General features: G+C 66.9%; 52 protein-coding genes and 2 tRNA genes. 26 read left to right on the forward strand and 28 right to left on the reverse strand.

Features of this window, described 5'->3' with window-relative positions:
• Window positions 1-718 (reverse strand): methylmalonyl-CoA mutase family protein (locus ACFE87_RS18005; protein WP_375461034.1); only part of this gene is annotated, 718 nt, incomplete at its 3' end.
• Between the two features lie 184 nt (window positions 719-902).
• Here ACFE87_RS18005 and ACFE87_RS18010 point away from each other — a divergent pair.
• Window positions 903-1,349 (forward strand): hypothetical protein, encoded by a 447-nt coding sequence (locus ACFE87_RS18010; protein WP_375461035.1) that lies wholly within the window; start codon window positions 903-905, stop codon window positions 1,347-1,349.
• A gap of 57 nt (window positions 1,350-1,406) precedes the next feature.
• Here ACFE87_RS18010 and ACFE87_RS18015 read toward each other — a convergent pair whose 3' ends face one another.
• Window positions 1,407-3,269: a methylmalonyl-CoA mutase family protein gene (locus ACFE87_RS18015; protein WP_375461081.1), complete on the reverse strand. Its 1,863-nt coding sequence runs from the start codon at window positions 3,267-3,269 to the stop codon at window positions 1,407-1,409.
• A gap of 151 nt (window positions 3,270-3,420) precedes the next feature.
• On the opposite strand from ACFE87_RS18015, the gene ACFE87_RS18020 reads away from it, so the two are divergent.
• The 7 genes from ACFE87_RS18020 to ACFE87_RS18050 all read left to right on the forward strand — a co-directional run bounded on the left by ACFE87_RS18020 (window position 3,421) and on the right by ACFE87_RS18050 (window position 11,042).
• A complete protein-coding gene (locus tag ACFE87_RS18020; protein ID WP_375461036.1) occupies window positions 3,421-5,604 on the forward strand; it encodes a protein-disulfide reductase DsbD family protein in 2,184 nt (727 codons plus the stop codon).
• 76 nt (window positions 5,605-5,680) lie between these two features.
• The gene (locus tag ACFE87_RS18025; RefSeq protein WP_375461037.1) at window positions 5,681-6,250 is read left to right on the forward strand and encodes a redoxin domain-containing protein; all 570 of its coding nucleotides are present in this window, start codon (window positions 5,681-5,683) and stop codon (window positions 6,248-6,250) included.
• A 91-nt stretch (window positions 6,251-6,341) separates the two neighbouring features.
• Complete coding sequence (trpD, locus tag ACFE87_RS18030) at window positions 6,342-7,364, forward strand: anthranilate phosphoribosyltransferase (protein ID WP_375461038.1); 1,023 nt, start codon at window positions 6,342-6,344, stop codon at window positions 7,362-7,364.
• On the forward strand, window positions 7,361-8,173 hold the full coding sequence (gene trpC / locus ACFE87_RS18035) for an indole-3-glycerol phosphate synthase TrpC (RefSeq protein WP_375461039.1): 813 nt from the start codon (window positions 7,361-7,363) through the stop codon (window positions 8,171-8,173). The genes trpD and trpC overlap by 4 nt, the downstream gene beginning before the upstream one ends.
• The gene (moaC, locus tag ACFE87_RS18040) at window positions 8,170-8,646 is read left to right on the forward strand and encodes a cyclic pyranopterin monophosphate synthase MoaC (protein ID WP_375461040.1); all 477 of its coding nucleotides are present in this window, start codon (window positions 8,170-8,172) and stop codon (window positions 8,644-8,646) included. Before trpC ends, moaC begins: the two co-directional genes overlap by 4 nt.
• A 117-nt stretch (window positions 8,647-8,763) precedes the next feature.
• Entirely contained in the window at window positions 8,764-9,990 is a 1,227-nt protein-coding gene (gene glp, locus ACFE87_RS18045) for a gephyrin-like molybdotransferase Glp (protein ID WP_375461041.1), read from the forward strand.
• A 32-nt stretch (window positions 9,991-10,022) separates the two neighbouring features.
• The gene (locus ACFE87_RS18050; RefSeq protein WP_375461042.1) at window positions 10,023-11,042 is read left to right on the forward strand and encodes a methionine synthase; all 1,020 of its coding nucleotides are present in this window, start codon (window positions 10,023-10,025) and stop codon (window positions 11,040-11,042) included.
• A 342-nt stretch (window positions 11,043-11,384) separates the two neighbouring features.
• On the opposite strand, the gene ACFE87_RS18055 is transcribed toward ACFE87_RS18050, so the two are convergent.
• The 4 genes from ACFE87_RS18055 to ACFE87_RS18070 all read right to left on the reverse strand — a co-directional run bounded on the left by ACFE87_RS18055 (window position 11,385) and on the right by ACFE87_RS18070 (window position 14,338).
• Window positions 11,385-11,816 carry an HIT family protein gene (locus ACFE87_RS18055; RefSeq protein ID WP_375461043.1) on the reverse strand — a complete coding sequence of 144 codons (432 nt, stop codon included), beginning with the start codon at window positions 11,814-11,816 and terminating at the stop codon, window positions 11,385-11,387.
• A gap of 88 nt (window positions 11,817-11,904) precedes the next feature.
• The gene (locus ACFE87_RS18060) at window positions 11,905-13,122 is read right to left on the reverse strand and encodes a GNAT family N-acetyltransferase (protein ID WP_375461044.1); all 1,218 of its coding nucleotides are present in this window, start codon (window positions 13,120-13,122) and stop codon (window positions 11,905-11,907) included.
• Window positions 13,119-13,871 (reverse strand): glycerophosphodiester phosphodiesterase family protein, encoded by a 753-nt coding sequence (locus tag ACFE87_RS18065; RefSeq protein ID WP_375461045.1) that lies wholly within the window; start codon window positions 13,869-13,871, stop codon window positions 13,119-13,121. The genes ACFE87_RS18060 and ACFE87_RS18065 overlap by 4 nt, the downstream gene beginning before the upstream one ends.
• Window positions 13,868-14,338: a RidA family protein gene (locus ACFE87_RS18070; protein WP_375461046.1), complete on the reverse strand. Its 471-nt coding sequence runs from the start codon at window positions 14,336-14,338 to the stop codon at window positions 13,868-13,870. Before ACFE87_RS18070 ends, ACFE87_RS18065 begins: the two co-directional genes overlap by 4 nt.
• 115 nt (window positions 14,339-14,453) lie before the next feature.
• Here ACFE87_RS18070 and ACFE87_RS18075 point away from each other — a divergent pair, with 115 nt between their 5' ends.
• Window positions 14,454-15,299 (forward strand): cell envelope integrity EipB family protein, encoded by an 846-nt coding sequence (locus ACFE87_RS18075; RefSeq protein WP_375461047.1) that lies wholly within the window; start codon window positions 14,454-14,456, stop codon window positions 15,297-15,299.
• Between the two features lie 46 nt (window positions 15,300-15,345).
• Here ACFE87_RS18075 and ACFE87_RS18080 read toward each other — a convergent pair whose 3' ends face one another.
• Window positions 15,346-15,621, reverse strand: coding sequence for a DUF3572 domain-containing protein (locus ACFE87_RS18080; protein ID WP_375461048.1), 276 nt, complete (start codon window positions 15,619-15,621; stop codon window positions 15,346-15,348).
• Window positions 15,622-15,745: 124 nt separating this feature from the next.
• On the opposite strand from ACFE87_RS18080, the gene ACFE87_RS18085 reads away from it, so the two are divergent.
• A complete protein-coding gene (locus ACFE87_RS18085) occupies window positions 15,746-16,111 on the forward strand; it encodes a response regulator (RefSeq protein ID WP_375461082.1) in 366 nt (121 codons plus the stop codon).
• A gap of 22 nt (window positions 16,112-16,133) precedes the next feature.
• A complete protein-coding gene (locus ACFE87_RS18090) occupies window positions 16,134-17,507 on the forward strand; it encodes a PleD family two-component system response regulator (protein ID WP_375461083.1) in 1,374 nt (457 codons plus the stop codon).
• 282 nt (window positions 17,508-17,789) lie between these two features.
• Here ACFE87_RS18090 and ACFE87_RS18095 read toward each other — a convergent pair whose 3' ends face one another.
• The 7 genes from ACFE87_RS18095 to ACFE87_RS18125 form a co-directional block, all read right to left on the reverse strand.
• Complete coding sequence (locus ACFE87_RS18095) at window positions 17,790-18,047, reverse strand: hypothetical protein (RefSeq protein WP_375461049.1); 258 nt, start codon at window positions 18,045-18,047, stop codon at window positions 17,790-17,792.
• Between the two features lie 31 nt (window positions 18,048-18,078).
• Entirely contained in the window at window positions 18,079-18,336 is a 258-nt protein-coding gene (locus ACFE87_RS18100) for a hypothetical protein (RefSeq protein ID WP_375461050.1), read from the reverse strand.
• Between the two features lie 80 nt (window positions 18,337-18,416).
• Window positions 18,417-18,584: a 50S ribosomal protein L33 gene (gene rpmG / locus ACFE87_RS18105; RefSeq protein ID WP_375461051.1), complete on the reverse strand. Its 168-nt coding sequence runs from the start codon at window positions 18,582-18,584 to the stop codon at window positions 18,417-18,419.
• 136 nt (window positions 18,585-18,720) lie between these two features.
• Entirely contained in the window at window positions 18,721-19,440 is a 720-nt protein-coding gene (locus tag ACFE87_RS18110) for an NUDIX hydrolase (RefSeq protein WP_375461052.1), read from the reverse strand.
• Complete coding sequence (locus tag ACFE87_RS18115) at window positions 19,355-19,912, reverse strand: DUF983 domain-containing protein (RefSeq protein ID WP_375461053.1); 558 nt, start codon at window positions 19,910-19,912, stop codon at window positions 19,355-19,357. The genes ACFE87_RS18110 and ACFE87_RS18115 overlap by 86 nt, the downstream gene beginning before the upstream one ends.
• The gene (gene rnr, locus ACFE87_RS18120; RefSeq protein ID WP_375461054.1) at window positions 19,909-22,212 is read right to left on the reverse strand and encodes a ribonuclease R; all 2,304 of its coding nucleotides are present in this window, start codon (window positions 22,210-22,212) and stop codon (window positions 19,909-19,911) included. The genes ACFE87_RS18115 and rnr overlap by 4 nt, the downstream gene beginning before the upstream one ends.
• Before the next feature lie 151 nt (window positions 22,213-22,363).
• Entirely contained in the window at window positions 22,364-22,651 is a 288-nt protein-coding gene (locus ACFE87_RS18125; RefSeq protein ID WP_375461055.1) for an HdeA/HdeB family chaperone, read from the reverse strand.
• 185 nt (window positions 22,652-22,836) lie between these two features.
• On the opposite strand from ACFE87_RS18125, the gene ACFE87_RS18130 reads away from it, so the two are divergent.
• From ACFE87_RS18130 to ACFE87_RS18145, 4 genes are all read left to right on the forward strand, one after another.
• On the forward strand, window positions 22,837-24,117 hold the full coding sequence (locus ACFE87_RS18130; protein WP_375461056.1) for a glycosyltransferase: 1,281 nt from the start codon (window positions 22,837-22,839) through the stop codon (window positions 24,115-24,117).
• 93 nt (window positions 24,118-24,210) lie between these two features.
• Window positions 24,211-24,624, forward strand: a complete 414-nt coding sequence (locus ACFE87_RS18135) for a DUF3597 domain-containing protein (protein WP_375461057.1) — start codon at window positions 24,211-24,213, stop codon at window positions 24,622-24,624.
• 124 nt (window positions 24,625-24,748) lie between these two features.
• Window positions 24,749-24,823: transfer RNA gene (locus tag ACFE87_RS18140), tRNA-Glu, on the forward strand.
• Between the two features lie 106 nt (window positions 24,824-24,929).
• Window positions 24,930-25,100, forward strand: coding sequence for a hypothetical protein (locus tag ACFE87_RS18145; RefSeq protein WP_375461058.1), 171 nt, complete (start codon window positions 24,930-24,932; stop codon window positions 25,098-25,100).
• On the opposite strand, the gene ACFE87_RS18150 is transcribed toward ACFE87_RS18145, so the two are convergent.
• Window positions 25,101-25,700 carry a formyltransferase family protein gene (locus ACFE87_RS18150; RefSeq protein ID WP_375461059.1) on the reverse strand — a complete coding sequence of 200 codons (600 nt, stop codon included), beginning with the start codon at window positions 25,698-25,700 and terminating at the stop codon, window positions 25,101-25,103. It abuts the gene before it with no gap.
• 145 nt (window positions 25,701-25,845) lie between these two features.
• Complete coding sequence (locus tag ACFE87_RS18155) at window positions 25,846-26,256, reverse strand: response regulator (RefSeq protein ID WP_375461060.1); 411 nt, start codon at window positions 26,254-26,256, stop codon at window positions 25,846-25,848.
• A 222-nt stretch (window positions 26,257-26,478) separates the two neighbouring features.
• Between ACFE87_RS18155 and ACFE87_RS18160 the strand changes: the two genes are divergently transcribed.
• The 5 genes from ACFE87_RS18160 to ACFE87_RS18180 all read left to right on the forward strand — a co-directional run bounded on the left by ACFE87_RS18160 (window position 26,479) and on the right by ACFE87_RS18180 (window position 30,847).
• Window positions 26,479-27,225 carry a glucose 1-dehydrogenase gene (locus tag ACFE87_RS18160; RefSeq protein ID WP_375461061.1) on the forward strand — a complete coding sequence of 249 codons (747 nt, stop codon included), beginning with the start codon at window positions 26,479-26,481 and terminating at the stop codon, window positions 27,223-27,225.
• Between the two features lie 13 nt (window positions 27,226-27,238).
• Window positions 27,239-28,369, forward strand: coding sequence for an NADH:flavin oxidoreductase/NADH oxidase (locus ACFE87_RS18165; RefSeq protein ID WP_375461062.1), 1,131 nt, complete (start codon window positions 27,239-27,241; stop codon window positions 28,367-28,369).
• Window positions 28,370-28,383: 14 nt separating this feature from the next.
• Window positions 28,384-29,586 carry a 3-oxoadipyl-CoA thiolase gene (gene pcaF / locus ACFE87_RS18170; protein ID WP_375461063.1) on the forward strand — a complete coding sequence of 401 codons (1,203 nt, stop codon included), beginning with the start codon at window positions 28,384-28,386 and terminating at the stop codon, window positions 29,584-29,586.
• An 88-nt stretch (window positions 29,587-29,674) separates the two neighbouring features.
• A tRNA-Val gene (locus tag ACFE87_RS18175) sits at window positions 29,675-29,749 on the forward strand.
• Window positions 29,750-30,043: 294 nt separating this feature from the next.
• Window positions 30,044-30,847, forward strand: a complete 804-nt coding sequence (locus tag ACFE87_RS18180) for an outer membrane protein (RefSeq protein WP_375461064.1) — start codon at window positions 30,044-30,046, stop codon at window positions 30,845-30,847.
• 124 nt (window positions 30,848-30,971) lie between these two features.
• On the opposite strand, the gene ACFE87_RS18185 is transcribed toward ACFE87_RS18180, so the two are convergent.
• Both ACFE87_RS18185 and ACFE87_RS18190 read right to left on the reverse strand, forming a co-directional pair.
• Entirely contained in the window at window positions 30,972-31,355 is a 384-nt protein-coding gene (locus ACFE87_RS18185) for a CsbD family protein (protein ID WP_375461065.1), read from the reverse strand.
• Window positions 31,356-31,419: 64 nt separating this feature from the next.
• The gene (locus ACFE87_RS18190; RefSeq protein ID WP_375461084.1) at window positions 31,420-32,397 is read right to left on the reverse strand and encodes a S1C family serine protease; all 978 of its coding nucleotides are present in this window, start codon (window positions 32,395-32,397) and stop codon (window positions 31,420-31,422) included.
• A gap of 212 nt (window positions 32,398-32,609) precedes the next feature.
• Between ACFE87_RS18190 and glgX the strand changes: the two genes are divergently transcribed.
• The gene (gene glgX, locus ACFE87_RS18195; RefSeq protein ID WP_375461066.1) at window positions 32,610-34,874 is read left to right on the forward strand and encodes a glycogen debranching protein GlgX; all 2,265 of its coding nucleotides are present in this window, start codon (window positions 32,610-32,612) and stop codon (window positions 34,872-34,874) included.
• 41 nt (window positions 34,875-34,915) lie between these two features.
• Here glgX and ACFE87_RS18200 read toward each other — a convergent pair whose 3' ends face one another.
• From ACFE87_RS18200 to ACFE87_RS18235, 8 genes are all read right to left on the reverse strand, one after another.
• Window positions 34,916-35,305, reverse strand: coding sequence for a type II toxin-antitoxin system VapC family toxin (locus ACFE87_RS18200; RefSeq protein WP_375461067.1), 390 nt, complete (start codon window positions 35,303-35,305; stop codon window positions 34,916-34,918).
• Window positions 35,298-35,825, reverse strand: coding sequence for a hypothetical protein (locus tag ACFE87_RS18205; protein WP_375461068.1), 528 nt, complete (start codon window positions 35,823-35,825; stop codon window positions 35,298-35,300). Before ACFE87_RS18205 ends, ACFE87_RS18200 begins: the two co-directional genes overlap by 8 nt.
• Window positions 35,826-35,874: 49 nt before the next feature.
• The gene (locus ACFE87_RS18210) at window positions 35,875-37,047 is read right to left on the reverse strand and encodes an isovaleryl-CoA dehydrogenase (RefSeq protein WP_375461069.1); all 1,173 of its coding nucleotides are present in this window, start codon (window positions 37,045-37,047) and stop codon (window positions 35,875-35,877) included.
• 68 nt (window positions 37,048-37,115) lie between these two features.
• Window positions 37,116-37,922, reverse strand: coding sequence for a GH25 family lysozyme (locus tag ACFE87_RS18215; RefSeq protein ID WP_375461070.1), 807 nt, complete (start codon window positions 37,920-37,922; stop codon window positions 37,116-37,118).
• A 194-nt stretch (window positions 37,923-38,116) separates the two neighbouring features.
• On the reverse strand, window positions 38,117-38,617 hold the full coding sequence (locus ACFE87_RS18220) for a hypothetical protein (protein ID WP_375461071.1): 501 nt from the start codon (window positions 38,615-38,617) through the stop codon (window positions 38,117-38,119).
• A gap of 222 nt (window positions 38,618-38,839) precedes the next feature.
• Complete coding sequence (locus ACFE87_RS18225; protein ID WP_375461072.1) at window positions 38,840-38,986, reverse strand: hypothetical protein; 147 nt, start codon at window positions 38,984-38,986, stop codon at window positions 38,840-38,842.
• A gap of 285 nt (window positions 38,987-39,271) precedes the next feature.
• On the reverse strand, window positions 39,272-39,613 hold the full coding sequence (locus tag ACFE87_RS18230; protein WP_375461073.1) for an MmcQ/YjbR family DNA-binding protein: 342 nt from the start codon (window positions 39,611-39,613) through the stop codon (window positions 39,272-39,274).
• A gap of 35 nt (window positions 39,614-39,648) precedes the next feature.
• Complete coding sequence (locus ACFE87_RS18235) at window positions 39,649-39,900, reverse strand: hypothetical protein (protein WP_375461074.1); 252 nt, start codon at window positions 39,898-39,900, stop codon at window positions 39,649-39,651.
• Between the two features lie 408 nt (window positions 39,901-40,308).
• Between ACFE87_RS18235 and ACFE87_RS18240 the strand changes: the two genes are divergently transcribed.
• The 4 genes from ACFE87_RS18240 to ACFE87_RS18255 all read left to right on the forward strand — a co-directional run bounded on the left by ACFE87_RS18240 (window position 40,309) and on the right by ACFE87_RS18255 (window position 43,745).
• Window positions 40,309-40,590, forward strand: coding sequence for an acyl carrier protein (locus ACFE87_RS18240; protein WP_375461075.1), 282 nt, complete (start codon window positions 40,309-40,311; stop codon window positions 40,588-40,590).
• Window positions 40,587-41,462 (forward strand): WcbI family polysaccharide biosynthesis putative acetyltransferase, encoded by an 876-nt coding sequence (locus tag ACFE87_RS18245; RefSeq protein WP_375461076.1) that lies wholly within the window; start codon window positions 40,587-40,589, stop codon window positions 41,460-41,462. The genes ACFE87_RS18240 and ACFE87_RS18245 overlap by 4 nt, the downstream gene beginning before the upstream one ends.
• Window positions 41,357-43,081, forward strand: a complete 1,725-nt coding sequence (locus ACFE87_RS18250) for an AMP-binding protein (RefSeq protein ID WP_375461077.1) — start codon at window positions 41,357-41,359, stop codon at window positions 43,079-43,081. The genes ACFE87_RS18245 and ACFE87_RS18250 overlap by 106 nt, the downstream gene beginning before the upstream one ends.
• 136 nt (window positions 43,082-43,217) lie before the next feature.
• Complete coding sequence (locus tag ACFE87_RS18255; RefSeq protein WP_375461078.1) at window positions 43,218-43,745, forward strand: hypothetical protein; 528 nt, start codon at window positions 43,218-43,220, stop codon at window positions 43,743-43,745.
• A 43-nt stretch (window positions 43,746-43,788) separates the two neighbouring features.
• Here ACFE87_RS18255 and ACFE87_RS18260 read toward each other — a convergent pair whose 3' ends face one another.
• Window positions 43,789-44,583, reverse strand: a complete 795-nt coding sequence (locus ACFE87_RS18260; protein ID WP_375461079.1) for an ABC transporter permease — start codon at window positions 44,581-44,583, stop codon at window positions 43,789-43,791.
• A 552-nt stretch (window positions 44,584-45,135) separates the two neighbouring features.
• Between ACFE87_RS18260 and ACFE87_RS18265 the strand changes: the two genes are divergently transcribed.
• Window positions 45,136-45,558 (forward strand): integrase arm-type DNA-binding domain-containing protein, encoded by a 423-nt coding sequence (locus ACFE87_RS18265; RefSeq protein WP_375461085.1) that lies wholly within the window; start codon window positions 45,136-45,138, stop codon window positions 45,556-45,558.
• On the opposite strand, the gene ACFE87_RS18270 is transcribed toward ACFE87_RS18265, so the two are convergent.
• Window positions 45,456-46,457 (reverse strand): IS481 family transposase, encoded by a 1,002-nt coding sequence (locus tag ACFE87_RS18270; protein ID WP_375461080.1) that lies wholly within the window; start codon window positions 46,455-46,457, stop codon window positions 45,456-45,458. The genes ACFE87_RS18265 and ACFE87_RS18270 overlap by 103 nt on opposite strands.
• Between the last annotated feature and the right edge of the window lie 117 nt (window positions 46,458-46,574).

Consider the following 46,574-nt stretch of genomic DNA (forward strand, 5'->3'; position numbering starts at 1 on the left):
CCCCGGCCTCCTGCATGTGGTAGCCGGAGATCGAGATGGAGTTGAACTTCGGCATGTTCGCCGCCGTATAGGCGAAGATGTCGCCGATGATCCGCATCGAGCCCGCGGGCGGGTAGATGTAGGTGTTGCGGACCATGAACTCCTTGAGGATGTCGTTCTGGATCGTGCCGGCGAGCTTGTCCGGCGCGACGCCCTGCTCCTCGGCCGCGACGACATAGAGCGCGAGCACCGGCAGGACGGCGCCGTTCATCGTCATCGACACGGACATCTGGTCGAGCGGGATGCCCGAGAAGAGCGTCCGCATGTCGTAGATGGAATCGATCGCGACGCCCGCCATGCCGACGTCGCCCGTCACCCGCGGATGGTCGGAATCGTAGCCCCGGTGGGTCGCGAGATCGAAGGCGACCGACAGGCCCTTCTGCCCGGCCGCGAGGTTGCGGCGGTAGAAGGCGTTCGAATCCTCGGCCGTGGAGAAGCCGGCATATTGCCGGATGGTCCAGGGCTGATTGACGTACATGGTCGGGTATGGCCCGCGCAGATAGGGCGGCAGGCCGGGCCAGGTGTCGAGGAAATCGAGGCCTGCGCGGTCGGCCGGCCCGAAGGCGGATTTGACTGGAATCCCTTCGGGCGTGAGCCAGGGCTCGCCCGAGGTCGCCGGGGCGGAGCGGGTCACGTTCGGCGCGAGCGGAACGGAGGCAAAGTCCGGTATCCGGCTCATCGTGGTCAAAACGGCACCCCCCTCGACCGTACCGACGATAGTCTCATTCGCGTTCCTGCACCACGGCGGCATGGCGCACCGTGGCGGGTCCGTGCAAGGAGGCTCGAATCGAGCCTTCCCGCGCGCGCTCGAGGTGAGGCCGCAACGGAGCCTGCAGCTCCACTCCTCGTGGAACCACGTTCAGATGCCAGACGCTCGCGCCAACTACGCTACGTTCCAGGCTCATCTCTTTCACGAAAACGACAACCTGAACCAGCGCCTGTTCTGGTATCTGTTTTCCCAGTCGCTGCTGTTCGGCGGATATTCGGCCTCTCTCAACGGGCCGGAGAAGCCCCGCAGCGACCTGGTCGCAGATCAACAGGGCCTGCTGCTCTGGCTGCTGCCCGTGACGGCGCTGCTGGTCTCCGCCTTCCTCTACCCGATGATCGTCAGTTCCGTCAGGCACATGAGCGGGCTCCGGAAGCAGTTCGAGGCGCAGGCCGGGAACGCGGTGTCCGATCTCCCGCCGATCCACGGCCAGCCGGGTCTGCGTCGGGTCGCGGATTTCGGCTATTTGGTGATCCCCCTCGTTCTGAGCGGGGCATGGCTGATCCTGCTCTTCAAACTGTTGGTCAGGGCCGTCGCGGGCTAAGCGGGCGCGTCGGGCGCGTCGGATTGGCTCAAGCCGAGTGAGCGCGCGGCTCGCAAGTCAGGACGACACGCTGTCCAGGGCGCTCCCGAGAAGGCTCGCCAGGTCGCCGCCGACGTGGATGAAGGCGTCTACGCCGGCTTCCCGCAAGGCGTCCGCCAGGTCGCCCGGGCGTCCTGCGAGGTAGATCTTCGCGGCTCCGGCCTGCTTCAGCCTCCGGGCGGCGGCGACCGATTGCGTGGTGTAGATCTCGTCGGACGAGCACAGGCACGCGAGGGGCGCATCTGCTGCTCGAAATGCCGCCGCGAGGTCGTCGAGGGAGCTGAAGCCTTCGTTGTCGAGGGCCTCGATGCCGCCGGCCTCGAACGCGTTCCTGGCGAACATGGCCCGTGCCGAGAAGGCCGAGACGGGGCCGAGATTGGCCAGGAACACCCGGGGGCGGTGGCCGGACCTCGCCAGGATGTGGTCGGAGCGATCGCGGAGTGCTTCGAAGGGTTGGGCCGCCCGCACGGACGGCAGGGCTCGGAACGGGGTCTGTGTCGCGTCGCCGGACATCGTGGCGGCGGCCCGGTCGGGCGGAGAGGGCAGGAGCACCCGGACGGGTGCTTCGCGGATATTCGGGAATTCGCTCGTGCCCGTGAGCGGATCGCGGCGGGTGGCGACCGCCGCCTCTCGGGCCGCGCGGATGTCTGCGACCCGCCCCTGCAGAGCCCCCGCTTCCAGGCTTTGCACGATCCCACCTTCGCTCTCGATCTCCTGGAACAGCGTCCAGGCTCGTTCCGACAGCGCCTCCGACAGCGCCTCGAAGGCCCCCGAACCGGCGACGGGGTCGGCGACGCGCCAGAGATTCGTCTCCTCCATCAGGATCAGCTGGGTGTTGCGGGCGAGGCGACGCGCGAAAGCGTCCGGGAGGCCGAGCGCCGACGTCAGAGGCAGGACGGCGATGCTGTCGGCTCCGCCGATCCCGGCCGAGAACGACGCCAGCGTGCCGCGCAGGAGGTTGACCCAGGGATCGCGCCGCGTCGTCATCCGCCAGGCCGTCTCCGCGTGGAGCCGGAGCGCCGCGGGCTCGAGGCCGCAGGCCGCTTCGACCTGGGACCAGAGCCGCCGCAAGGCCCGGAACTTGGAGACCGTCAGGAACTCGTCCGCGTTGGCGACGAGCGTGAAGGCAAGGGCATCCCGCGCCTGCTCGAGCGTGAGCCCGCCCGCCTCGAGGGCGCGGAGATAGGCGACCCCCGTCGCGAGTGCGGCCGCGAGCTCCTGGGCCTCGCTCGCTCCGGCCTCGTGATAGGGCCGAGTGTCGATCCGGGCGGCGCTGCCACGAAAGGCCTGTACCGAGGCGGCGGTCGCCGCAAAACGCGCGGCGAGGTCGGGCCAGGGGAGGGGTGGCGCGCCGCTCCGGGCGATGTCGCCGATCGGATCGAGCCCGAAATCCACCGTCAGGTCCGCCGGGGCATGACCGCGCTGCGCCGCGAGAGCGGCGAACATCTCGGCTGCGGGGAGTCCGGCGAAGGGCGGGGTCTCGATCGAGAGCGCGATCAATTCGAGGCGCACGCCCGCGAACGCGCGGTCGAGGTCCCGCGCGTTCGCGGCTTGCAGCCCGAAGCCGCGCGCAGCCGGGGCTCCGGCAAGCGACAGGACGAGCGCGTCGGCGCCGCCCTCGAGATCGGCCAGGGCCAGGGAATTCGCCTCGGCCGGATCGGGATGATCGACGCGGGCCGCGACGCGCCAGGGCGCCGCCGGTCGGAACGCGCCGCTCGGGACGAATTCGGCCTTCGGGTAGATCGGCTCGATGCGGATGCCGTCCGCGCTCCGGCCGACCAGGCGCTCGGGATCGGCGCCCTTCAGCACGCGCTCCACGGCACTGGCCCAGGCCTCTCGCGAGGCGGCCGGGAATTCGGAGGCGAGGGCGAGGTCGTCCATATCCCGGGCAGCGCGGTTCACGTTTCGGTCAACGGGCGGCCTATCGTGCTCTTTTCACGAACTCAACGGGGCGGCGACCCTTTGACAGATTGAGGTGACGGTCCACATCGTTCAGGACTATTCCGGTCCGAACCGGAACGAAGAGAGGCTCATGCGGTCCGTCCTTGCGGCCATCTTCGCCTGCCTCGGTCTCGTGAACGCAGCCCTGGCTGCGCCGAAGGCGTCCGATCTCGTCCAGGCGGAACTCGTCGCCGAGCCCCGGGCCGTGCTGGCCGGCCGGCCCTTCACGGTGGCGGTGCGGCTCGCCATGAAGGAACATTGGCATACCTATTGGCGCAATCCCGGCGATTCCGGGCTGGCGACGGAGATCGCCTGGACCTTGCCGCCGGGCTTCAAGGCCGGTGCCATCTCCTGGCCGACCCCGTCCCGCATTCCGGTAAGCCACCTCGTCAATTTCGGCTACGAGGGCGAGACCTCGCTGATGGTCGAGATCACGCCACCGACCGAGCTTCCTGCGGGAGGCAAGGTCAAGCTGAAGGCGCAGGTCAGCTACCTCGTCTGCGAGCGCGAATGCATCCCCGGAGAGGCCGCGCTCTCGACCAGCCTGCCTGTCGCGACTGCAGCCGACCAGGCCGGGGCGGATCCGGGCACCCGCTACATCTTCGAGGCGGCCCGTGCGGCCCTGCCTCGGCCCTCGCCGTGGGCGTCCCGCCTCGGGCCGGCAGGCGACAGCCTGCAGCTTCGCGTCGCAGCCACGGGATTGCGGCCCGAGCGCGTGACATCGGCCTATTTCTTTCCTGCCTCCGAGACGGCGATCGAGCACGCAGCTCCGCAGACGTTGAGCGTCGACCAGGACGGGATCAGCCTCGTCCTGAAGCGTAGCTCGCTCTCGACCTCAGCGCCCCCCGGCGAGCTTCCCGGCGTTCTCGTGATCGAGGAGCCGCTCGAAGGCGGAACGACGCGGCAGGCCTTCCAGATCGGCACGATGCCGGACGCCCAGCCCGGCGCGACACCCCTTTCCGCTTCCAGCCCGGCACCCGCGATCCGGACGGACACGACGCTAGGCGTTGTCCTGAACGCGGCCCTGTTCGCCTTCCTGGGCGGGCTCATCCTCAACCTGATGCCGTGCGTGTTTCCGGTCCTGTCCATCAAGGTCCTCCGCCTCGTGAAACATTCGGGGCAGAGCCGGGCCGCGATCCGGCTGTCCGGCCTCGCCTATGCGGCAGGGGTCGTGGCGAGCTTTCTCGTCCTCGCGGCCATCCTGCTTGCCCTGCGGGCCAGCGGCGCCGAGATCGGTTGGGGTTTCCAGCTCCAATCCCCGGCCGTGATCGCGGGCCTCGCCTTCCTGCTCTTCGCGATGGGGCTCAGCCTCTCCGGCGCAGTCGAGTTCGGGACGTCGGTCGCGGCCTATGCCGGCGGCGTCGCGGGCCGATCCGGTCCGGCCGGGTCCTTCCTGACCGGCGTCCTTGCAGCGGTGGTCGCGACACCCTGCACGGCGCCCTTCATGGGGGCGGCGGTCGGGTTCGCGCTCACGGCGTCGGCACCGGTCGCCCTCGGCGTCTTCGCGGCGCTCGGCCTCGGATTGGCTGCGCCCTTCGTCGTCCTGACATTCTGGCCGGGCCTCGTCGGGCGGCTGCCGCGGCCGGGCCGCTGGATGGAGACTCTGAAGCAGCTCCTCGCCTTTCCGGTCTATGCGACCGTCGCGTGGCTGGTCTTCGTGCTCTCCCAGCAGGTCGACCCGACCGGGTTGTTCGCGGCGCTGATCGGCCTCGTGCTGGTCGGTTTCGCGGTCTGGTGCTGGCGGCTCGCCGGCTCGTCGGGCGCCCTCGGCAGGCGCCTCGGGCAAGGCGCCGCACTTGCCTCGCTCCTGGCGCTGGTCGCGATCGGCTGGACCATGCTGCGCCAGGAGGGCGCCTCCCAGGCGAACGCGTCGGCAAGCCTGCGCGCCGCCGGCCGGGAGGAGCCCTTCAGCCAGGCCCGGCTCGACGCTCTCCGGGCCGAGGGCCGCCCGGTCTTCGTCAACATGACGGCGGCCTGGTGCATCACATGCCTGGTGAACGAGCGCGTAGCCCTCTCCGGCCTCGTGCGAACGAAGCTCGACGAGGGGAAGATCACCTATCTGAAGGGCGATTGGACCAACCAGAACCCCGAAATCACGCGGCTCCTCGAACAGCACGGCCGGAGCGGCGTTCCGCTCTACGTTCTTTATCCTGGGCAGGGCGAACCGGTGGTCCTGCCCCAAATACTGACCGAGGCGATGGTGCTGGACAGCATCGCGCGGCTGCCGGCGATGTCGAAACGCGCCGGGCTCCCTTCCACCACAAGCCAGGAGTGACCTCATGATGATCACGCGACGCACGTTGACGGCCGCCACGTTTTTCGCTTGCACGGCGATGGCGGGAGCGGTTTCCTTGTCCCACGCCCAACCCCAGGCGGGACCGCAGATTGGCGCGGCCGCCCCGAATTTCACCGCGACCGATGCGAATGGCCGCAAGGTCTCGCTCGCCGATTACAAGGGGAAGACCGTCGTCCTCGAATGGACCAACGACGAATGCCCCTTCGTGAAGAAGCATTACAGCAGCCAGAACATGCAGGCCCTGCAGAAGAAGTGGACGGGCAAGGATGTCGTGTGGCTCACCCTGATCTCCTCCCCTCCCGGCGAGCAGGGCTATGCCGATGCGGCCAAGGCGAACAAGCTGACGGCTGATCGCGGCGCGGCCCCGACGGCGGTCGTGCTCGATCCGGCAGGCGATGTCGGGCGGACCTTCAAGGCTCAAGTCACGCCGCACATGTATGTCGTGAAGCCCAATGGCGTCCTCGCCTATATGGGAGGCATTGACGACAAGCCTTCGAGCAAGGTCGAGGATGTGAAGGGTGCGAAGAACTTCGTGGACGCCGCCCTGACGGAGCTGTCCGAGGGCAAGCCGGTCTCGACGACGACCGCGCGACCCTATGGCTGCACGGTGAAGTTCACGTCCTAGCGGCGGGCGCGACGATCGGGCGGGAGCGACGATCGAAAGGTCCCGCTCCCGCACCCGTGACAAGGACCCGCTCCGCGGTGCATGGAGCGGCATGGACTCGTTCAAGCCCTATCTGGCGAAGGTGGCGACCGGCGCCTCCCTGACGCGGGAGGAGGCCCGAGCGGCGTTCGAGACGCTCCTCTCCGGTGAGGTCACCCACGCCCAGGCGGGGGGCCTTCTCATGGCGCTCCGTGTCCGGGGAGAGGCCGCCTCGGAGATCCTGGGCGCCGTCGAGGCGATGCGGGGACGGATGCTGCGGGTGGCGGCGCCGCCGGACGCCATCGACATCGTGGGCACGGGGGGCGACGGATCGGGCAGCTACAATGTCTCGACCCTCGCCGCGATCATCGTCGCGGGGGCCGGCGTGAAAGTCGCGAAACACGGCAATCGGGCGGCCTCGTCCCGCTCCGGGGCGGCCGATGTCCTCACGGCGCTTGGGGTGAGGATCGGGCTCGAACCCGATGCCTTGTCCGATTGCCTCGACAAGGCCGGGCTCTGCTTCATGTTCGCCCAGACGCACCATGCCTCGATGCGCCATGTCGGTCCGGTCCGGGTCGAACTCGGCACCCGGACCCTGTTCAACCTTCTCGGTCCGCTCGCCAATCCGGCCGGCGTGACCCGGCAGCTCCTCGGCGTGCCGTCGGGTGCCTGGATGGCCCCGCTCACGGAGGCCTTGCGCGACCTCGGCTCGGAGCGGGTCTGGACCGTGCACGGATCCGACGGCCTCGACGAAATCACGACCACCGGCCCGAGCGAGATCCTGGCGCTCGAAGACGGCGAGATCCGCAGCTTCACCGTCGCACCCGAGGATGTGGGCCTCGCCCGCTCCCGTCCGGAGGACCTCAAAGGCGGCGATCCCGACCACAATGCGGCGGCGCTTCGGGCGGTTCTCGATGGTGCCCCGATTGCTTATCGCGACATCGCCCTCATCAACGCGGGCGCGGCTTTGGCGGTTGCGGGGGCGACCAGCGATCTGCGGGACGGCGTCGCCCGGGCCACGCTCGCCCTCGACAGCGGCGCCGCGCGCGGAGCCCTGGAGCGGCTGGTGGCGGTCTCGAACGGGAGAGCCATGTGACGGACGTCCTCGCCCGCATCGCCGCCTACAAGCGCGAAGAGATCACTGCCGCCCGGGCCGCCGTGCCGGAGGCCGAACTCGAGCGCCGGGCGGCGGCCCAGGGTTCGCCGCGCGGCTTCCTCGAGGCGATCCGTGAAGCACACGCGCAAGGCCGGCCGGCGCTGATTGCCGAGATCAAGAAGGCCAGTCCCTCCAAAGGCTTGATCCGTTCTGATTTCGATCCGCCTGACTTGGCCCAGGCGTATGAAGCAGGGGGCGCGGCCTGCCTTTCCGTCCTGACCGACGGCCCCTCCTTTCAGGGCGCGCCGGAATACCTGACGGCGGCGCGTGCCGCCTGTTCCCGTCCGGCCCTGCGCAAGGACTTCATGTTCGAGCCCTATCAGGTGCTCGAAGCGAGGGCCCTCGGTGCCGATTGCATCCTGGTCATCATGGCGGCCGTGACGGATCCGGAGGCTCGGGCCCTGGTCGCCGCCGCCAGCGCTCTCGGGATGGACACGCTCGTCGAGGTGCATGACGAGGCGGAACTCGAGCGCGCGCTCGCGCTCGACGTCCTGCTTGTCGGGATCAACAATCGCGACCTTCGCAGCTTCGCGACGTCGCTCGCGACGTCGGAGCGGCTCGTCAGGCTGATCCCGCCGGACCGGATCGTCGTCGCCGAGAGCGGGATCGGCACACCCGCCGACATCGCCCGGCTGCGCAAGGCCGGGATCGACACCTTCCTGGTCGGCGAGAGCCTGATGCGGCAGCCGGACGTCGCCGAGGCCACCCGCCGTCTCCTCGCGCCCGCCCGGGACGTAGCGGCCGCGTGAGCGAGCTGACCCATCTCGACCGCACCGGCGCGGCCAACATGGTCGACGTCTCGGCCAAGCTCGCGACGATGCGCGTTGCGGAGGCAGAGGGCCGGGTCGTCACCTCGCCGGAGACGGTCGCACTCATTCGGTCGGGCGACGCCAAGAAGGGCGACGTGCTCGGGACCGCCCGGCTTGCCGGGATCATGGCCGCGAAGCGCACGCACGAGCTGATCCCCCTCTGCCATCCGCTCCTCCTCACCCGCGTGAAGGTCGAGTGCGAGATCGACGACAGCTTGCCGGGGGTCCGGGTCCGGGCCGAAGTCGGGGTCTCCGGCCAGACCGGGGTCGAGATGGAGGCGTTGACCGCCGTCTCTGTCGCCTGCCTGACGCTCTACGACATGGTCAAGGCGGCCGATCGCGGCATGCGGATCGAGGGCATCCGGCTTCTTGCGAAGAGCGGCGGCCGGTCCGGCGACTATCGGGCCGAGTGATGGCCCAGCAAAGCCGCGTGCCTTGGCCCGCTCACCTCGGCGAAAGCCGGGGCCCAGCCGCTCCTGGGTGCCGGCTTCCGCCGGCATGAGCGGAAGTGGCATGGTGGGCGGCGTGACATGTCCGACCTGATCTCCGTCGCCGAAGCCCTCGCGCGCGTCCTCGCCAGCGTGCCGGTGCCTGTCGGCCCAGAGGAGGTCGCGATCGGGGAGGCGGCGGGCCGGACGCTCGCGCAGGAGGTCGCGGCGTCCCGCGACCAGCCTCCCTTTCCGGCTTCCGCCATGGATGGCTACGCCGTTCGGGTCGAGGACATCGCGATCGTGCCGCGGACGCTCGCCGTGATCGGCATCAGCGCCGCCGGTCGCCGCTTCGCGGACCATGTCGGGACCGGTCAGGCGGTCCGGATTTTCACCGGCGCGCCGGTGCCGGCCGGCGCGGACGCGATCGTCATCCAGGAAGATACGGAGGCTGGCGAGGGCAAGGTGACCGTGCACGCGGAGGTCGCAGTCGGGCGCCACATCAGGCCGGCCGGCCTCGATTTCCGAAGCGGGGACGTGCTGGCTCAGGCCGGCGACCGGCTCGATGCGCGCCGTCTGGCGCTCGCCGCCGCGACCGGCCACGGCCAGGTAGCGGTCCGCCGCCGGCCCAAGGTGGCGGTGTTGGCGACAGGCGACGAACTGGTCCGGCCGGGCGACCCTGTCGCGCCCGACCAGATCGTGGCCTCGAACCCCTACGCGCTCCGGGCCATCATCGAGCGCGCCGGCGGCGAGGTCGTGGATCTCGGCATCGCGCGCGACAGCTTCGCCGATCTGGAGCGCGCCTTTGCTGCGGCCCGGAGCGCGGAGGCCGATCTCCTCGTCACTCTGGGCGGCGCCTCGGTCGGGGACCACGACCTGGTGCAATCGGCACTTGCGCGCGAGGGCATGAAGCTCGGCTTCTGGCGCGTCGCGCTCCGGCCCGGCAAGCCGCTCATGCATGGGCGGCTCGGACGGACGATCCTGATCGGCCTGCCCGGAAACCCGGTCTCGTCGATCGTCTGCGGCATCCTCTTCGTGGTCCCGGCGATCCGCGCCCTCCTCGGCGATTCCCAAGCGGGCGAGGACCCCACGGAGGCCGCTGTTCTCGGCAAACCGCTCGCCGAGAATGATGGCCGCCAGGATTACATGCGGGCGGCGCTCGGTCGGACTCCGGAAGGCGGCTTCGTCGCAACCGCGCAGGCGCGGCAGGATTCGTCCATGCTGTCCGTCCTCGCGGCCTCCGAAGCGCTCATCGTCCGACCGCCCCGGGCCCCGGCGGTCGCTGCCGGCGAGCCCTGCCGCATCATCCGGCTCGACCGCTTCTGCTGATCCCACAACAACAAATGCAAAAGGACACGCCCATGTTCGAGACCACCATCGCCGGATCTTTGCCGAAGCCGTCCTGGCTCGCCGAGCCGAACAAGCTCTGGGCGCCCTGGCGTCAGGAGGGCGTCGATCTCGCGGCCGCGAAGCTCGATGCGACGCTCCTCGTCATCAAGGAACAGGAGGATGCCGGCATCGACGTCGTCACCGACGGCGAGCAGTCGCGCCAGCATTTCGTGCACGGCTTCCTGGAGCGGGTCGAGGGCATCGACTTCGAGCACAAGGTCGAGATGGGGATCCGCAACGACCGCTACAAAGCCATGGTGCCGACGGTGGTCGGCCCGCTGCGTCTGAAGGGTCGGGTACACGAGACCGAGGCGCGGGCCGCGCGGGCGCATACCCGTCACAAGCTGAAGATCACCTTGCCGGGGCCGATGACGATCGTGGACACGGTCGCGGATCGCTTCTACGGCGACAAGGTCGCCATGGCCCATGCCTTTGCCGAGGTGCTGAACGAGGAGGCCCGGGCGCTCGCGGCCGACGGCGTCGACGTCGTCCAGTTCGATGAGCCCGCCTTCAACGTCTACACCGAGGAGGTCGTCGAGTGGGGGATCAAGACCCTGCATCGGGCCGCCGAGGGGCTCACCTGCACGACGGCGGTGCATATCTGCTACGGCTACGGTATCCAGGCCAATCTCGATTGGAAGGCGACGCTCGGCGGCGAATGGCGCCAATACGAGGCGATCTTCCCGGCGCTCGCCGCGAGCCGCATCGACCAGATCTCGCTCGAATGCCGCAATTCGCGCGTGCCGCCCGACCTGATGGGCCTCCTCAAAGGCAAAACCCTGATGGTCGGCGTGATCGACGTCGCCTCGAACGAGATCGAGACGGCGGAGGACGTCGCGAAGACGATCGAGACGGCGATGCGCTTCGTGCCGGCGGACCGCATTCTCCCCTGCACGAATTGCGGAATGGCCCCGATGCCGCGCGAGGTCGCGGTCGCGAAGCTGCAGGCGCTTGGAGCCGGCGCCCGGCTCGCCCGCGAGCGGTTCAGCTGACACTCACAAGGCCGGGCAGGATTCCACGTTCGGGCCGGGGAGGGCGCTCCGGATCTCGATGCGACGGGCTTCCGCGTGCCGGCACACCTGCCCGCCGGCGCTCCCCACAACGGTGAAGGTCTGCTGCCGGTCACCACCACGCTGGGCCTCGGCCTTGTCGATGCAGATCGCGAAGGACCGCTTGCGGCTGCCGGATAGACGACCACCTTCCGCTCGCTCTCGGCGCGAGCATCGTAGACGGTGCAGCGATTGTCGCCATCGGCACCCGCCGGACGTTCTTCGCCGGCCTGGACGGCGGAGGCGACCACGACCGCCATGAGTGCGGGCACCGGCCGCGCATCGTCAGCCCGGCTCCACCAGGGCCGCCCGGAGCTTGTCGGCATGGGCCGCCAGCACCTCCGGCGCCGCCATTTGGCCGGTATGCGGCCGCAGCGCCACGCCGTCGTGGCGCGGCAGCACGTGGATGTGGGTGTGGAAGACGACCTGTCCGCCCGCGCTCTCGTTGAATTGCTGGATCGTGATCCCGTCCGCACCGAAGGCCGTCATCGCGGCCCGAGCGATCCGCTGCGCTGTGGCGTAGGTGGCCGCGATGTCGTCGGGGGCCATGTCGAGAAAGGTTCGGCTCGGCGCTTTCGGGATCACCAGCGCATGGCCGTCCGAGCGCGGCATGATGTCCATGATCACGATGGTGCGGTCGTCCTCGTAGATCCGCTCGGCCGGTAGCTCGCCCCGGATGATGCGGGCGAAGATGTTGTTCGGGTCGTAGCTCGGCATCTGGGGCTCCCGGTCCGGAACCGGTCTTCGACCGCCCCGCGCGGGAGGTCAACATTCGCCCGTCATCCCCGGCCCAGGTCGGTGGCGGTTACTCCACCTCGCCCTTCCGGAACGGCATCGCCTCCGCATATTCCTCCTGCGCGGCCGCGACATAGGCGCGTTCGCGCGTGAGGTAATCGGCGACGGCGCGGCGCAGGCCGGGATCGGCGATGTCGTGGGCGGAATAGGTCGTGACCGGCCTGTAGCCGCGGGCGAGCTTGTGCTCCCCCTGCGCCCCGGCTTCCACGCGCTTCAGCCCCCGCTCCAGCGCGAAATCGATCGCCTGGTAGTAGCAGACCTCGAAATGCAGGAAGGGATGGTCCTCGATGCAGCCCCAGTTGCGGCCGTAGAGCGCCACGTCCCCGATGAGGTTGATGGCGCCCGCGATCGGCCTGCCGTCGCGCTTGGCGATGACGAGCAGGATGCGGTCGGCCATGCGCTCGCCGATGAGCGAGAAGAAGCGGCGGTTCAGGTAGGGCCGGCCCCATTTCCGTGAGCCCGTATCGATGTAGAAGGCGAAGAACGCATCCCAATCGGCTTCCGTGATGTCGCGCCCCGTCAGGCGGTGAATCGTGATGCCGTTCAGGAGAGCGTCCCGGCGCTCGCGCCGGATGGCCTTGCGCTTGCGGGACGCGAGGGCGGCAAGAAAGCCCTCGAAATCGCCAAAACCGTCATCCACCCAATGGAACTGCTTGTCGGTCCGCACGAGGAGGTCCCGCCCCGCGAGATCCTCGCTCTCGCCCTCGGTCAGGAAGGTGAGATGGGTCGAGGAGGCGCCGATCTGGTCTCGCAGGGCGCGCAGCCCGCCGAGAAGCACGTCTCTGGCGCCGTCGTCCGCTCCGTCCCGGACGAGGAGCCTCGGGCCCGTCACTGGCGTGAAGGGAACGCTGACCTGGAGCTTTGGATAATACTGCCCGCCCGCGCGCTCGTAGGCATCCGCCCAGCCGCCATCGAAGACGTATTCGCCCATCGAATGGCTCTTGAGGTAGCAGGGCGCGGCCGCGTCGAGCGTTCCGTCGCTTCCCTCCACGAGGAGATGGATGGGGGACCAGCCGGTCCGGCCGCCGACGGAATTCGACTCCTCGAGCGCAGACAGGAAGGCGTGGGACACGAAGGGATTGTGGGTCTCGTCTCCGCCGGCCTGGTTGGGGCTGCCCGGATTGGCGCAGCGATCCCATTCTGCCGCCGACACCTTCCCGAGCCCCTGGGCGACCTTGACGACCGGCGTCGTCCCGGTTGCGTCGCTTACCTTCGGGCTCCGTCTCAAGCGGGCACGAAGCCTTCGAAGACGATCTGGTCGACATGCGGGCGAACGATACCGGCTTCGTCAGGCGACCGGATCGTCCAGGCCATCACCGGGATCCCGGCCAGAAGGCGGGGCAGGGTGGTCGCGGCATTCGGCAGGTCGCGATGCTGCCAGGACAGGAAGTCCGGCTGCGTGTCGCCCCAATGGAGGAGATTCGCCATCGCTCGCCGCCGCGTCTCGTCGAGCCGGTCCCATTCGCCGCCCTCGTAGCGGGATTGTGCCACGACCCCCCGCGCGAGCTTCGGCGCGATACGCCGCATGAGGCTCACGATCGCGGGATCGAAAGACTTCACGACGACGGGAGCCTCGCCTTCCGCGAGGATCGCGGCCGTGCGTTGGGCCAGTCGCTCGTCGCCGTCGAAGCGGCTCTTGATTTCGAGGATGACGGGCGTGCGGCCAGCGATCCGGTCGAGGAACGCCCGGAGGGTTGGGATGCGCTCGCAGGTGCCGCCGATGTCGAGGCGTCCCAGGGTGGCAGCGTCCCGCTCCCGCACCGGGCCGCGCTCGGTCGTCAGTCGGTCGAGCGTATGATCGTGAAAGACCATGGCCTCGCCGTCCCGCGAAAGCTGCACGTCGCATTCGATCGCGAACCCGCCGGCGATCGCCGCCTCGGCCGCTGCCAGCGTGTTCTCCGGAACGCCCCGGCTCGCCGCATGCAGCCCGCGATGCGCGATCGGCCGTGCAACGAGCCAGTCGGGCGCCGCCGTCATGCCACCTCGAAGAGAGCCTCGACCTCGACGGACGCGCCGAGCGGCAGGCCCGCGACGCCGATGGTGGAGCGGGCGTGGCGGCCCTTGTCGCCGAACACCTCGACCATGAGGTCGGAGGCGCCGTTCATCACGCCGGCCTGACCGGTGAAGTCGGAGGCGCTCGTGATGAAGCCCCCGAGCCGCACGCAGCGGTGTACGAGATCGAGATCACCGATGGCCGCCCGCAGTTGCGCGACGACGTTCACGGCACAGAGCCGGGCCGCATCACGGGCGATGTCGGGCGTGACCTCGGCGCCCACGCGACCCACATGAGCGGGCGAGATCTTGCCGTCCGGTCCGAAGCAGATCTGGCCGGAGATCGTCACGAGATTGCCGGTCCGGACGAAGGCGACGTAATTCGCGACGGGCGCGGCGGGAGACGGCAAGGCGATACCGAGTTCCTCGAGCCGCTTCTCCACCTGACCCATGCGTCACATCTCCCTGGCCGGTCCGTTCTCCCCGATGAGACGGCGCGCCGCAAGGCCGTTCGTTGCGGTGCGGCGAGGGACTGTTAAGGTCCGGCAACCGCCGCCGGGTCCCTGCATGCAGATACGTTTCGTCACCAAGCTTGCCCTGTCGATGGCGGCCTCGCTTCTTGTTCAGCCCAGGCCCGCCCGGTCGGCCGACGCGCCGGTCAGGCTCGCACCGCACCGCGTCGTCTACGACCTGACCCTCCTGTCGAGCCGGGGTACGCGGGGTGTCGAGAGCGCACGCGGCCGCATCGTGTTCGACCTCACGGGCAATGCCTGCGAGGGCTACAATCTCAAGTTCCGGCAGGTGATGGTCGTCGAGGGGTCGGAATCCGGGTCGAAGACGTCGGATTTCCGGACGGCTCATTTCGAGAGCGGCGACGGCCGGCTGTTTCGCTTCCGCAGCGACAACACCACTGGCGAAGGCGCGAAGACGTCCGTCGACGGCAATGCGGAGCGGCGACCCGGGGGGTTGACCCTTCGGCTTCGCGTTCCGAAACGGCAGAGCCTCTCGCTCGACAACGAGGCCGTGTTTCCGAACACTCAGATGCGCGATCTGATCACGGCCGGCCGTGAGGGGCGGAAGCTCGTGCCGATGAAGGTGTATGACGGATCGGACGACGGCCAGAAGGTCTACGAGACCCTGGGCGTCGTCGGCGACCGCCTCGCCCCGAAGCCGGAGGACGAGTTCGAAGAGGCGGCCCGCAAGAGCGAACTCACGAAACTCGCACGCTGGCCCGTGACGCTGAGCTATTTCACCCAGGCCAGGGGGGACCAGTCACCCGTCTACGTGCTGAGTTTCGAGCTGTACGAGAACGGGATCAGCCGGGCGCTGAAGCTCGATTACGGCGATTTTGCCCTGAGGGGCGAGATGGTCAGGCTCGACCTCCTGCCCGATTCCCGCACCTGTCCGCGCTGACCGGGAGTGGCGGGTTCGTACTGTTCGACGCGGACCTGCCGCCGACTCAAGGATACCAATCGGCCTCGGGCGAGAGCAGTTGCTTGGCGGACATGATCCGCTCGGGGCCGAGCCCGGTTTCGTCGCCGATCGCGAGGAGCAGCCGCTCGTCGGACGCGACATGATCCAGAATGGCGGCGAGAAAACCGGGTCCGGACGCCGCGGTTCGGATGGTGGCCGGGTCCAGTCCGCTCGCGGCCAGGAATTGGCCCAGGCGCTCGGAATCGGAGACCAGGGAGTTCAGAACCTCGAGCGCAATCGACTCCGCGTCCTGTTTGGACATGATGGCGCCTCTTCTGCCGGTGCGTGGTGATTCTCCTTTCATCAAGGTCTCCCGGCTAGTCTCTCCAGATGACCAAAGCGACGACCTTCCAGCTCGGGTTCCCCGCGCGATCAGGACGGATCTGATGACCAAGACAGTGCTCATTGTCGAGGACAACGAGCTCAACATGAAGCTGTTCGGCGATCTGCTGGAAGCCCATGGCTACGCGACTCTGAAGACGGGCAACGGCATCGAGGCGATCGAGCTGGCCCGTTCCAACCGGCCTGACCTGATCATCATGGACATCCAATTGCCGGAGGTGTCCGGGCTCGACGTCACACGTTGGCTCAAGGAGGACGAGGAGCTGAAGGCGATCCCCGTCATCGCGGTTACCGCCTTCGCGATGAAGGGCGACGAGGAACGAATTCGGGAGGGAGGCTGCGAAGCCTATCTGTCGAAGCCGATCTCGGTGGCCAAATTCCTGGAAACCGTTCGCACGTACCTCCAATAGCCTTTCAGTTCGGAGACGGATGATGCCGGCCCGCGTGCTCGTGGTGGACGATATGTTCACCAACGTGAAACTGCTCGAGACGAAGCTGACGGCCGAGTATTTCGAGGTGCTCACGGCCACGAACGGGCCGGACGCCATCGCGATCTGCGAGCAGGGGCTCTGCGACATCGTCCTGACGGACGTCATGATGCCCGGCATGGACGGCTTCGAGGTCTGCCGGCGCCTGAAGTCTTCCCCGACCACGACCCACCTCCCCGTGGTCATGGTAACCGCCCTCGACCAGCCGAGCGACCGCGTCCGCGGGCTCGACGCGGGCGCGGACGATTTCCTGACGAAGCCGGTGGACGACGTGGCGCTGTTCGCCCGCGTCCGCAGCCTCGTTCGCCTGAAGGCCGTGATGGACGAGCTTCGCGCCCGTCTCGTGGACACCCGGAGCCTCGGCTTCGGTGACGCGCTCGCTTCGGCCACGGCCGAGACGGGTCAGAATGGGCGCATCCTCCTCGTCGACGACCGGCCGAGTTCCTACGAGCGTCTCACGGCTGCCCTCAGCCATTACCACGTGGTCGAGGTCGAGCCGGATCCTCATCGCGCGCTTCTGCGGGCCGCGGAGGAGAATGCCGACGTCGTCCTCGTCAGCCTGGACCTTCGGGATTTCGACGGTCTGCGCCTCTGCGGCCAGCTCCGGTCGCTCGACCGGACCCGGAACGTCGCCGTGATCCTCCTGGCCGACATGGACGACAAGGCGCGGGTGCTGCGAGGCCTCGATATCGGCGCGCATGACTTTCTGGTCCGCCCGATCGATCGAAACGAGCTTGTCGCCCGCGTCCGGACCCAGGTTCGCCGGAAGCGCTATGCCGAGCGCCTCCGCGACGGCCTGCAGGCGTCGATGGAACTCGCCGTCACCGACGGCCTGACCGGACTGCACAACCGGCGCTATCTCGACGTCCATTTCGCCGCCTTGTTCGAGGACGCGCGCCGCCGGGGCACCGACGTGTCGGTGCTGCTCCTCGACATCGACAGGTTCAAGGCCGTGAACGACAGCTACGGGCACGACGTCGGCGACGACGTGCTGCGTGAATTCGCCAAGCGGATCGGCACGATGACGAGAGGTGTCGATCTCGTCGCCCGTTATGGCGGCGAGGAGATCGTGGTCGTGATCCCCGATGCGGGTCTCGACGAGGCTCGCCTCGTCGCCGAACGAATTCGACTCAAGATCGGGACGATCCCGTTCTCGCTGATGCGCCGCGACGGCCAGCTTCAGGTAACGGTCTCGATCGGTGTCGCGGCTCTGCAACGGGGCGATACCAACCCGGCTGAAGTGATCAAGCGCGCGGACGTCGCTCTCTACCGGGCCAAGCATGCCGGCCGGAACCGTGTCATCGCCGACGCGGCCTGAGCGTCTGGCGAAGGCGTCGCGCCCGCTCGGTGAACGCTTAACCTAAACAGACGTTTAACGGCGCGAAGGGGGTTCGCCGTATTGTGCTGCGTAGTCCTGACTCTGTAGATTGTCGGCAGGTGTTCAGCGCGTCCAACGCGCAATCGGACGCCCTCTGATGCTCAGGTCCGCCGCATCTCCTGGGTTTCGAGGGCTAGGCCGGTTCGGGAGCGGCACCAGCCTCCTCAACGTCGCTCCCGGCCGGCCACCACCATTCGGCCAGGGCTTGACTACGCCAGTTCGTCAGAAGGGAACGGCGAGCTCCGACCAGCCGGTGGAGCGCCGCTCCAGGTCCACCCAGACGCCGGTGCGGAGGCATTGTTGACGGCGCGGCTCGCAACTGGCCTCGCAACGGTCGACATTGCCGAAATGGTATCGGGCAACATGGGCGGGCGTGCAGGTGGCCTCGCACACGGCGCGATGGCCGCTGCAGCTCTGCTGCGCGAGGGCCGGCCCGATGGCGGCCCATGCCATCCCCGAACCCAGGATGATCCCGAGCATGCCTCGCATCATGGACGGCCTCCGCTGTCGATCAGGCCCGTGCGGGCTCCTCGGCGCCCACCGTCACCGTCACTTCGTCGTCCAGCGGCGTCAAGACGCTCAGGATCCGGTCGCGCACAGTATCGACATCGTCGTTCGGGGCAGGCGTGACATTCACGTGGAGGGACGAGTCGAGAGACTTGTCCCCGCGATTGGTCTTGAACCCGGCAATCACGCCCTCCCGGACGAGCCGGTTCAGCGCGGCGTTGATATCACCCCACGACGCCATCTTGCGCGCCTCCTGATTCACGTATCCCGCGATGTCTCGGACGTTCGCGGGTCCAATGGGTAAGAGCGCTCCTAGGGGAGCGCGAGCTCGGGACGAAGAGGCTACTTGATCTTCGTTTCCTTGAACTCGACATGCTTGCGCACGACGGGATCGTATTTCTTGACCGAGAGCTTGTCGGTCATGGTGCGGGAATTCTTCTTCGTCACGTAGAAATAGCCGGTATCGGCGGTCGACAGAAGTTTCACCTTGATGGTGACGGCCTTGGCCATGGTTTTCCCCTTGAAGTCGAAGCGGCGACGGCAAAGCCATGGATGCGCCGACGCAAAATGATCGCCGTCTACTCGCCGAAACCGTCCCGATCGTCAAGAACGCGAGACGACGCGGCCCCGCGCGCGATGGAGCTTTTCACAGCAGCTCGCGCAGGAACTGACCGCGTGCCTCCCGGTAGAACGGGACGGGAGCGTCCGTGTCGAGACCCTCGCCGAGGCGGTGTCCGAGCTCCTTCAGCATGATCGAGGTGATGCGGGGGAGTTCGAGGTCCTGCGCCTCTTCGAGATTCACCCAGACGAGTTCGACAAGCTCCTTGTCCGGCCCGACGAAACCCGGACTCTCGCTCTGGATGCGCTCCCGGTCGACGAGAAAGAAGCGCGTGTCGAACCGCTTCGGGCGGCGAGGCGGCGTGATCGCCCGCCCAAGGAAGACCACCGGTTCGAGGTCGGGCAGGATGCCGGCATCGTGGAAGGAATGCCATGCTCCCTCCGCCTTCCGACCCGGCGCGGACCCGCCCTCGGTCTTGCGGCCGATCAGCAGACCCGTCTCCTCGTAGGTCTCGCGGATCGCCGTCAGGGCGAGAGCCCGGCCGCGCCGGTCGGACGGTCGCGTGACCCGCGCCGAGAGGCGGGTCGCGACCTCCGGACGAAGTTCCGAGGCGGCCTTCATGAGGCCGTCGGATCGCTCCAGGCGACCGCCGGGGAAGACGAACATCCCGGGCATGAAGCGATGGCCGGCATGGCGCCGGCCCATCAGGACCTTGGGCTCGTCAGTGGACCTGTCGAGGATGATCAGGGTCGCGGCGTCCCGCGGCCGCTGGTTCGGCCAGGAGCGCGGTCGATCCGCGGACGCCATCTCCTGCCTCAGGCGTTCCCCACGCTCGCCGCTCAATCGCCGTCTCCCCCGACGGGCCCGGGACATGCCCGAAACCGTGCATGCCGAGCCCGTATTGCCAACCGATGACGGCACCCTTCACCGGCTGCAGTAGCCCGAGCGACAAACCGACGGCAAGGCTCGGCCAGAGGACCGCATGGAGCCACAGCGGCACGTCCTCGAAGCGGGTCTCGCTGACATAGATGCCGTAGCCGACGATATGGCCGACGACGAACATCACGATGTAGGGCGGGAAGTCGTCCGCCCGATGATGATGGAAATCCTGCCCGCATGCCGAGCAGCTCGGCGCCACTTTGAGGAATCGGCCGAAGAGTCGTCCCTCGCCGCAGGCAGGGCAGCGACCGCGCACGCCCCGGAACACCGCCTCGAGAGCGCTTGGAACAGGCGGCGCCGGCACCGGCCTGGCTCCTCCGGTGTCAGAGGTGATGATCATGAGCGGCTCCTGCCCCGGATGCTGCCGCGCCCGTCGAGCATTCTCGGCTTTCCGCCACCCCGCGCGCCGGATGCCGCCCTGGTCTGGCCGCGGCGGGGGGTCTCGGCTTTCCGGGCCTCGCCCAGGATCTCGAAGCGGAGCGCGCCGGCCACCGGCGCCGCCTCGACGAGGCGGACCTCGACCGGGTCGCCCAGGCGGTAGGTGTCTCCGGTCCGCTGGCCGACCAGGGCATGGGTGGCCTCGTCATGCCGATAGAAGTCGGCCCCGATGGTTGCGGCGGGAACGAAGCCGTCGGCGCCCGTCTCGGTGAGCTTCACGAACAGGCCGGACCGGATCACCCCCGAGATCCGGCCGGTGAACGTGGCGCCGATCCGGTCTGCCAGATGAAAGGCGATGAGGCGGTCGACGGTCTCGCGCTCGGCCACCATGGCGCGGCGCTCGGCAAGCGAGATCTGCTCGGCGACCTTGGCCAGCGCCTCGGGCGAGGCGGTGTCCGGCAGGCCGTCCGATCCGAGCCCGGCCGCCCGGACCAGGGCGCGGTGTACCACGAGGTCGGCATAGCGCCGGATCGGCGAGGTGAAATGGGCGTAGCGGCGCAGGTTCAGGCCGAAATGCCCCTCGTTCTCGGGCGCATAGACGGCCTGCGCCTGCGACCGGAGCACGACCTCGTTGATGAAGGTCTCGTGCGGGGAGCCTGAGACCTGCCGCAGGATGCCGTTGAAGAGCGCGGGCCTGATCGCGCCGGTCTTCGGCAGCTTGATCCCGACGGAGGCCAGAACTTCGCCGAAGGCCCGCATCTTCTCGAGGGACGGCTCGCCGTGAACGCGGTAGATCAGGGGCGACTTCGCCTTCTCGAGCGTCTCGGCCGCCGCCACGTTGGCTGCGATCATGAATTCCTCGATGAGCCGGTGCGCTTCGAGCCGCTCCGGCACCGTGACGCGGTCCACGGTGCCGTCCGGCTTCAGGAGGATCTTGCGCTCGGGCAGGTCGAGAAAGAGAGGCCCCCGGGCATCCCGCGCCGCGGCGAGGCAGGCATAGGCGGCCCAGAGCGGCCGCAGGACGCCGTCGAGGAGAGGTCCGCTCGCGTCGTCGGGCCGCCCGTCGATGGCCGCCTGAGCCTGCTGATAGGACAGCTTTGCGGCCGACCGCATCGCGATCCGGTGGAAGCTGTGCCCGAGCTTGCGGCCATCCCGGTCGAAGCGCATCCGGACGGCGATCGCGGGCCGCATTTCGCCGGAGCGCAGCGAGCAGAGGTCGTTCGAGATCCGCTCCGGCAGCATCGGGACGACCCGGTCCGGAAAGTAGACGGAGTTGCCGCGTTCCAGCGCCTCGCGGTCGAGGGCGGAGCCGGGCCGCACATAGGCCGCGACATCGGCGATCGCCACCGTGACGAGGTGGCCTCCCGCGTTGCCGGGATCCTCGTCCGGTTCCGCGTGGACGGCGTCGTCATGGTCCTTGGCGTCCGGTGGGTCGATCGTGACGAGGGGGAGGTCGCGACAATCCTCTCGCCCCCGAATGGTGGCCGGCCGGGCCTCCTCGGCCTCGGCGAGCGCGGCCGACGAGAAGACATGCGGGATGGCATGGGTGTGGATCGCGATCAGGCTCACGGCCTTCTCGGACGCGAGCGAGCCGAGCCGCTCCCGGACCCGGGCGCCGGTGGATCCGAAGCCGCCGGATTTCAGCACGGTCACGGAGACAAGCTCGCCGTCTTCGGCGCCATTCTCGTCGCCGGGCCGAACCTGCAATTCCCGGCTGGCCGACTTCTTGTCGACCGAGACCAGGCGTCCGCCTCCGCCCGGAAGACGGCGGAACACGCCGATCGCCGTCGCCCGGTCCCGCGGCAGCACCTTCGCGATCCGGGCCGTGTAGCCGGCCGTCGGATCCGCCCGCGGATCGATCCGCAGCAGCACCTGGTCGCCGATCCCGGCCGCCCGCTCGCCTCGGGGAAGGCGCCTCCCCGGGATGATCGTGATCCGCGGCGGATCGCCCTCCGTGGGTTCCCATTCCGTCGGCTCGGCCACGAGTTCGCCGTCAGTGTCGCGGGCCACGATGGTGCCGGGCAGGATGGCCGGCAGCACGGCCGTCGCGGTGACCCGCTTGCCGCGGCGCGAGAGCAGGCCGTCATCCTCGAGGTCGCGCAGGAGACGCTTCAGCTCGCTCCGATCCTCACCCAGAACCCCGAAGGCTCGGGCGATCTCCCGCTTGCCGACCTTGCCGGTCGCGGTGGCCACGAAACGAGCGATGTCGTCGCGAGAGGGGAGGCGGGACCCGTCCTGGGCCTGCTTGGGGGGTCGGGGCAAGGAGTGATCCGTCGGCGGATGCGGCCGCCGCACGTCGAGAAGGGGAGGGCGCTACTCGGCCGAATATGGCGGCGGACCCGCCTCCGCACAACGGCGTCGGGCGGATGCGTCCGGCCAGCAACGATGCCGGCGAGGGACCTCGCCCCTTCACCTATTTCGAGGCGCTTTCGAAGGCGGTGAGCAGCGCCGAGGTGGGATTTTCCGCGCAATATCTGCCGAGGTTCTTGCCAGTGGCGACGACCCTGTCGAAATCGATGATCGGATCGTCATCTTCCTTCATCGAATAGGCGGACAGCCACATCAGGATCTGCCCGTGGAAATCCTTGTCCTGCTTGATGAAATCACCGCATTGAACGGTTCTGAGATCGAGCTTCTCCGCGAGGGCCGATCCGGTAGCCGCGAGCCCGATGACGAGGGCCAGAACGGGGCTGAGACGCATGCGCTTTCTCCATTGCATCGAGGGCCGCTGCTGCAGCGTCGCAGATCGAGCGGCGGACGAGAAGGGGGAGGCCGGTCGCCAGAGGCATGTCCATGGGCCGGCGGCAGACGACTTCCCTCGATCCCCGATGACTCATAGAGATGTTGTAGATCGGCAGTAGAGGCACGTGGGAGGACGGCTTCCCGGTGCAGGTCTTCCTGGTCACCATGGGCTCGCACGGCGACGTCTTGCCCTTCGTCGCGCTCGGAGCCGAACTCCAGGGCAGGGGACATGCCGTCCGTCTCGCGGCGCCTGCCCCGTTCGCGGCGCTCGCGGACCGCGCCGGGCTGCGCTTCCATCCTCTCGGCTCCCCGGCCGAATACGACCGGATGTTCGGCGAACCCGATTTCTGGCATCCGCGGCGGGGAATCCACGCCGCCTTCGCGTTCAACACGGCCATGACAGAGCCGGTCTTCCGATGGATCGAGAAGGACTGGCGGCCGGCGCAGGGACTCGTGGTCGCCTCGGCCTCGAGCTTCGGCGCGCGGGTAGCTCAGGATCGGCTCGGTACGCCCGTCGTCACCGTCCATGTGAGCCCGCTGCTGGTGGAGAGCCGCTCTGCCTCGCCGTCGCTGCCCGGGCTCTCGGGCTCCCGGTTCGCCTCGTCGCGGCTTCGACACCTCGCCTGGCGAGGGGCCGATCGCCTGGTCGTCGACCCGGCCGCCCTGCCGAGGCTGAACGCCTTTCGGGCGATGCTCGGCCTCCCGCCGGTCGGACGGCTGCGTCATTGGTGGAACAGCCCCCTCGGCGTGATCCTGATGTTTCCCGGCTGGTACTGCCCGCCGCAGCCCGACTGGCTTTCGCAGATCCGACAGGTCGGCTTCCCTGTCGCCGATCGCCTGGGCGACGAGGAGGCCCTGGATCCGGACCTCCTCGCCTTCCTGGAAGCCGGCGAGCCGCCGCTCGCCTTCACCTACGGATCCACGATGCGGCACGGCGCGGCCTTCTTCGAGGCTGCCCTGCAGATCTGCCGCCGCATGGGCCGTCGCGGCATCCTCCTGTCACGCAGGGAAGAGCAGGTGCCGCCAAACCTTCCGCCGGATGTCGTCCACGTTCGCTACGCGCCCTTCGGCGCGCTCCTGCCGCGATGCGTGGCGCTCGTTCATCACGGCGGGGTCGGGACCGTCATGCACGCGTTCGCGGCCGGCATCCCGCAACTCGTCTCGCCGCTCGCCTTCGACCAGTTCGACGGGGCCGAGCGCGTCGAACGCCTGGGGGTCGGCAAGCGCCTGAGCCGCGGCGCTTTCGACCCGGCCAGGGCGGAGAGGCGCCTTCGTGGGCTCCTGTCGTCCGGGGCCGTCCGGGCGGCCTGCCGCCTCGCACAGCTCCGGATGGCAGGTCGAAACGGAGTGCCGGAGGCCTGCGACGAGATCGAGAGGCTGGCGGGTTCGATCGGCCTCGCCGGCTCGAGCCGAAGCGAGTTGTGACCTAACCCCTTGAGTTTGTCCGGAACCAAACGGCGCTCCCGACGCTACTCGCACCGCAGGGTCTTTCGACCCTCGACAGTGAGGGAGGACTCCATGAGCATTTTCGGTTCGATCATGTCCAAGATCTTCGGCACGGAGGCGAAGGCCGAAGGAAGTTCCGCGGCGTCCGGCACGGCCGGCGGCACCTCCGGAGCCACGGCGACGGCCAGCGTCTCGCCCGGCGGCACGACGGCCAAGCCCGGCGGAGCCGTGGATGTCGAGGCGATCATGACCGACCTCGCCGCCAAGTCCGGACGCCCCTCGAACTGGCGCGTGTCGATCGTCGACCTGATGACGCTGCTGAACCTCGATAGCTCGCTCGCCAACCGCAAGGAACTCGCCAAGGAGCTCGGCTATACGGGCGACACGAATGACAGCGCCACGATGAACATCTGGCTGCACAAGCAGGTGATGCACAAGCTTGCCGAGAATGGCGGCAAGGTGCCGGACAACATCAAGAACGCTTGATCGACCCTTCGGGTCTGGGCTTCCTCGCTTGGGAAAGCCCAGACCCCACCCGGCTTGTTCGCGCGCGGCCTTGCCCCTATAGCAGCGCGTCGGCGGCGACCTTTCGGGGCTCCCCGGCCATGATGCGGCCTTCGTCTATCGGTTAGGACACCAGCCTTTCACGCTGGGGAGACGGGTTCGACTCCCGTAGGCCGCGCCAGGGCCGCACTGCCATACCGCGCCGTAACCAGGGGCCGTAACCAGGGCTTGACGCTTCCTCGCCTAGATCGCGGCAGGGCTCGTCTCCGGGCCGCTCGGGATCGTGCATGACCAAGGCACAGCTCGCCGCCGAGATCCGCAAGGTGGTGAAGATGCAGCTCGACGATTGCGAGCGCGCGATCAAGGCCGGCACGCGCTCGATCGCTCTCTTCGAACTCGAAGACGCGGCGAAGCGCCTGCAGAAGATCGCGGCCCTGCTCGAGGCCGCCCCGCGCTGATCAGGCCGCCGGAGCGAGCAGAGGTGCGAGGGTGACGGCCCTCGTATCCTGATCGTAGGCCTGGACCGTACCGGTGGTCTCGATCTCGGCCACCACCTCCATCAGGAGCCGCAGCCCCATCGGGGCGAGGGCGCGGCGCCAGAGGCTGCCAGCATCGTCGTCCGGATAGACGAAGCACCAATCCTGGGCGGCGAGCGCCCCCGCATCCATGCCGCCGGACAGGTGGTAGACGCTTCCACCGGCGATCGGATCGCGCTCCTTCATCGTCCATTCCACGGCCGCGATGCCGCGATGACGTGGCAGCAGGGACGGGTGGTAGCCGATGGAGGCGACGCGCGCCTTGGCCCGGGCATCAGCGGTCACGAAGGCGTGGGTATGGGCGGCGACGATCACGTCGACCGACTCGGCCGGGATCTCGGCGGCCCCCACGCGGTGCGGGTTGTCGAGCACGACCGTTGGCACCTCAGCCCCTCGGGCCGCTTTCGCCAGCGCATCCTCCTCGCCGTTCGTCGCGCATACCGCGAGATCGTGGCCGGCTGCGTTGAGCAGTCGGAACATCTCCGCCCCGAACCAGCGCGTTCCGACAAGAGCGATCTTCATCCCGTGACCTCGACCTCCATGAAACCCGCACCATGCGCAGATCGGCCGGCGAGGTCCATCGGCGGACGGGGCGAAGCTCTGCCGTCTCCGGATCGGTTCAAAACGCCCGCGCGGCTCAGCCTCTTCGGGCGGGACGGCGCGAGGGCTAGAGCCGGACCGCCCGAAGCGTGTGGTCGGCCCGGGAGGCGCGCTCGGCGACCGCGACAATATCGAGAGCACGCCAGGGCTTCGGAATGTAGGTGGCGCGTGCGGGAAGGTCCGAGGGGCACATGCCGGGGCGACCCGAGGTCACGATGACGCTGACGCCGGGCCAGAGCACGGACACGCGATGCGCGAGCGCAATGCCGTCCATCGCACCGGAGAGATGGATGTCGGCGATCAGCAGCGTCACCTGTCCGGAGCGGTTGCAGAGGCATTCGATCGCCTCCTCGGCCGAGCGAACCTCGTCGACCTCAAGATCGAATTCCCGCAGCATCATGGCGCCGAGCGCAGACTGGCCCGCATCGTCCTCCGCGATGAGCGCCGTCATCGGCCGTCGCGTTGCCCGATCCAGCATCGGTCGATCCTGTCTCGCCGTCTCGTGAGAGCCCGGGCGGGTGCGCGCTTCCGCGTCCGACCCGCACGCCCCGGCTCCCGACACACTCGCGGAAACACGCCCGGCGAGCAACCCTGACATCGCCGATTCGCGGCTTGACGGCCCGGGCGGGAGGGCGGAGACACCCGCCAAGGGCTAGGGCCGTAGATAGGCCGACGGGTCCGTTGAGGGTGGGAGGCGTCGTTGAGGCTTCGGAACAAGACCGCCATCGTGACGGGGGCCGGGCAGGGATTCGGTCTCGGCATCGCCCGGACCTTCGTGCGGGAGGGAGCCCTGGTCGCCCTTCTCGATATCAATCTCGAGACGGTGGAACGGGCCGCGGCGGAACTCGGGCCGGCGGCGATGGCCTATCGCTGCGACGTGTCGAACGCAGCCGAGGTGGCGAGCGTCGCAGCCGAGGCGATCACGGGGCTTGGCGGCCTCGACATCCTGGTCAACAATGCCGGCATCACGCATCGCAACAAGCCGATGCTCGAGGTCGGCGAAGAGGAATTCGACCGCGTCTTCGCCGTCAACATGAAGTCGATCTTCCTGTTCGCGCATGCCGTCGTGCCGCATTATCGCGAGCGGGGGCGCGGGATCATCCTGAATATCGGCTCGACGGCCGGGCTTCGGCCAAGGCCCGGCCTCACTTGGTACAACGCCTCGAAGGGTGCCGTGAACCTCGTCTCGAAGTCGATGGCGGTCGAACTCGCGCCCGACAAGATCCGGGTCAACGCGATCGCGCCGGTCGCGGGAGACACGCCCCTTCTCGCCTCGTTCATGGGAGAGGACACGCCGGAGAAGCGGGCAGCCTTCCGGGCCACCATTCCGTGGGGCCGTCTCTCGACCGCCGACGATATCGCCAACGCCGCCCTGTTCCTGTGTTCCGACGAAGCCGAGATGGTCACCGGCACGGTGCTTGCCGTCGATGGCGGCCGATGCATCTGAGGACCGATCACCGATGAGCCAGCTCTTCTCCCCCATTTGGCTCGGCGAGCTCGACCTTGCCAATCGCATCGTCATCTCTCCGATGTGCCAGTACAGCGCCATCCACGGGGATGCGACGGACTGGCATCTCGTACATCTCGGGTCACTCGCGATGTCCGGCGCCTCGCTCCTCGTCATCGAGGCGACCGCGGTCGAGGAGATGGGCCGCATCACCCATGGCGATCTCGGCCTCTATACGGAGGAGAACGAAGCCGCCTTGACGCGAATCGTCGCCTTCTGCCGCAAGCACGGGTCGGCGAAGCTCGGCATCCAACTCGCCCATGCAGGCCGGAAGGCCTCGAGCCAGGTGCCCTGGCAGGGCGGGCGGGCGCTGTCGGCCGACGGCGACCCGTGGAAGACGGTTTCCGCCTCCGCATTGCCCTTCGCCGATGATTGGCATGTCCCCGAGGCCGCGAGCGAAGACGATCTCGACCGGATCGTCGCGGCCTTCGAGACGGCGACGGCGCGCAGTGTCCGCCTCGGCCTCGACCTGATCGAGGTTCATGCCGCGCATGGCTATCTGCTGCACCAGTTCCTGTCCCCGATCTCGAACCAGCGCACCGACGCGTATGGCGGCTCGCTCGAGAACAGGATGCGGTTTCCGCTCCGGGTGTTCGAGGCCGTGCGGGCAGCCGCGCCGGCCTCGGTCGCTGTCGGCGCCCGCATCACCGGTTCCGACTGGATCGAGGGCGGCGTCACGGTCGAGGAGGCGGTGGCCTTCGCCTCGGAGCTGCGGGCGCGCGGCTGCCATTACGTCGACGTCACCTCCGGCGGCATCTCGCTCGGCGCGAAGATCGAGCTCGGCCCCGGCTACCAGGTTCCCTTCGCGGCGGAAGTCCGGCGTCGGGCGGACATCCCGGTCTGGAGCGTCGGGTTGATCGTGACGCCGGAACAGGCCGAGGACATCGTCGCCTCGGGCCGGGCCGACATGGTCGCGCTCGCCCGCACCGTGATGGACGATCCGCATTGGGCCTGGAACGCCGCGCAGGTGCTGGGGGCCGAGGTCGAGCGCCCGCCGCAATACGCGCGCGCCGCTCCGAAGCATTGGCCGGGCGCGGGATACAAGGTCGAGGCGCGGACGCCCCTCGGCCGGGCCGCCGAATAGACGGAGAGGGTGGGATGGCCGAAGTCTTCATCTGCGGTTCGGTGCGCACGCCGATCGGCCGTTACGGCGGGGCGCTCGCCTCTGTCCGGACCGACGATCTCGCAGCCATTCCGATCCGTGAACTCCTCCGCCGTCACCCCGGCATCGCCGATCATGTCGACGAGGTCTTCTACGGCTGCGCCAACCAGGCCGGCGAGGACAACCGCAACGTCGCCCGGATGGCGACGCTGCTGGCCGGGCTGCCGGCCTCGACGCCGGCCGCGACGCTGAACCGGCTCTGTGCCTCGGGGCTCGATGCGGTCGGGGCCGCGGCGCGGGCCATCAAGTCGGGCGAGGCGGATCTCTGCATTGCGGGCGGGGTGGAATCGATGACCCGCGCGCCCTTCGTCATGGGTAAGGCCGAGACGGCTTTCGCGCGCGCGGCCGATATCCACGACACGACGATCGGCTGGCGCTTCATCAATCCGCTGATGAAGGCGCAATACGGCGTCGATTCGATGCCGGACACGGCCGAGAACGTCGCCGAGGAATTCCAGGTCTCGCGCCAGGACCAGGACGCCTTCGCGCTCCGCTCGCAGCAGCGCGCCGCGTCGGCCCAGGCGGAGGGCCGTCTCGGCGCCCAGATCGTCGCCGTCGAGATCGCCGGCCGCAAGGGCCAGGTGGTTCGGGTGGAAGAGGACGAGCATCTGCGGCCCGACACGACCGCCGAAACGTTGGCCAAGCTGAAGCCGATCCGGCCCGGCGGCTCCGTCACGGCCGGGAATGCCTCGGGCGTGAACGATGGCGCCGGCGCCATCATCCTCGCTTCGGAGGCAGCAGCCGCGCGTCACGGCCTGACGCCGCGGGCGCGCGTTCTCGGCCTCGCCTCGGCCGGCGTGCCGCCGCGAATCATGGGGATCGGCCCGGTGCCGGCGACCGAGAAGCTCCTCGCGCGGCTCGGCCTCAAGGTCTCCGACCTCGACCTGATCGAACTGAACGAGGCCTTCGCCTCGCAGGTCCTGGCCTCGCTTCGGCAACTCGGCATCCGGGATGATGCCGAACACGTCAATCCGAATGGCGGCGGCATCGCGCTCGGTCATCCTCTCGGCATGTCGGGGACCCGCATCGCCATGGACGTGGTCGGCGAACTCGAACGGCGCGGTGGCCGCTTTGGCCTCGCGACGATGTGCGTCGGTGTGGGCCAGGGCGTCGCCATGGTCTTCGAACGCGTCGCATGACGACGACGACACAGACCCCGTCGCGGCGCGCTTGCACGGGCTCGGACGAGCCTCTATACGGCCGCGACCGATGCGGCCTTGGGCCCTCGGGCGCGTAGCTCAGCGGTAGAGCACTGTGTTGACATCGCAGTGGTCACAGGTTCGATCCCTGTCGCGCCCACCATCCTCCCGACACTGATCAGATTGGACGCCGGGTGCCTTTTGGCGCCGGGCAATGAGGGTCTGCCTGCGCCGTCGTAGAGCAGGACAACGCTTTCCGTAGCCGGTTTGATGAACGAAGTATTAACAACCAGGGTGAGGCAAACTACGCCCGTCCGTGGCCGGACTTGTTCAGACCGCCTGCAACTCACCTTTCCGTGATCGATTGTTGGGTCCGGGATGGCCTGTGTCTCTCATGCACTAGCCGGGATGTGCGGCTTGCCTCATGGTCGGCTCATCAGAACACGTCGAGGCTCCCGTGAAAAAGCTTGCTCTCCTGTCGACCGCATCTCTCGCCATCCTGACCGGTGCTGCTTTCGCCGCCGATCTTCCCTCCCGCCGCGCTCCTCCGGTGGCCTATGTCGCGGTTCCGGTCTTCACCTGGACGGGCTTCTACATCGGCGGTAACGCCGGCTACGGCTTCAGCGACACGGGTCGCGTCACCACCGTCGGTAACGGCGCGGTGACTGCGGCCAACGTGGCGGCAGGCTTCCGGCCTTCCTCGTTCGGGCTCGAGCCCGAGGGCTTCGTCGGCGGCGGCCAGATCGGCTACAATTATCAGTTCGGTTCGGTGGTCGTGGGCATCGAGGCCGATGCCATGTTCACGGATCTCGCCCGCACGACCGATTACGTCAGCCCGCGCGGCGATCGCTCCAGCTTCCGCCAGACCCAGGATTACCTCGGGACCGTGCGAGGCCGCATCGGCTATTCCTTCGACCGACTGCTCGTGTTCGCGACCGGCGGTTTCGCCTACGGCGACGTCTACAACCGCGCCGCCTTCTACAACTTCGCCCCGCCGCAGAACGTCCAGTTCCTCGGCTCGCGGAAGGACACGGAGACCGGCTATACGGTCGGCGGCGGCGTGGAATACGCCATCCCGAACTACACGCTCTTCAACTCCGCCGTCACCGTGAAGGCCGAGTACCTCTATTACGACCTCGGCAGGAGCAACATCGTCGTCGGCAACGTGCCCCCGACGGCGCCGAATTCCTACACGACCCGCTTCTCGAACGATGGCCACATCGTCCGGGCCGGCCTGAACTTCAAGTTCGGCGGCTTCTGAGCGAGCCAATCCGTCACCAGGGTTGAAACCCCGGTGACATGAAAAAGCCGCCGGACCGTTGCTGCGGTCCGGCGGCTTCTTCGTTTGTTGGCCGGCCGCTTATCTGACCGGTGCGGTCTGCCGATCAGCTCCGGCCGTGAACCAGCAGCGCCAGGATGTATCCCACCGCGCCGGCGATCAGGATCGCGGCGAGCGGGCTTTCGCCCACCTTCTGGGAAACGGCCTCCGTGCCTTGGCGGGCATAGCGTTCGGCATCAGGGTAGCGCCGGCGGCCTTCCTCGACATAGCGGCGACCCTGCTCGTAGACGTCGCCGGCGACGTCCGACGCCTGGTCCGCATAATCCTTCACGGCATCCTTGGCCTGTCCATAGGCCTGCTGGGCCGCGCCCTTCGCTTCGTTGAGCTTGCCTTCGGCCTGGGTCTTCGTGTCCCCCGTCACGTCGCCGAGCGCGCCTTCAACCTTGCCGCCGACCTTGTTCACGGTACCGGTCACTCGATCATTGTCCATTTTCGCACTCCTGGTTCCGGCACGCTAACGACCCGGGCAGGGCAAAGTTCGACGGGCGCCGCCCTCAATGCACGACCGGGCCCTTGAGCAGCTTGCGGCGGTCGACGGAATGGACGGTCGCGTCGAGGCTCCGTCCTTCGCGGTGCAGCTTCATCGGGACTTTCACGCCCGCAGGACCAAGCGCCCAGGCAGCACGGAAAAAGCCGGCCAAATCGGCCACGGGCCGTCCGGCCACTTCGAGTACGAGATCGCCCAGCTGCAATCCTGCCGATTCGGCTGGTCCCCCTCTGGCAACGCCTGCCACCGCGACGCGGCCGTCCACCTCCGTCGCGAACACGCCAAGCCAGGGCCGGGCCGGACGGTCCGCCTGGCCGAGGCGGAGCATGTCGTCGAGGATCGGCTTCAACACGTCGATCGGCACGATCATGTTGAGATGCTCGGCGCGGTCGGGGCTGCGCTCCTGCTGCAATTGCAGCGATCCGATCCCGAGGAGATGCCCGTCGGCTCCGATCAGCGCCGTACCTCCCCAATGCGGATGAGCCGGAGCCGTGAAGATAGCGTCCTCAAGGACATATTCCCAATAGCCGGCAAATTCCTGCTTCATCGCGATCCGGCCCGCGACCGAGCGGCGGCGGCCGCCTGCGCCCCCGATCACGACCGGGTCGCCGACCTTCGTGGCCGACGACCGTCCGAGCGGAAGTGCAGGCAGGTCGAGACGGGCGAGGACCTGGACCAGTCCGAACCCGGTCTCGCCGTCGATCCCGATCACGTGGCCCGGCGCGACACGGCCGTCGGACAAGGTCAGCCACACGGTCTCGGCTTCGGTGACCAGGTAGCCGATCGTGAGCACGATCCCGTCTTCGCGGATCAGGACGGCATTGCCGGCCCGCTCGGTCCCGAGCGTGTCGGCCGTGAAGGCGTCCGTCGGCACCGTCGCGGACAGTCCCATCACGGACGAGAGCGCGCGTTCCAGATCGTAGGAATAACCTTGCGGTTTTGGCTGAGCGGAAGGCGGCACCTTCCAGTCGCTCGGTGACATGATGATCCTTTGGCTTGCGAGGCCATCGGCAGGCGCAACCTTGGCGTCGGCGATGCAGCGGTAGTTCAATCGCCATCGGGCGGCGATGTCGAGGCCCCTCCGTGTCCTCCACGCCGCACCCTGCCGGAGCCCAGATTTGTGTGTCGTCGACGTGGACCCGATCGGGCTTGGCGGGCGTTTGCGACGGCGACCCTTCCGACCATCACGGGACTTCCATGAGCGATACCAAGACCGCGCCCGCGTCCGCGAGCGCTTCGCCCTACGTCATGCGAAGGTCGCGCGTTCGCGAAGGGTTTGCGAACCAGCTCGGCGCCAAGTGGGACGGGCTCGGCGTCAACTTCGCGCTCTTCTCGGCGCATGCCACCAAGGTGGAACTCTGCTTGTTCGACCAGGACGGCGAGACCGAACTCGAGCGGATCGAGCTGCCGGAATACACGGACGAGGTCTTCCACGGCTATCTGCCGGATGCCCGACCCGGCACGACCTACGGCTACCGGGTGCATGGTCCCTATGAGCCCGAGGCCGGGCACCGTTTCAATCCCTCGAAGCTGCTGCTCGACCCTTACGCGAAGCAGCATGTCGGCCAGCTCACCTGGGATCCGTCCCTCTTCGGCTATGTGGCCGGGACGGACGATCTTTCTTTCGACGACACGGATTCCGCGGCTTTCATGCCGAAAGCCCGGGTCATCGATCCTGCCTTCACGTGGGGAACCGACCGTCGTCCGCAGATCCCGTGGGAGCGGACGATCTTCTACGAGACCCACGTCCGCGGCTACACGATGCGCCACCCGGCCGTGCCGGACGCGCTCCGGGGCACGTTTTCCGGGCTCAAGGTGAGCGAGGTCGTGGACTACATCCGCTCGCTCGGCGTGACCTCGGTCGAGCTTCTGCCGATCCACGCCTATGTCGACGACGACTTCCTGCTTGCAAAGGGACTCCGGAATTATTGGGGCTACAACACGCTCGGCTTCTTCGCCCCGATGCAGCGTTATCTGGCCACGCCCTTCGTCAACGAGTTCAAGGAAATGGTCGCGGCCCTGCATGATGCCGGGCTCGAGGTGATCCTGGACGTCGTGTACAACCACACGGCCGAGGGCAACGAAATGGGGCCGACGCTGTCCTTCAAGGGCATCGACAACGCCTCCTATTACCGGCTGCTGCCTGACCAGCAGCGCTACTACATCAACGATACCGGCACCGGAAACACGCTGAATCTAAGCCACCCCCGGGTGCTGCAGATGGTGACGGATTCGCTGCGCTACTGGGCGCAGGAATGCCATGTCGACGGCTTCCGCTTCGATCTCGCGACGATCCTCGGCCGCGAACCCTATGGCTTCGACGAGGGCGGCGGCTTCCTCGATTCCTGCCGTCAGGACCCGGTGCTGTCTTCCGTGAAGCTCATCGCCGAACCATGGGATTGCGGTCCCGGCGGATATCAGGTCGGCGGTTTTCCGCCGGGCTGGGCAGAGTGGAACGATAAGTATCGGGACGACGTGCGGGGGTTCTGGAAAGGGGACGAGGGCAAGCTGCCGGACCTCGCCTCGCGGGTCACCGGCTCGGCGGCGATCTTCAACAAGCGCGGGCGGAAGCCGTGGGCGACCGTGAACTTCATCACCGCCCATGACGGTTTCACTCTGAACGACCTCGTGTCCTACAACGAGAAGCACAATGAAGCGAACGGAGAAGACAACCGAGACGGGCATTCGCACAACATCTCGTCGAACTACGGAGTCGAGGGTCCGACAGACGACCCCGAGATCAAGGAGATCCGTTATCGCCAGATCCGGAACTTCATGGCGACGCTGCTCCTCTCGCGCGGGACGCCGATGATCCTGGCGGGAGACGAGTTCGCCCGCACGCAAGGCGGCAACAACAACGCCTATGGCCAGGATTCCGAGATCGGCTGGATCGACTGGGAGGTGCCCGGTCCCTCGCGCGAGCTCGCGCTCTTCGTGCAGAAGCTGATCACGCTGCGGCAGGCGCTGCCGATGCTGCGGCGCGGTCGCTTCCTGACCGGTCAATACGACGAGGAGCTCGGTTCGAAGGACGTTACGTGGCTGACGCCCGCCGGCGACGAGATGACCGACGAACATTGGGGCGACGGCAACGCCCGCTGCGTCGGGGTGCTTCTCGACGGACGAGCCCAAGCGAGCGGCATCCGCCGTCTCGGGACCGATGCCACGCTCTACATGGTCTTCAACGCCCACCATGACGGTGTGAATTGCAAGCTGCCGCAGGCGCCGGGTGGCTCGGAATGGGTGCTCCTGATCGATACGAACCAGCCGGAGCTCGAAGATCTGCCCCTGTTCGCGATCGGGCATAACTACACGGCGACCGGACGCTCGCTCCTCCTGTTCATGACGAAGCCGAACATGCAGGCGGCCGGCAACGAGGACGCCCAGCGCTCCTACCAGCACGTCGTGGCGGCCTTCCAGCAGGCGATCGACGAGGATCTGGTGCTGCCGGAGGTGGCGGGGTGAGGGGGGACGGCCGGGCCGAGCCGAGCCGCTCCACTGCGACGTCAGTCCGGCCGAATCTGCTGAACGCGAACCCCCGTGTCCTCTGCACTCCAGCGACGATCCGTAGTCACGGCCGGGAGCTTTTCCCGGCCGGCGAGCGCGAGGCAGGCGCGGTCGCCAAGGGACAAGCCGGAGCCCCGGGTTCGAGCCCAGAGTGAGCCCGCTGACGCTGCGAGCTCGGCGTCGAATGAGACGACCTCGTACGGCAATTCTCGCGCGAGCCTGACGGCCTCAGGTCCCGACAGCCCCCGCTCGACGAGCTTGCCGATGATCTCCGTGAGATTGACCGTGCTCAGGAGGGATCGGGGAAGCAGCCTTCGGACGACGTCTTCTCCTGGTTCGCCCCGAAGGAACGCGAGCACGGCCGAGGCGTCGAGGACGGCCTCAGCCACGGATGTCGCTCTCAACCTCGCGGCGACGATCCGTCAGGAGGGACTCCGCCAAGCTATCCTCGCCTGCAATAAGCTCGCGGACCAGTTGCTGGGCACGGCTCATGGCCATCGCGGGCGACAGCACCGTCATCTCTCCGACCTCGGCGACAGCGACCACCCCATCACCGGGCCGCGCCCCCAGCGTGGAAACGATGTGCGCCGGCACGGTGAGAGTGCCGTCGGCGTTCACGGCCAGCCTTTCGACCGTGCGTCCCGCTCCTGGCGGAGAAAGGTCCGGCGCCCCAGTGACTTGACCCGGTGCGTTGTGGCCAGGATCGGATAGGTTGTAACCAGAGCCGGACGTTACGACGGCGTCACCTCGAAGCTTATCACCCTCCAGAACGTTACGGACGTGCTGATAGCGTCGGTTCAACAGGCGAGCGATGTCGGCGCGGGCGACCCCAGCCCTGTCCAGAGCTCGAATCTTTCCGGAGATGCTGGTCTCGGTATCGATAATGCGCTGGAATTCCCCAGTCGCCATGTCTGCCTCCTCTGAAGGGAGAACTACTAGGCAGTTAGGTAGATACCTGTCAAGCGCCCTTGTCGTACAGCTCCCGCCCGATCAGCATGCGCCGGATTTCGCTCGTGCCGGCGCCGATCTCGTAGAGCTTCGCGTCGCGGAGCAGGCGGCCGACCGGGTAGTCGTTGATATAGCCGTTGCCGCCGAGGAGCTGGATGGCGTCCAGCGCGCATTGCGTGGCCTTCTCGGCCGCGTAGAGGATCGCGCCGGCGGCGTCCTCGCGCGTGGTCTCGCCGCGGTCGCAGGCTTTGGCCACGGCGTAGACATAGGCCTTGCAGGCATTCATCGTGACGTACATGTCGGCGACCTTGCCTTGGACGAGCTGGAAGGTGCCGATCGGCTGACCGAACTGCTTGCGCTCGTGGACGTAGGGCATCACCGCGTCCATGCAGGCCTGCATGATGCCGAGCGGCCCCGCGGCCAGCACGGCGCGCTCGTAGTCGAGCCCGGACATCAGGATGCCGACGCCGCGCCCGACCTCGCCCAGCACATTCTCCTCCGGCACCTCGCAATCCTCGAAGACGAGTTCGCAGGTGTCCGATCCCCGCATGCCGAGCTTGTCGAGCTTCTGGGCGGTCGAGAAGCCCTTCATGCCGCGCTCGATCAGGAAGGCCGTGATGCCGCGCGTGCCGGCATTCGGATCGGTCTTGGCGTAGACGACCAGCGTCTCCGCCTCCGGGCCGTTGGTGATCCAGAATTTCGAGCCGTTCAGGACGTAGCGGTCGCCGCGCTTCTCGGCCCGGGTCTTCATCGAGACGACGTCCGAGCCGGCGCCGGGCTCCGACATGGCAAGCGCGCCGACATGCTCGCCCGAGATGAGACCTGGCAGGTATTTCCGCTTCTGCGGCTCCGAGCCGTTGCGGCGGATCTGGTTCACGCAGAGGTTCGAATGCGCGCCGTAGGACAGCCCGACCGAGGCAGAGGCGCGCGACACCTCCTCCATCGCGACCACGTGTTCGAGATAGCCGAGCCCCGTGCCGCCGAACTCCTCTTCCACCGTGATGCCGTGCAGCCCGAGCGCTCCCATCCGGGGCCAGAGGTCGCGCGGAAAGGTGTTGGTGCGGTCGATCTCGTCGGCGCGGGGCGCGATTTCGTTCGCAGCGAAATCCCGAACCGTGGTCCGGATCGCGTCGGCGGTTTCGCCGAGGTCGAAATTGAAGTCGCGCGTGGCGTTCGGAATCATCGGGTTCGTCCGGCGGAGATGGCTCTGGCGGGCTCTACACCTCCGGGAGCGTCCCCGTCACGCGTCCGCTACCCGCAGCCAAAGCGCGAGTCGCAGCCTCCTCGGACGAAGGCCTGCCACTCGGCTTCCGAGCCGTGGAAGGCGTTCCGGTCGACCGCCCCCGAGATGCCCGGGACACGCCCGGTCGTCGTGTATTGCCAGATCGTCCAGGTGCGATCCTTGTAGCGGACATGGGGCTCGGCGGCCGTCGAGCGGATCCAATGCGCATACTCCCGGAGTTCGCCCTCGAGGATGTCCTCGTGAAAGGTGATGTCCGTGTAGATGATCGGCCGCTTGCCCGTGTGGGCCTGCATCTCGCGAAGCATGAGGCGGATCATCTCGAGCGCCTTCGGGCGGCTGAGCTTGCCCGGGCAGGTTTTCGATTCGCCGTTCCACTCGACGTCGAGAACCGGGGGCAGGGCGCTCGCATCCTGCGGGACCACCTTGCGGAACCAGACGGCCTGATCCTCGGCGGGGCGGCACCAGAACATGAAATGGTAGGCGCCGCGCGCGACGCCGGCCTGGCGGGCGCCCTCCCAATTCTGCAGGAAGAGCGGGTCGACATGGTCTCCGCCTTCGGTGGCCTTGATGAAGGCGAAGCGTTTGCCGGAGGCCGCGACCGAAGCCCAATCGATGCGTCTCTGCCAGCGCGAGACGTCGATGCCATGGATCGGGAGCGCGTGAGCTTTTTCGACCCCGGGGTGAGGCTTCACGTCGCCATACGAGTCGCGGCCGACCTGGGCCGCACAGGCCGCGATCCCGAGCGCGATGGCGCCGGCGGTTCCCACCCGCAGCATGACACCCAGCCGTGTTCGAAGGCGCGACGCGAGTGTCATGAACAACGATCCGTTCAACGCAACAGCCCTAAGCCATGCCCCGAACGACGTTAACGGGCGTTTGACGGCATGAGAGCAGGTCCCGAAAAGCTGTTGCAGCGCGGTGACATCCGCGCGCGAACCGGATCAGGCCGGCGAAGCAGGCCTTCGCTCCGGATCGTCCGAAAGGCCGTTTCGTCCCACTAAGCGCCGGCCTACTTGATCTGCCCGCGGCAGATCTGCACGGCGCCGATGGCCTGGCCGGCGTCCGGGATCTCGAACCAGGCCTCGTTGTCCTTGTCGCCGTCGAAGCGGAGCGCGATCTGGGTCGCCCGGCTGATCGGCTGCAAGAGCGGGTCGGCGCCCGAAAAGGTCCCGACGAGGACATTCGTGGTTGCCGCCTCCCAATTGGCGGCTCGATGCTCGACCGTGTCGCCGACGATGAGATCGGCTGTGGCCTTGTCGCCCTTGGTCCAGTCCCATTTCGAATAGCCGAAGACCATGACCAGGATCGATGTGCCGTCCTTGGCCTTGCCGAAGGTGAAGACGACGGAATTCTTCGCGTCTCCATCATTCTTGTCGATGTAATTGTGTTGGATCGAGCACACGCCGTCGCTGTCCGGCTTGGTCGACACGTCCCAGCCCGCGATCATGTCGGCTTGCGCGGCCGTGCCGAGGAGGAGCGCGGCTGCGCTCGCGATCAGTTTCCGTGACATGTGGCCATCCCTGCGCTCGATGCGTCCCCGGCCGATCCGACCGCCGGCAATCGCTCTGAGCTGCAAAGGAGCTTGGCGGCTGCGGAGCCTGGGATCAAGCGGGCCCGGAGGCACCCTCATCGACCGTGAGGTCTGCCGGGAGCGACCAGCGCCGAAAGGCCAGCCGATCCTGGATCCGGACGCGCTTCGTCCCGCCGCCCCAATTCATCGCCGAAGCTGCGCTTACGAGGTCTTTTCGCGCCGCGCTTGCTGCTGGGCTGGCAGGAGCGGCTGCCGCTCCCGATCCTGGTTCCCGTCCTTCGACTTCACCGGATAGAGGTTACGAAGCTGGCGCCCGATGGCGTTCAGGATGGCGGCGTCAAGCATCATCGTTCTCCTCGAACCGCGCGCCTGGGCAAGACCCGCCATTCAGTCACGTTGATACGGAGCATCCGATCGCTGCCCTGAAGAGCGGGTTAACCTCTCGGTCCGGGGGCACGCAGCTCACGAAGGAGCAGCGTTGCCCGGATACCGGCCGCGTCGATGCAAGAAAAAGGGCGCGACCGCTATTCGCAGTCGCGCCCGAAAGGTGGCGGCCCGATTGGGGGCAAGGGCCGTTGGAGACATAATCCCTGTGAACCTGGTTGGTTCCACCATCCCGAGACCATTTTCGAATCAGGCAGAAGGCTCAAACGCCGCCACCAGCCTCCGGGGGGCAACCGTCCGCCAGGCCGAGAGAAGGGCATGACGGAGCGTGTCTTCGTCGGCCGAGTTCAGGTCGACATTGGTCCAGCCGCGAGCGTCCCACGAACCCGCGATCGGTTCGAACACGTCGGGTTGCGCCTCCGTCATGAGCGCCTGCCATTCCGGGGTGAGCTTGACGACCACCCGATCTTCCTCCGTCCAGAGAGTCGCCAGGATCTTGCCGCCCACCCGGAAGTCGGGATGGCCCCTGTGAGCGCCCTCGATCACCTCCGGCAGGAGACGCGCGAGCGCGCGGACATCGTCAGGTAGCATAGGGAGAGGCGATGCAACTGACTCGCTGGCCTCCCTCAGATCCTGGCCGCGACCAACAGCTCGATCGGCTGGCCCTTCCGGACAGAGGCGGTCGGCATGGACGGGACGCTGCCCCGAATCTCCCATGCCCGGTCATCCAACAGGAGAGTGGTTCCGATCAGCTCCCGGATGTCGGCCTCCATTTCGAATGGAGCCTCGATCACATAGGAAGAATGCCTCTGGTCGAGCTTGGCCCTCCCCAGAACCCTTGGGGTCCACAGACTCGCGACGTCGAATGTGCTGCTCATCAAGCCTTCCTGCCTTTGGACGAGGATCTATCTCGGGAAACTTGAAGGACGGCTGAACGTGCGCCTGAGCGGATCCGGGCAGCCGGTCGGGCGTGACGACGGGGCTCGTCGACCTCGGCTATGCAAGTCTCGGGCACAGGTCGGGTCGAGCTGGTCGTGGCGGGCGGGCGTCCCGGCACGGCAAGACCGCGTCCGCAACGTGTTATCGCGAATGACGATCGAACCGCGGTCCTGCGCGTCGGTCGCCTTCGAGGCGCGACGAACCGAGCCAGACGAGGGATACGGCGCCGGCCGCGACGGCGGCTGGCGCTAACCGGAACTCGCGCACGAACAGCGTCGTCTTGAGAACTAGCGCCTGAAGAGGCGCCTGCCCTGTACCGGCGCTTGCCGTGCCGCCCGGCTCGCCTTATGCACGCGCTCCTCAAGCCTTTGAGCCAGGGTCGGCATGTTATGGCGGGCGACACTCTCACTGCCGTGGGCGAAGTTATCGCCAAAGTCTTTCGGGTAAAAAGCGATCAAATCGATGCCGATACCACCGCTGCGGACGTCAACGGTTGGGATTCTCTGTCACATACCTTCCTGATTTCTGCCATCGAGGAAAGGTTCGGGATCCAGTTCGATCCCTACGTCGTACAGGATTTTACCTGTGTCGGCGACATGGTCGCGGCGGTCGATAGGTTATGCGCATGAAGCCGGTCGTTCTTGCGCTCGGGACGTGCATCTCACACGCCGCCCTCGTGGCGATTCGCGAAACCGAGGAATGCCGGGACAAGTTCGACTTTCAGTACCAGTTCGGTACGGTCGACAGGACCACGCACCCTATCCCCGATGAAATTCTGAGTCGGACCCGCCTGATCATCCAGGACCTCGGCCCTTGGCAGGCCGCCACGCACCTTTCCGAAGAGGAGCGGGCGGTCCTCCCGGAGGATGCAGTTTCCATCAATATTCCGACGCTGCATTTCAACACGCTCTGGCCGCTGCTGGGCGTGGACCCCCGCCAGAAAATCAAGCCCGGGCTCCCGTATGGACGTTATCCGATGCCTTGGACGGATCGGGTCGCGATGGAGATGGTGCGGCAATATCCAGACCTGGAGCAGCGGGTCGCAGCCTATCTCGCCTATGATGTCGAGAAGCACGTCGATTTAGACCATTTCCATACGATGCAGGTCATCGCCATGTTCCAAAGAGAGCAGGCGTCGGATCTTCAGTTCGCGGCCATGGTCACGACGAACTTCACGAAGGAGTGCCTGTATTACGAAAATCACCATCCCTCCGTCGAGCTGATGGTGAACCTGGTCACTCAGATCCTGGGCAGCAGGAAGTTCGCCCAATTGCACCGGGGAAACATTCCGGCGATGGTCAGAGACGCCCGCTCATATTTCGCGGTGCATGACCCCTTCGCCGTCGAGCAGGTACCTATCCATCCCGCGGTCGCGAAGCATTTCGATCTGAAGTGGTGGTCAGAGGATCGTATCTACCCCATCCTAGGCCGGCTATTCACGTTCGAGAGCTACATCCGCGATTACATGACGGAGGACATGCCGGCGGAGGACGGCAGCTGACATATCCGAACCTGTGGGCAGCGTTCGTCGCGACCGCGACCGAGAGGTCCGACCGGCTCTTCTGCCGCGTTGTCACCGGCCCCACGACGACCGATCTCAGCTTTCGGGACCTGCATGTTTCGGCGAGCCGCTTTGCGGAATTCTACCGACGCGTCGGCGTAGCCCCTGGCGAGGAAATCTCAATCTTCCTGCCGCATGGGTCCGACCAGTATGGCGCCTATGTGGGAGCTTGGGCCATAGGGGCGGTCCCGGCCTTCTACACCCCGTTCAACACCAAATCGAAACCGGACATCTACTGGTCAGCGCAACGCAAGTTGTTCTCGAATGCCGGCGCTCGCGTGATCGTGACGAACGCGGCCGGGGTGGACCTCATCGGCACGCATCTGCCGGAGTTCCTGGACCGGGCGGTCGATGCGGGTTGCGTTCCTGTTGCTGCCGGCTGGGAATCCAAGCCTGCGGTCCGCTCCTCCGATCCGGGCTTGATCCAATACAGCTCGGGAACCACAGGGCCGCGAAAGGGGGTGGCGCTCACCCATGGGGCCGTCCTGAGCCACATCGCCGCCTATCGCGAAGCGATAGGCCTCAGCTGCCAGGACAGGATCGCGTCCTGGCTCCCCCTGTACCACGACATGGGCCTGGTCACCTCCTTCCTGCTCCCCTTGTTGGAGGGCGTCCCGGTCATCGCCATGGACCCCTTCGAGTGGGTGAACCGGCCGACGAGGTTGCTCGACCTGATGGTCGACTTCGACGCCACGCTGTGCTGGCTGCCGAATTTCGCCTTTGCCCATATCGCCAATGCGGTCAAAGATGGATCCGAATGGGATCTCGCCCGTATGCGGGCATTCATCAACTGCTCGGAGCCGTGCAAGGCCAGCACGTTCGACCGTTTCCTCGAGAGGCTCGGTCCGAGCCACGTGACCCGGGGGTCGCTTCAGGTCTGTTATGCTGCGGCGGAGAACGTCTTCGCGATCACTCAGACAAAGGTCGGGGCCGACGTCGCGGCGCTCGGAACCGAGGGCTCGGGCCGAACCCCGTCTGACGTGCTTTCCTCCGGCTCTCCGGTTTCGGGGGTCGATATCAAGATCGTCGGCGACGACGGCGAGGAGGTCACGGCCGGAACCGTCGGCGAGATCTTCATCAGGTCGCCCTACATGATCGAGGCCTACCGCCACTCGGACCAACCCGCGGTAAACGCGGAAGGTTGGTATGCGAGCCGTGATCACGGCCTGCTCGTTGATGGTAAGCTCTTCGTCCTGGGCAGAAAGGACGACGTGATCGTCACGCGAGGCAAAAACATCTTCGCCCACGACGTTGAGACCGCGTTGAGCGAGATCCCAGGGCTACGACCCGGCCGCAACGCAGCTCTCGCCCTCTATTCCGCCGCCTCGGCCACCAATGAGCTGGCTCTGGCGCTCGAACCGGCCGATGACGGCGCGGACCTGAGAAGCCTTCGTCGGCAGGTGGTGCAGACCGTGGAATCCACGTTTGGGATCGCTCCATCGGTCGTCGAGTTCGTGTCGAGGGATTGGGTCGCGAAGACCTCAAGCGGCAAGATCAACAGGGCCCTCAACGCGAAGCGCCTCCAAGAGTTGTTGTCGCGCGGTGCTGACGAAGCCTAGTCAAGTTACTCCGAACGCCGATGCTGCCGCAAGCAGATGTCGTATTGCTAAATCTCACTAGAGCGCGCACAAGTCTCTGAAGATACATTAAAAAATAATTCGGGATCGCAGGACAATCCCGGCGCCTAGGATCGGCATGGCTCGAGGCCTGAGACTGCGAATCCGCAGATACGTCGTCGTTTCTTACCTGGCGGACCTCAGCCATGACGGCACGGAGCGGCGGGTCAGGAACGAGCTTGGAGGGCATGTCGACGATTACAGCCAGCGTGGGCTGCGAGAGGGTTGGTCGTCTAGAACCACGGCCGCCGTCCTGGCCGCCGTCCGGTTCGGAAAGCTGGCCCTGGACCTCGACCATGACCGGCGGATGCGCATCGGGCGAGTGCTGAGCGAGCAGGATTCGGGCGAAAGGGCCGCACTTGCCTGGCTGGTCGCGTTCAACAGCGGGCGTTTGAACGGTGTCGGGATCGACTCCTTCGTGCTCCGATACAACTACACGAGTGGCCTGCTCGCCTCCTGGATCATCCGGGGCAAAGCCGTAGACCCGCGTGTCCGCCCGATCTTCATCGCAGTTTCGGCTTGGGCTCTTGCCGGGGTCGCGCGAGCCGAGATCGACCAACGGCTCGAGGAATTGCTCGACGGCATGAAAGTCCCGGCCGAGACGTAGGCCGGTGATCGTCAGGAAGGGCAGCGCCAACGCTCATGGCTCGCTAGCCGCCCAGCATTTTTCCGCGCACCAGCCGCTCTGTTATGAGCCCGATGAACAGTGAACCGATCCCAAACGATATCAGGTACGCCTTGTCGAGTGCTTCAGCCCGATATCCAAGATAATAGGCCGTTCTCATCCACTCGACTCCATGGAATATCGGGTTCCACGAAAGCGCATATCGGGCGGCCGCGGGAAGTTCATCTGCTACGAAAAGCACGCCGGAGGTGATGTAGAGCACGATCGTTACAAGCGTGTAAGCAATGACGATGCCCGGAAGGGCCATTGCGATGAGACCCATGAGGAAACCAAGGCCGAATGCCAGCAGAAATGATGCGAGTAGCGCATAGCCCGCTTCCAGCGGCTTGGGAGGAACAACGTCGATCCCTAGGCAGTAGAGAGTACCCATGACAACGAGGGTCATGATGCATGACGCAAATACCTCTAGGACGCCGCGCGCCAGAAACAGGTCCACAATCTTGACGACAGGAAAATGTACGAGCGGCTTGTTCACGAGTGCGGCCAACATGATGAACCGCGAAATATACATGAACGAGATGGTTGGAACCAGTGCAGTTGCAAAGAATAGCAGCAGGCTGTCGCCATAGGGCGCTACACGACCGGTAAAGTAATAAATCACGATCAGAAGGGTCAAATGGGCGAGCGGCCATGCGATCGATATCAGGTACCCTAGGCCATGACCAAAAAACCTGGTCCGGATATCTCGCAGCATGAGAGCGCGGATCACTCGCGACTGAACGACGAGAGGGTGATCCAGCGGACGACGATGGGTCAGCATGCGGCTATACGAATCCCGAAGATGAATCAGATGAGATCATAGATGATGGCCACCACGATCACGGCGATGCCGACCGGCAGGCCGACGGCGGCCTCCAACCAAAGCAATCGCGTCAGCTCTGGCGGAAGGGGCCTGGACGCGTTCTAACGACGAGGAAGATTCGTTGGCATGAGCGGCCACGATAGCACGCTTGCCTGGGCCATCACCCGAACCCGAAGCCTTGATACCGGAGACCCCGGCGGGAGGCGGCCGGTCGGCGGATATAGGACCGCCTTGGCTGCCGATCACCTCGGTGGTTCAAAATGGCGCGCCCGAAAGGATTCGAACCTCTGACCCCTGATTCGTAGTATGCGGGCGAGAACCGACAGAGAACGCCACGAAACGACGCGAGCCCTTGCATTACACACTTTGTGAGGACGGTGCCGTCATAAGCCGACACGGCCCGTCACAACATACGGGTCCGCAAGGTCCGCACCGGGTCCGCGAGTCACGATGGCGAAGTTCTCAGATCGGTCGCTGAAGGCGATGACGCTGCCGCCCGGCAGGAAGGACATGCTTGTTTTCGAGGACGAGGTGCGCGGTCTGGGCTGCGGATCACGGCTAAGGGCACCAGACGTTCATCGTCCAGTGGACGGTCAAGGCGATGGGCCGGAGGTCCGCGAGCCGATCGGCGTTTGGGGCTCGATCACGATCGAGCAGGCGAGGGCGGCGGCGCGCTCCCGCCACGGCGATGTCGCGCGCGGCATCGATCCCGCCGCCGAGCGTCGGAAGCGGAAGGCCGAAGCTGATGCAGAGAAAGCCGAGCGCGCTCTGACATTGGAGGCTCTCACAGAGAGTTGGGGCGCCCTTCACCTGTCGTCGCGGCGCCCTCGCTATGCGGCTGAAGCGCAACTGTTTAGTCCCGGCATTTGCTGGAGCGGGTTGATCATGAAGCGGTCCGGCTCGGCCGTCCAGCGTTTGCAGATGAACTCGTAGGGCGTGAGGCCTTTGAGCGTCTTGAGTCTGCGTCCGGCGTTGTAGGCCGAGACGAAGTCGTTGAGGTGGCGCCGAAGCTGTGTGTGATCGTCGTAGTGGAAGCGCTTGACGGTCGCGTCCTTGATGGTCCGATTCATTCGCTCGACCTGGCCGTTGGTCCACGGGTGCTTCGGTTTCGTAGTTCGATGATCGATCCCGGCCTTCGCGCAAGCGAACTCGAAGGCATGAGCACGGAAGAGTTCTCCGTTGGCCAGCGCTTCTCGGATCTCGGGGACAGCCGAGCCTCCAGCGCCCGGCGGCGTGAACTGGATGCCGTTGTCGGTCAGCACCGTGTGGACCTTGTACGGCACGGCCATGAGAAGGGCTGCCAGGAACTCGGCTGCGACCCGCGTCGTGGCCTTCTCGTGCAGCTCGACGAACGCGAACTTCGAGGTGCGGTCGACCGCGACGAAGAGATGGAGCTTGCCCTGCTCGGTTCGGACCTCGGCGATGTGGAAGTAGCCGATCGGATAGCTCTTGAACTTGCGCTTGTCGGGCTTGTCGCCGTCGACCTCCGGCAGACGGCTGATCCCGTGACGCTGAAGGCAGCGATGCAGGGATGAGCGCGTCAGGTGCGCAATCGTCGCCTGGAGCGCGTAGAGGCAGTCGTCCAGCGGCAGAAGCGTGTGCCGACGAATGGCGACCACAACGGCCTCGTTTTCGACCGACAGCACCGTCGATCGAGGCTCCTTCGGACCGGTTGGCACATTGGCGACCGAGGTCCGTCGCTTCCACTTCGCGACGGTGTTCTGGTTGATCCCGTAGCGCTTCGCCAGCGCCCTCAGGCTCGCTTGACTATGCTGTATCGCTCGACGGACCGCCTCTGTCGTCGTGGCGCTGCCGTGGAGAACCTGGCCCATACCGCGTCCTTCGCAGCATGGTGACGGACCGTATCACCACACTGCGGGATCAAACACCTAGTCTAGAGCGGGTTCAGCTCTTTCCGATTCGAAGCGGGATTCACGGCTGGGGTTTGG

The organism is uncultured Enterovirga sp., assembly GCF_964242715.1.
GTDB lineage: Bacteria > Pseudomonadota > Alphaproteobacteria > Rhizobiales > Beijerinckiaceae > Enterovirga.

Coding starts and splice junctions, on each gene's coding strand:
- ACFE87_RS18220 (WP_375461071.1), bottom strand. CDS start 38,617: ATGTCACGGAAACTGATCGCGAGCGCAGCCGCGCTCCTCCTCGGCACG.
- ACFE87_RS18135 (WP_375461057.1), top strand. CDS start 24,211: ATGAGCATTTTCGGTTCGATCATGTCCAAGATCTTCGGCACGGAGGCG.
- ACFE87_RS18125 (WP_375461055.1), bottom strand. CDS start 22,651: ATGCGTCTCAGCCCCGTTCTGGCCCTCGTCATCGGGCTCGCGGCTACC.
- ACFE87_RS18270 (WP_375461080.1), bottom strand. CDS start 46,457: ATGGGCCAGGTTCTCCACGGCAGCGCCACGACGACAGAGGCGGTCCGT.
- ACFE87_RS18185 (WP_375461065.1), bottom strand. CDS start 31,355: ATGGACAATGATCGAGTGACCGGTACCGTGAACAAGGTCGGCGGCAAG.
- ACFE87_RS18065 (WP_375461045.1), bottom strand. CDS start 13,871: ATGACGGCGGCGCCCGACTGGCTCGTTGCACGGCCGATCGCGCATCGC.
- ACFE87_RS18215 (WP_375461070.1), bottom strand. CDS start 37,922: ATGACACTCGCGTCGCGCCTTCGAACACGGCTGGGTGTCATGCTGCGG.
- ACFE87_RS18075 (WP_375461047.1), top strand. CDS start 14,454: ATGCAGATACGTTTCGTCACCAAGCTTGCCCTGTCGATGGCGGCCTCG.
- ACFE87_RS18260 (WP_375461079.1), bottom strand. CDS start 44,583: ATGCTGACCCATCGTCGTCCGCTGGATCACCCTCTCGTCGTTCAGTCG.
- glp (WP_375461041.1), top strand. CDS start 8,764: ATGTCCGACCTGATCTCCGTCGCCGAAGCCCTCGCGCGCGTCCTCGCC.
- ACFE87_RS18205 (WP_375461068.1), bottom strand. CDS start 35,825: ATGGCGACTGGGGAATTCCAGCGCATTATCGATACCGAGACCAGCATC.
- ACFE87_RS18265 (WP_375461085.1), top strand. CDS start 45,136: ATGCTTGTTTTCGAGGACGAGGTGCGCGGTCTGGGCTGCGGATCACGG.
- ACFE87_RS18155 (WP_375461060.1), bottom strand. CDS start 26,256: ATGCTGGATCGGGCAACGCGACGGCCGATGACGGCGCTCATCGCGGAG.
- ACFE87_RS18095 (WP_375461049.1), bottom strand. CDS start 18,047: ATGCTCGGGATCATCCTGGGTTCGGGGATGGCATGGGCCGCCATCGGG.
- ACFE87_RS18055 (WP_375461043.1), bottom strand. CDS start 11,816: ATGCCGAGCTACGACCCGAACAACATCTTCGCCCGCATCATCCGGGGC.
- ACFE87_RS18230 (WP_375461073.1), bottom strand. CDS start 39,613: ATGCTACCTGACGATGTCCGCGCGCTCGCGCGTCTCCTGCCGGAGGTG.
- ACFE87_RS18110 (WP_375461052.1), bottom strand. CDS start 19,440: ATGGCGTCCGCGGATCGACCGCGCTCCTGGCCGAACCAGCGGCCGCGG.
- ACFE87_RS18010 (WP_375461035.1), top strand. CDS start 903: ATGCCAGACGCTCGCGCCAACTACGCTACGTTCCAGGCTCATCTCTTT.
- ACFE87_RS18210 (WP_375461069.1), bottom strand. CDS start 37,047: ATGATTCCGAACGCCACGCGCGACTTCAATTTCGACCTCGGCGAAACC.
- ACFE87_RS18245 (WP_375461076.1), top strand. CDS start 40,587: ATGAAGCCGGTCGTTCTTGCGCTCGGGACGTGCATCTCACACGCCGCC.
- ACFE87_RS18225 (WP_375461072.1), bottom strand. CDS start 38,986: ATGATGCTTGACGCCGCCATCCTGAACGCCATCGGGCGCCAGCTTCGT.
- ACFE87_RS18165 (WP_375461062.1), top strand. CDS start 27,239: ATGAGCCAGCTCTTCTCCCCCATTTGGCTCGGCGAGCTCGACCTTGCC.
- ACFE87_RS18020 (WP_375461036.1), top strand. CDS start 3,421: ATGCGGTCCGTCCTTGCGGCCATCTTCGCCTGCCTCGGTCTCGTGAAC.
- ACFE87_RS18255 (WP_375461078.1), top strand. CDS start 43,218: ATGGCTCGAGGCCTGAGACTGCGAATCCGCAGATACGTCGTCGTTTCT.
- ACFE87_RS18070 (WP_375461046.1), bottom strand. CDS start 14,338: ATGGGTCAGGTGGAGAAGCGGCTCGAGGAACTCGGTATCGCCTTGCCG.
- ACFE87_RS18235 (WP_375461074.1), bottom strand. CDS start 39,900: ATGAGCAGCACATTCGACGTCGCGAGTCTGTGGACCCCAAGGGTTCTG.
- ACFE87_RS18150 (WP_375461059.1), bottom strand. CDS start 25,700: ATGAAGATCGCTCTTGTCGGAACGCGCTGGTTCGGGGCGGAGATGTTC.
- ACFE87_RS18015 (WP_375461081.1), bottom strand. CDS start 3,269: ATGGACGACCTCGCCCTCGCCTCCGAATTCCCGGCCGCCTCGCGAGAG.
- pcaF (WP_375461063.1), top strand. CDS start 28,384: ATGGCCGAAGTCTTCATCTGCGGTTCGGTGCGCACGCCGATCGGCCGT.
- trpD (WP_375461038.1), top strand. CDS start 6,342: ATGGACTCGTTCAAGCCCTATCTGGCGAAGGTGGCGACCGGCGCCTCC.
- ACFE87_RS18050 (WP_375461042.1), top strand. CDS start 10,023: ATGTTCGAGACCACCATCGCCGGATCTTTGCCGAAGCCGTCCTGGCTC.
- glgX (WP_375461066.1), top strand. CDS start 32,610: ATGAGCGATACCAAGACCGCGCCCGCGTCCGCGAGCGCTTCGCCCTAC.
- ACFE87_RS18145 (WP_375461058.1), top strand. CDS start 24,930: ATGACCAAGGCACAGCTCGCCGCCGAGATCCGCAAGGTGGTGAAGATG.
- ACFE87_RS18085 (WP_375461082.1), top strand. CDS start 15,746: ATGACCAAGACAGTGCTCATTGTCGAGGACAACGAGCTCAACATGAAG.
- ACFE87_RS18240 (WP_375461075.1), top strand. CDS start 40,309: ATGCACGCGCTCCTCAAGCCTTTGAGCCAGGGTCGGCATGTTATGGCG.
- ACFE87_RS18080 (WP_375461048.1), bottom strand. CDS start 15,621: ATGTCCAAACAGGACGCGGAGTCGATTGCGCTCGAGGTTCTGAACTCC.
- rpmG (WP_375461051.1), bottom strand. CDS start 18,584: ATGGCCAAGGCCGTCACCATCAAGGTGAAACTTCTGTCGACCGCCGAT.
- ACFE87_RS18115 (WP_375461053.1), bottom strand. CDS start 19,912: ATGATCATCACCTCTGACACCGGAGGAGCCAGGCCGGTGCCGGCGCCG.
- ACFE87_RS18090 (WP_375461083.1), top strand. CDS start 16,134: ATGCCGGCCCGCGTGCTCGTGGTGGACGATATGTTCACCAACGTGAAA.